Origin of the sequence: uncultured Aquimarina sp. (genome assembly GCF_947492965.1) — a bacterium.
GTDB lineage: Bacteria > Bacteroidota > Bacteroidia > Flavobacteriales > Flavobacteriaceae > Aquimarina.
In genome coordinates, this window is the sequence record NZ_CANLOZ010000002.1 from 576,714 (window position 1) to 634,384 (window position 57,671).

The window sequence follows — 57,671 nt, forward strand, 5'->3', positions numbered from 1 at the left end:
GTTATCAAAAAAGAAATCGCCTATCATGGAGATGTCATTAATACATCTGCTAGAATTCAAGCAGAATGTAATAATCATAAAGTAAAACTTCTTATCTCCGAGGATTTGCTAAAAGACCTAAGCTTTACGACACCTCTTACTGCTACTTTTTTAGGAAGTGTCTTGTTAAAGGGCAAACAACAAGAGGTAAACATCCACACAGTACAAAAAGTTTTTTAGATTTTTTATCACTTAAAATCAAACACTTACACTCTAAAAAGAACGTTTTTATATTTTTTGTAGGAAAAAAAGTAGGGTTTATTTATATCCATATGTTTTAGGTACAGAAACAAAGTCATTGGGGGAATGCCAAAATAATTGATGACTTTTTAAATATACCAGTTATGAATCGTACACTAAAACAACATTTGCAATATATATCGCAATCTGTAATTTATTGGTCTATTGCAATGGTATTATATGCTATATTCCGATTTTATGGAATAGAGGAAGAAGAAGGGCTTACGATCATCAAAAAACACGAAGGGGCTTTAGGAGTATTGTATTACTCGATTAAATTCATCAACATTGGGTTACTTATCGGAATCTTATATACTGCGGTAGACTTTATATTCGATACCATTTCTAACAAAGTTTCACTTACGAATGATCTAATTTTTAGAACATTTTTTCACTTCTTAGTAACACTGATTGTTTTTACCAATATCAAAGATATTTATGCCGGTATAGCTACAATGGAGATCGAAAAAATAAATGATTGGTGGTTATTAGATAAATCCTTTTGGACGTTATTATTGTATATCACTATAGCATCTCTTGTATTCTCTTTTCTGAAAATAGCTAATGAAAAATTTGGAAAAGGAGTCTTCATCAAAATGTTGCTAGGAAAATACAGAAACCCGCAAGAGGAAAAGCGCATCTTCATGTTCCTTGATCTTAAGGATTCTACTACGATCGCAGAAAAACTAGGCCATTTTAAATATAGTCAACTCATACAAGACTGCTTTTATGATTTGAATAAGGTCGTTCCTAGACATAATGCAGAAATCTATCAGTATGTTGGAGATGAAGTAGTACTTAGTTGGCCTTATAAAAAAGGGTTAGCGGATAACAACTGTGTTAATTTGTTCTTTGCATTCCAGCAACGTAAACAAAATAAATCAGCGTATTATCTAAAGAAATACGGAGTGGTTCCAGAATTTAAAGCAGGACTACACGGCGGAAAATTAATGGTAACCGAAGTAGGTCTTATCAAAAAGGAAATCGCTTATCATGGAGATGTAATCAATACATCTGCTAGAATTCAGGGGCAATGTAATACCTATAAAGTTCCATTATTAATTTCGGAAAAGGTAATTCAGGATCTTAAAATCAGTGCTAACCTTACTTGTCAGTTTTTAGGTAGTGTGTTGCTAAAGGGCAAGCAACAAGAGGTGAATATCCATACTATTGCACGGGTTTAGTTTGCTTAGGTTCTGGGGAGGATCTAAGTAAAACCGAAGCTTACTAATCATTGTAGGCTTCGGTTATTTTTTTTGGATAATGTGACACCACACTTCGACTTCGCTCAGTGTTCGAGAGCCTCACCCTTCGATAACAGTTGTGGGCTGTACTTCGACAGCATTTCGACACGGGTCCGCCTATGGAAGAAGCTCATTGCGACAGCTCAGTATACGTCCGGAAATCGTAAGGTCTAATAAATATCACAATGTTGATTCTAAAAATCAATAAGGAAACTATAATTCAGGGTTCGAGAGCCTCACCCTTCGATAACAGTTGTGGGCTGAGGTTCTCGAAGCCCGACAATACTTCGACTCCCGATAGCTATTGGGACAGTGTAACAGCTCTGTATCGTCTTAAAGCTGTAAGGCTTATTGAACATCTACAGATTATAATCAATCTATAAGTAAGAAAGCCTCACTCTTTCGATTTATGTAAAGAGTGAGGCTCTTAAAAATTAATTTGTGTTGCCTGATATTTTAGTGGTGTTATTGAACACTTACCATACTATCCAATGCTTCGTCAATGACCGTTTCTCCAGTAAGAATTTCAAAAACCTCTCTTTTTGCAATTTGATCTTCTAAACTCTTCACTAAAACCTTAGCCACATCTCCTCTTGGTATAGAACCAGATCTATCTTCTAGTTGTTCAGCAATTCTAATTTTTCCAGTAGGAATATCATTATTTAAAGTTCCCGGTCTAACAATGGTAAACTCTAAACCACTATTGGCAAGATACTCATCAGCATCTCTCTTCGCTTGTAAGTAATCTTGTAATTTTTCTGCTTCTTGAGGTGCATCGGCTCCAACGGAACTAAGCATTACTAATTTACGAACCCTATGTTTTTTTGAAGCATCTATTATTTTCATTGCCCCTTTACGATCCACCGCTTCCAAAGCTTTTCCTTTAGAACCTGCTGCAAAAATTACCTTATCAACTCCATCCGCAACATGGGTTACATCTTCAGTGAGATCGGCTAGAATTGTTTCTATTCCTTGTTTCTGAAAAGCAGCTTGTTGCTCTTCTTTTCTCACCATCGCGATTGGATGATAATTTTCATGATTATTTAATTCTTTAATGACTGTATTTCCTGTGGTGCCAGTTGCACCAATAACTAATATTTTTTCCATACTATAATATAACTTTCAAACACCTTCAAAGCAATTAAATCAATCGGTTTAACTAGGGTTTAACGGTTAAGTATAAAAAGTTCTTAAAGGGAAAAATTATCCATAACTATTGTTTAGGTTTAGTAGAAAGCCAATCCATTTTTTAGGAATAAATATTAAGCAATTCTTTATAAGAAGTTAATATCGTTTTTTTAGAAGATAAAATTTGCTTTCTTTCTAATAGGTACGAAAAGAAAAACAAAAACATGAGTGATGTTTACAGAAAATGTCCCAACTGCGGAACTTTAAACTTAAACAAGGATTATTGCAAAACATGCGGAACTTTAATTAATACGCAAGTAAGGAGACAGCAAGAACGAGCGGAACGATTGGAACAAAAACAACGAGCGGACCAAAATAAAAAGCCGCATAAGATTACATTGTTTTTTGAAAATGCTAAAGAGCACTCTAACCCCTTTATAAAGTATACTTTTAGAGTATTATACTCTATTTGGGTGGTCGTCCTCGCCATTGGCAGTTTTATTGCTTTCATCATTGGATATGTAGCGGCCTAAAAGATAAGTATGCATAACAGACTAGCTCTCATAACTCATAAGTACTACTTCCGAATCTTTTCGGTAATCACTTTTTCCATCTATGTCTTACAACAATTAGAAATAAGATTACCACTGTTTTTTCAAAACTATCTAAATGATCTATTATGCATGCCTCTAGTATTATCTGTATGTCAGCTTGCTGTACGAAAACTAAAAAGTGATACCCGTATTTTATTACCAATACCTTTATTAATACTCGTAACCATAGGATACTCAATCTATTTTGAGTGGTACTTGCCTCAATATGATGATCGTTACACTGCTGATTGGTTAGATGTACTAATGTATTTTATAGGAATGTTTTTCTTTTATGCTATAGAAAAATATAAAAAGATTTATTGAATATGCTTTATCCGAGCTTGCAGGAATAATAAAGAAACTAGAATTCAGGGTTCGAGAGCCTCACCCTTCGATAACGGTTGTGGGCTGTACTTCGACAGCACTTCGACAAGCTCAGTGTGACAGCTCAGTATACATCGGGAAATCATAAAGTTTAATGAATATTACAATGTTGACTCTAAAAATCAATAAGGAAACTATAATTCAGGGTTCGAGAGCCTCACCCTTCGATAACAGTTGTGAGCTGTACTTCGACAGCACTTCGACAAGCTTAGTGTGACAGCTCAGTATACGTCTCGAAGCCCGACTAGCTCAGTGTGACAGCTCAGTATACGTCATGAAACCCTCTTCTAAAACGGATAAAAACTATAATTTATCTCTATATGCAATTGATAATCCAGGTAATGTATCTAACTCTCCTTTTATTAAAGCTTCTTTCTTCTTCCTACTCCAGCCTTGTATTTGTTTTTCCCTGTAGAATGCAGTATCGATTCTATCATATGCTTCATAATATATTAACTTTACAGGAAGGTGCTTTTTTGTATGATTCGCCCCTTCTCCTTTTTGGTGCTCTTCCAATCGTTTCTCTAAACATTTAGTGCTACCAGTATAATAACTTCCATCACTACATTCTAAAATATACATATAACCTTTCACCTTATTTACTAATTAGATTCTATTAATATATGTACTGAAATAGAAATGTGTTACCCTACTTCTTCTAGTTGTACGTAATTAGTCAACCTTTCGACAACACCTCGACAAGTGTTCGCCTATGGAGGAAGTTCAGGGTTCGAGAGCCTCACCCTTCGATAACAGTCGAGAGCTGTACTTCTAAAGATTCAGGGTTCGTTATATCTCCGAGGGCTGAGGCACTCGAAGCCCGGCAGCACCTCGACATATGTCTACCTATACAAGAATCTCAGGGTTCGAGAGCCTCACCCTTCGATAGCAATTGAGTGCTTTACTTCTAGAGTTTCAGGGTTCGTTCTATCTCCGAGGGCTTAGGTTCTCGAAGCCCAACAGGCTCAGTATACGTCTCGAAACCCGACAACTAAATAAAATAGGAAGTAATAATAGATGCCACGAATAAAACTAGTGCGATAAATACTCTCCGTAAACGTACCTCATCAGGTTGCATAGTAATTTTTTGTGGATTATTTTTTAGTACTTGTACAGGTACACTGCTTCCTATTTTTACATTTTCTACGGATCTGGTGGTAATTACCTCAGAGTAGCTTTTGCCATCGATATGATAGGATAATCCTACTTTAACAGCCTTTTTATCTCCTTGTAGCATCTTATCTGCTTGACTAAGGATCACTACTGCATCTACTCTTATAGACTGATATTTAAAAACAAAAAACGTATACCCAACATACAAGGTGTAGAATAATAGTAATAATGATATGATAGGTAAATAGGTACTCATAAGTTTTTAGTCCGATTCTTTAATTTCCAATGGATAATGCTTACAATATTTTACTGCTCTAATGGGTTCTGTACCCACTATGATACCATTAGCAATAAAATTAGTACCATTATCCAATTCCACAATAGTATAGGTTAATTGTTCTTTTACATCTTTAACTATAGCAGTAATTCTTTTGGATTGATTTTCTCCCAAGAGTATTGTACCAACTTCTAGCAACTCCACAGTATCATAGTTATAATCTCTCATGGTTTTAGTAGGATGGTAAGATACCCAAGATCCATCAAGAGTTAATAACGGATGATCCGTAGTACATGTAATACGAGACTCATCATCAAAAGTTATAGTTATAAGCTGATCGTGTACTGGATTTGCTAATTCTTTTATAATAGATGATTCGTATGTACTCGTGCTAGTATTATAGGAGAGTATCTCATCTCCTATTCTTAATTCTTCTATATTTTTTTTAGTGGTATCAGCCATGCTAATCTTGGTACCAGCAGCGAAGCAATGCACATCAATTCCATCAAAATATATTTCAGAAATGACCGTGTCTTCATATTTTTCTCCTGGATAGACTTCTAAAATTTCAAACTTCAAGGTCCAATCTGGTAATTTAGACAACTCATCATAGTTATGTCTATCTCCATTGCCTATCGGCGCAACCGTAAAATGATGCGCTGCTCTTTTGTCTTCCATCATTAATATGGCGTAAGGCTCATCATCTAAATACAATTTTAATTTCTTTACTCTACTATTGGCTCTCCAAGCTTTTTCACTTTTTACATACCCATTTACAATACTAATGGTGGTGATTCTTGGATTTTCTTGCGGAAAACTATAAGTAATATATTCACCAATACCATATCCCGAAACTCCTTCGACCCAAGCACTTTTGTAATCAAAATCATGAGCATTTTTTGGAGAATAGGTAGTATTACCTTGTGAACTTAAATATGAAGAAGCAGCAACTTGTGCTACACTAGCTCCACAATACCAACTACAACCGTCTGTTCCAACTTGCCAATAATCGCTATGTACTTCGCTAACTTTATCTAAAGCTTCTTTATCCTGGATACTAAGATCATCATAATCAACACCATTTTGCATCTTCTCGCTAATAGCTTCATATGCTTTCCAATTATCATTGAATTCCTTTTCTCCTTCTTTACTAAACTCTAGAGGTTCTATAGAAGCAGTCAATACCTTCAATTGCTGCGCAGGAAGTACTGCAGCATATAGCAATACTATATAGACTGACCATTTAAGTTTCATCGTGATTGTTTTGGTAGGGCTGTTGTTTGTATAACCAATTTCCCACAAATATACTGTTTATTCTCATAGTATTAAACAAATGTTAAAGAGCAAGATTATAAAATATTATTAAAAAACAAGTGTCATCTTTTAACATTTGACAGTTTATACTCCAATAAAATTAACATCATGCAAAGAGCTGTTATCATCTGGTAACTCCCTCCTAGTACTCTAAGCATTACAAAAATAAATCCAACAAATCGAATGATTACCCAAATAAGCTTTAAGTAATCTAATCGTTTTTTTATGGGTTTCTGAACAAAATGCATCAAATAAGAAAAGATGATTCCTAAACATCCTATGACTGTAAATAGGTTTTGAAATGACCAATGCATTATTTTAAATATCATGCCTACCAGTATCAATGCCACTAATCCTAATGAAATTCTAGAATATCGGGTCTTTATAAAAGTACCATTACGTAATAACAGAAATAACCCAGGAATTTCGATCAACCATAATCCTACCGTAAAAAGAAAGTCTCCATTTTCTATGGATGTGTAACTAGATAACATCAAACCTATCAAAGTCATTAGAAAGCCTAAAATAGAAAGAACAATAAGTGTTTGATTACTAAACATACATTTTTGTTTATATGTAATACTATTTTCGATTTTTAATCATCCGCATATATTTTATCTTACGATACTTTTATTCAAAGATATATGCACTACTATTTAGTATCCAAACCATGGGTTTTGTTATCGTTGTAATGTCTATTATTTTAAAAATTTAACACCCATGACTTGTTAAAAAATTAAGATGACCAAACCTTCATAGGGTACTTACGAAGTACCCTCCCCCTACTTAAAAGGTACCCAAGGGGTATTTTAGAACTAAATGACACGAAGGTTTGAGGGAAGCACCACGATGCTCTGAGGTTGGTGCTTCTTTGCTATTTAGTAGGTACATCCTAGTTCTGAGGCACCCAATCCTAGGTTGAAAAGTACCCCCAACAATGCTATATTAATCCACTACCCACTTATATAAGTACCCCACGTTAACATCTCATTTAAAACACTCCACTTACATAAGTACCCCCTACCCACTTGTATAAGTGGGTTTTCGGTGTTTTTGGATGATTTTTCTTAAAGAATGGTTAATAAACCTTCTTTAAAAAAATACTACATGAATCATCATATTTTGGAATAGCATTACTTCCATGATCCATTATGAGCATTGTTCAACTTACTGGGCTTCCAGACGGATACTGAGCCTGTCGAAGTGCTGCCGAAGTACAGCCCTCGAATTAATTTGAATCCTGAAGTTCTCGAAGGGTAAACCTGTCACATTGAGCCTCCTCCATAGGCGGACACGTGTCGAAGTGCTGTCGGGTTTCGAGAGCCTCAACCCTCGGAATGATTCGAACACTGAGCAAAGTCGAAGTGTGAGCTTCCTCCATAGGCGGACACGTAACGAAATGCTCTAGGGCTTCGAGATGGATACTGAGCTGTCACACTGAGCCTGTCGAAGTGCTGCCGAAGTACAGCCCTCGTAAATAACAAATTCCGTCCTAAGAAAATACTACGTCAAAAATGAAGTAAGCGTAGCGTAACATAAAATTCGCAAAATATTAGAACATAAAATGTATTGATAATAAAATTGATCAGCAGATTGCTTGAACACATACGTACAGCTTCATTTTATGTAGCGGAGTGAACAATATTTTTAGGAGTATTTTCTTCAGACTAGCGTTTTTTGGTTCTTTTTTGGGCAATGCAAAAAAGAATGCATCTACAAAACTAATTTAAAGAGAACTTGTTTTTTGGGCTTCGAGAGCCTCAGCCCTCATTACGATTTGAACTTTTAGGCGTCACACTGTCCCGATAGCTATCGGGAGTCGAAGTGCTGTCAAAATACAGCCCTCAAACATAATTCGAACACTGAGCGAAGTCGAAGGGTGAGCAAAGTCGAAGTGTGAGTAATACAAAAACAATACTCCCTCCATACTTTATAGAAAAATTATCATTTGATTAATGTGTTACGCAACGCATTTTACATACCTTGTTTTTAGAAAGTATAAAAGATCTGATATGAGCACAAAACAAATGTCTACAGTATTAAGAGCTGCAGCGATATACAATCTACTATGGGGAGCTTGGGTGGTATTGTTTCCCAATCATTTTTTTGAATTAGTAGGTATGGAACTCCCGACACATCCTATGATTTGGCAAGGTATGGGTATGGTAATTGGTGTATATGGTTTGGGCTATTGGTGGGCAGCACAAGATCCAACTACGCATTGGCCTATAGTAATGGTTGGATTTTTAGGTAAAATCTTTGGACCGCTAGGATTTCTGTTTAACTACATTACTGGAGAAGTACCTTTGGAATTTTTCTACACGCTGATTACAAATGATTTTATCTGGTGGATTCCTTTCTTTTTGATTCTTAGAAAAACGCATCAACTGAAAAAAATTAAATGGGTATAAAACAAATTTTATTATATCTACTCTCTGGTTTCTTTTTTATCGCGGGTATCAATCACTTTGTGCATCCTGACTTTTATTTACCTCTCATCCCAGAGTATTTAGGATATCCTGAAATTATCAATTACAGTAGCGGTGTGGCAGAAGTCTTATTAGGTATTGGATTATTATTTGCCTATACCCGTAAAGTTTCTGCTTATCTAATCATTGCATTACTAATTGCCTTTATTTCTTCTCATGTATATTTTATTACAATTGGTAGTTGTGTACCTGATGGTTTATGCGTCCATGAATGGGTTGCTTGGGTACGATTATTAATTATTCATCCTTTGTTTATGGTTTGGGCTTGGTGTGTGAGGAGATTATGATTAATTTCAAGATTTCTACTAAATGAAACAAAACTATTAATGATAAATATGCGCTTATGATAAATCACCTGTCTGTCATTCTTTCAGTACATATTTTCGAATAATATTTTGTTTTGCTCGATACAATTCTTTTCCACTTACCGGATGAGTTCCACCTCTAGTAAAAAACTCAATAGTGTTATTTGTCTTTGAATACCAAAATAACGGTTCACCATCTTTAAAAAAGGTCATTGTCGAGTCTAGTTCTATCTTTCTAAAATTATCAACCCAATCTTGATTATACTTGAGGGTAACTCCATTTTCACCACATTCAGTTTTCTCATAATGATCTACAGACCAAGCCATGCACTTTCCATTATCTTGTATCCAATTTATACCAAAGTATAATGCAATCACAGATGATATTGTAATAGAGATCGTTACGATTATTTTTCTACTCCAATTACTACCTTTATCTTCTTTTTCTATTTTACCATTAGGATTCATATTGATCTCATCCGTTGTAGCATCTTCGGTATATGGTTCTGATTCTGTTATTGATAAATTATTTTTTTGTTTTAGAGACATAATATCCAAATTCTGATCATCGATACTAAGCTCTATTTTCTGGAACTTAGCAAATGGTCTTATTGGAAAATCGACTAGTAAAGCAATAAGATTTAATCTTGGTGTATTCGAAGAGTTGGATTTTTCCTTTAAAAAATCAGAAACAGCTTTTAGTTTTCCTAGTTTATATTGCTCAATTTCGTTTGCTCCATTTTCATTCTCACTAAAACCGAAAAAAGTCCTTATTATTTCTTTATCTGCCTTATTTAGCTCTTCTTTATATAGTTGCAAACAAGCATCTCTAATCTGTGAAGGTTTTGGGTTTGACAAATAGCCTTTCAACTTACCTCCATTATTTTCTTTATATCGGACTAAAATATGTGCACTGTATTCTTCAATTGTATTATATCCCATACTTTAAAAATTAGAATTTATAAGAATTCAAAAGAACTTAGCGGAATGATCGGAATAATCGGAATCCTCTATTATCAGTGGGGTAAAACAGCTATATCTTGCAAAAGAATTTGGATCAAGTCATGATGAGCTATCAAGACAAATGTATACAAACTAATTCAAAACTGGAAATGATAAGATAGGATCTGGGAGTTGATCCGAGAAGTACAACAAGCTTTTCTGTCTAACTATTTCCAAACATACTTCTCAAAAATAGGAAGAGGCCTCTTCTGAATTTAAATGAGTTGCTGATTGGCAATTATCCTCTGAGCTAAAACCTCAGACAGCAACCGCTATGTCAAATTTTAAAATTCAGAAACCATGCGTAAAGCACTTTTAATATTAGGAATTACATTGTTTAACATGTCATTATTCTCTTGTACAACCTCAGATTTAGCAGAAGAAATCGCTATTGAAGAACTTGCTACCGAAGGGGAAGATGGTCAACTAGAAGAAGAGAATGATGATTAATCATAATTTATAGTTTAGTTTACTAAAGCCACACATCATTTGTGTGGCTTTTTTTAGTACTTTAGAACTATGAATTTTAAAATATTTAGTTTTTTATTTATTTTTATTTTCCTCTTAATTTTCGGGTGTTCTCGAACTAAAACATCTTTTGAAAACACCAAAAATTCTCAATATAATGACACTATAATTTCCCTATACAAACTAGGAAAAGAGAAGAAATTACCATTCACACAACGTTTGGATTATTTAAATAAAGCATTATCAATTTCCAATGAACACAAAAAAGATAGTATCTTTCTAATTGACATTTACTCTCTCAAGAACGCAATATTCTCACAAACAGAATTTACGGATAGTACTTTATTTTATGCAAAAAGAATGCTTAAACTTTCTTTGATAAAAAAAGATACATCAAAAATTGGCAAAGCTTATTTTAAACTAGGAAGCTATCATAAAGATCAATCAGAATTTGATAGTCTTTACTTCTATTTTGATCTATCAAAAAAAATGTTCCTTTCCCAGAATGATAGCTCTCAAGTAGGAAAAAGAATAACATCCATGTCAAGAGTTTTACTTGATGATAATGACTATTATGAAGCAGAGACAAGTGCACTCGAAGCTCTAAGTTATTTAACTCAGAACGATAGTTTATATAGACCACGGGTGTATAACACATTAGGTATTAGCTTAAGAGAGCAAGGTGAATTTGAAAAATCATTAATTTTTCATGACAGCGCAATAAATAATACCAAAAGTAGTAAAGACCGAGTTGAGTTTATAAATACGAAATGTGTTACACTAAAAGAAGTAAAAAAGTATGATCAGGCTATAAAACTGTACACTGTTTTACTTCAAGATCCTATCGTCAAAAAAAAGGAAAAATTGTATAATAGGATATTCGACAATTTAACTTATACCAAATGGCTGGCTAATAATGAATTAGAAATTGAAGCTGATTTACTAAACTCAATAAATATTAGAAAATCCATTAAAGATATTCCTGGCTTAATAGCAAGTAACGAGCATTTAATGAATTATTATTCGAAAACAAACATTCAAAAAGCCAAAAAGCACGCACTTGAACTATATAGGTTAACTATTCAACAAAATAATGTGAATGACAGACTTAAAGCGTTATTGTTCTTAAAAAATCACTCCAATTTAGAACTTTCAAAAAAATACGCTGATTTATACATAAAAATATCGGATAGTGTGAATAATGCAAAAGAAGCTTCAAGAAAAAAATATGCAATAATGCGTTATGACTCAAGAAAAGATAGAGAAACGGCATTAAAACTTGAAGTAGAAAACGCTGAAAAAGAATTACTTCTTCAGAAAAAAGAAAATCAAAACATCCTATATGCAGGAAGTGGACTAATAATTCTTATGGCGTTTGTTTTTACATTCTTCTACTTAAGAACAAAACACCGAAAAGAAAAAATCATGGAACGCCACACCACCGAAAAAAGACTTTCCAAAAAACTACACGATGAAGTCGGTAACGATGTATTCTATTTAATGTCTCAATTACAACAAGAAACTCATCGCTCTGCAAATTCTGCTAATAATGAGATCATTCATGGATTAGATGCTGTATATAATAAAGTGCGAGATTTTTCTAGAGATCATAAAATTGAAACTGGTCCTGAATATGGTGACGAACTATTATCACTTTTGAATTCTTATGGTAATCGGAATATCAAAGTTTTTACCAATACCCAGGAAGATGATTTTTGGACAACAGTCACTAACTATAAAAAAGTAGAACTTTATTGGATACTGAAAGAACTGTTGACCAATATGAAAAAGCATAGTCAAGCGAATATAGTATCCGTTAGTATCACCAAGGAGAAAAAGAATATTATCGTAAAATATACTGATAATGGTATTGGTATGGATTTTAATGCTACTCAAAAGCACAAAAATGGGCTTCACAATGTGGAAAACCGCATTAAAGATATGAAAGGAACCATTACATTTGAAACCAAACCGCAAGAAGGTTTTAAAGCTATTATTGAATTCGCCCCATAATACCAAAACTATGTTTAAGAGAATTATTATTGCAGAGGATATTGACAGTGAAAATTTGGGTATAGTTTCGTCCATCAATGCACTTACTCAAACAGAAGCTGAAACCAACCAATCTTGTGATAAGACCTTATCAAGAATCAAAGAAGCGATCATCAAAGAACAACCTTATGACTTATTGATTAGTGATCTCTCCTTTAATCTAGATACTCGAATATCTCATAACATTACAACTGGAAAAGAATTGATCCATCAGGTAAAAAATATCCAACCAGATATTAAGGTCATTGTCTTTAGCGGTGAAGATAAACCTGCTATTATCAAGTCTCTTTTCGACAGTTATAACATTAATGGATATGTTTGCAAAGGCCTTTATGGATTATCCGAATTAAAAAAAGCCATTTCACAAGTGTATCTTGGAAATACCTGCACTTGTCCGGTATCTAAACATGCATTGCACCAAAGTAATGTTACACAATTAGATCCTTATGAGGTTCAATTGCTAAAACTGTTGGCAAATGGTTATAAGCAAGACGAAATCAGTCTTCACTTTATAGAAAAAGGTATCGAACCTAATAGTAAGCGATCTATTGAAGACAAAATCCGAAAACTACGCCAGGACTTTGATGCCAAAACCACTATCCAATTAATCCATTTGGTGGATGGAATGGGACTAATTTCCTAAATTTTCTATCCTTTGTGGGAAACCACATAGAGTTCTACTCTTAAGAATTTAGGTTTGTAAAAACCAAAATTAAAATGAGTACAGAGATAAATATAATTTGCCCAGATTGTGGAAAGGAAATTAATGTAGATGAAATTCTATATCACAAATTAGAAGAAGACATCAAAAAGAAATACCAATCTAAAATTTCCGCAGCTAGAAAAGAATTGGAGCAACAAGAAGAAAAATTAAAAGTAAAAGGTATTGCGCTTGAGCAAAAGGAAAAGAAAATTTCTGAAACCATAGAAAGTCAGTTAAAAGAAAAGCTATTAGTCCAAAAGAAAGAAATAACAAATAAAATCAAATTTGATCTAGAGCGTGAAAATGAAGAAAAATATAAATCACTACAATCAGAATTAACTGAAAAATCCGAAAAACTTATAGAATTAAATCAAGCTAAATCTCAAGTTGAAAAACTCAAACGTGAAAAAAATGAATTACGTCAAGAAATAGAGCTTGAAAATCAAAAGAAATTGACAGAAATTCTACAAGAACAACAAATCAAAATCGCTAAGCGAGAAGCAGATAAAAATGAGCTAAAAGTTTCGGAAAAAGAAATGATAATTAAGCAACTGAAAGAACAACTTTCAGAAGCCCAAAGAAAAGCTGAACAAGGTTCCATACAATTACAAGGAGAAATACAAGAATTAAGTATAGAAGCATGGTTAAAGAAAAACTTTCTGTTAGACGAAATTGAAGAAATCAAAAAGGGGCAACGTGGTGCTGATTGCCTCCAAATAATAAAAACAAGAACTAATGCTAATTGTGGTTCTATCTATTATGAAAGCAAAAGAACCAAAGAATTTCAATCGAGTTGGATTGAAAAATTTAGAAATGATATGCGTGAGCAAAATGCCAATATTGGAGTACTTGTAACCAATGCTATGCCCAAAAACATGGAAAGAATGGGATTACTAGAAGGAGTTTGGGTTTGTACATATCAAGAGTTTAAGGGACTCTGTTTGGTTCTTCGAGAGAATATAATTACCCTATCAAATGCGATTGCAAGTCAAGAGAATAAAGGCGATAAAATGGTTATGCTCTATAATTTCTTAACCAGCAATGAATTCAAATTACAAATAGAAGCTATTGTTGAAGGTTTTACTCAAATGCAAACTGATTTAGAAAGAGAAAAACGTTCAATTCAAGGGCATTGGAAAAAAAGAGAAAAGCAAATAGATAAAGTACTTTTGAATACTAATTACATGTACAGTTCAATTAAAGGGATTGCAGGAAATGCTATACAAACGATTCCCCAACTTGAACTTCCTAAAACCGAAAATGATAATTCAGAAGAATAAAATATTACAATTGGAATCAAACATAAAGCTTGTTATGGGGTAACGAGCTCTTATTGTAGATCTGTTAAGCTTTAAACTTGGCAGGTTTTTTTGTTATAAAACGAATGTCATTGTGGAAAACCACAAGGAATTGATTTTGAATACTGGTAAGTTTGAAGAATATTAATTAATAAAATCTATTATGGAATTTAAAGTAGTTCATTTTGAAAGAAGTAAGGACGTAGCAGCAGAATTACAAAATATCATTAATGCCCAACATTCGTATGGTTGGGAATATGTAAATCATCAATATAGCGATAAACTAATCCCTGGGAATCAAGGATGTTTCGGTCTAGGAGCTAGACCTGATATGGTTTCTCACGTAGGTCTTGTAATATTTAAAAAACCATGATGAAATTCTTACTTCTATTTGCTATAAAGTTATACTGGTTTTTAATTCCTAAAACTAAAAGACGGCGTTGCATTTTTAGAAAATCGTGCTCAAACTATGTATATGAAAAAACTTGTGAAAAAGGTCTCATTTCAGGATTAAAAGTATTACGATATAGATATCTGAATTGCAGAAGCGGTTTCATCATTTTTGATCATCCTTTAAATAATGAAAAACTAATGTTATTACCTAATCAAAAAATTATAGAAGAAAAAGAAATAGCTGAAAGGTTAATTTCATAAAACTAACAAGTTGATTTAAAAAAACAATATAGGAAACCTTTAAAATAGTAGTTAGGAATATGGGCTTTAAATACAGAAAACGAATAAAACTAGGAAAAGGTTTAGGAATCAATATTAGTAAATCTGGAGTAACTCCTAGTTACAGAAACAAAAGAGGATCCCTAAGTTCTAAAGGGTATTCCATTAGAACTGGAATTCCAGGATTATCCTATCGCAAAACTTTTAAAAAATCAAAAGGAGGTGGATGTCTTGTATCCTTAATACTATTAGCAACCTCTGGTGCTTTCATTATTTGTTTAATAACTAACTAATACACATAAATATGCAACATATAAAGACTTTATTTTACACGCTCCTAATGCTAATGCTCACTTTATTATTCAACTCTTGTTCTGAATCCGAAACAGAACTAGATACATCATCTGATTGTAGGGATACCAACTGCGCAAATTATACTTCTCAAGCAGCCGCTCAAGCTGCATTTGATGCTGATCCAGAATGTAGAAATGATTTGGATAGAGATGGCGATAGAATAGCTTGTGAAGAACCAGGCAATAGCATAAGAACTTGTGCCTCGACAACTAATTGCGGTTGTTCGAACAAACCTAAATCTCAATGCGAAAGTGACCCATGCTGTAAATGGATAGTTGGAACTGGTTGTAAGTGTAGTTAATCAAAACAAACAATATGGGATATCGACGAGGATACTATAAAAAAGATGGAACATATGTAAGAGGTCATTATACAAACTCTGGTAAAAGATATTCAAAACCAAATAACAAGAAAGATAATGGATGTGCCTCTTTAATATTTCTTTTAATAATAATACTAATCATTGCAATAGCAACTTAATTATGGAGAATTATACGGTTTCAGCAGAATTGAAAAGTCACTTTCTTAGACTTTACAAAATGGCTATATCCGATGACAGTTTTGGCGTCCCAGAACTTCAAATGTTATACCATTTTGCTGAAGAAAGAGGCATCCAAAAAGAAGAACTCGAAAAACTTTTACTAAATCCTATAAGTCATGAGTCCATTATTCCTGATAGCCTTGATGAACGTATAGAATATTTATATGATTTATCACGGATGATTTGGGCAGATGAAAAAATTACAGAAGATGAAATAACTACTCTAAAAAAATATTGCAGAAAATTTCAATTTCTTGAAGAAAATATTGAAGAACTCTCAGAGTACCTTTTGGATTGTGTACAAAAAGGAATTAGTAAAGAAGAAATCATTGAACAAATAAAATCTTAGCCTATGGATTCTGTAAAAAAACTATTTACACTTAAAAAAGTTGAGTCTAAACCTAAAGCTTCCAATGATAGTGAAGAAAATCAAGGAGAACAAATAAGGATAACCTATTATCAAAGCGGTTATGGTGCTTCAAAAAAAGCATCCGGAAACCCTATTATATTAAGAACTGGTCTCCACAATTTATACAATAGTTTTGAAGATCAATGCAGAAAACAACTAACAGAACAACAACGTTTAAAACAACCTTATAAAGAAGAACAAGAAAGACAAAGAACTGAATTAAAAAAAAGAGAAACAGCTATAGTTATATACGAGGAGCAAGAAAAAAACATCAATAGGGATATTGAAACTAAGAAACATGAAATGGTTGATGTAAAACAGAATCCAGATCATTTTGGTATTGACGCAGACAAAAGACCAAAAGCTCAATTTTATATTGGTCTGTTCATTTTATTACCTATTTCTATATACTTACTGGTCTTTTACATTTCAGCATCGTATTCTGCATTCTTTAAAGAATTTTCTGATGACAGTTTAACCGCGGCCATATTTGATCCCAATGCACTCACCAATGCAATAAAAGCTAGTTGGTTAGAAGGACTGTTAGTGATCACTATTCCCTTTGTTTTTATGGGGTTAGGATATGTTATTCATATGGTTCAAAAGAGAAAAGGACTAGGCAGTTATCTGAAAATTGGGATTTTATTTCTGGTAACATTTCTTTTTGATGGCTTATTAGCATATATCATTGAAAAGAAGATCTATGATTTCAACAGAACTCCAAGTTCTGAACCTTATGGTCTACCGGTTGCCCTTGAAGAAGCAGAATTTTGGATGATCATATTTGCAGGATTTGTCGTTTATATGATTTGGGGATTAGTATTCGATTTTGTCATGAAAGAATATGAGAATGTTGATAAAATAAAGGCATTTATAAGAGCTAAAAAAGAAGAGTTACAAAATCTTTTAGATAAGAAAACCGAATTACTAAGTAACATAGATAAAATAAAACATGAGATAACTTCAATTACAGGGAAAATATCAGAATTACAATCCCAAATTGATGGGTTTGTTTTTCCAGTCAAAGAGTACCTTCATTACCATTATCAATATAAAGAAGGGTGGTATCAGTCAATAAATGCTGAACTAGCACTACCCCATGATAAAAAACAGGAGTTATTGGATGAATGCGAAAAAGTATCTGCCGCTCATTTAAATGAGCATCAATTGAATCAAATGGATCATCAGCATCTATTATTTACCAAAAAACAACTATAATGAAACAATTATACACAAATTTCATAGCAATATTGATCCTTTTTTCATGTGGTAAGGAAGAACAAAAAAAAGAAATAACATCATGCTTTGACAGTAAACCAATACCTAAAGCATTTACTTCCAACAAAAATCAGAAGGAAAATCTAAACATAAGTATACTTTTAGATCTTTCGGATAGAATTGACCCTAAAAAATTTCCAAAAGAATCAATGGAATATTATGAAAGGGATGTTGAATATATACAATCTATAGCCGAAGCTTTCAACTTTCACCTAAGGATAAAAAGAATTAATCAAATGAATGACAAGATTCAACTATTCTTTGATCCTGAACCTAAATCAAAAAAGATAAGTAGTGTATCAAATAGATTGAAATTTCAAGTAGACAAGACTACTATAACCAATGAATTGCTTTGTAAAATAGATTCCGTATATCATAACTTACCTATTGGGATATACAATCAGGCAATAGCAGATAATGACTTTGTTGGATCAAATACATGGGGATTTTTTAAAAGTAAGGTAATGGATTACTGTATTGAAAATGAATTTCGGAATATTCTTATCATACTTACTGATGGCTATATTTATCATAAGGATCTTATCAAGAAGAAGGATAACTTCACCTCCTATCTAATACCACAATACATAAGATCCCAAAAATTAAATACACAAAACTGGAGTTCTAGAATTAAAGAAAAAGGTTATGGATTCATTCCTGCTACAGATGATCTATCTAATTTAGAAATCCTTGTTTTAGGACTTCACCCAGATAAACAAAATCCTTATGAAGAAGATGTAATTAGAACTTTTTGGAGCAATTGGTTGACTACAATGAAAGTAAAACGGTTTGCAATTAAAAATGCTGATTTACCTTCAGATATGGACAAAATAATTAAGGACTTTATTTTATTAAAAAGATGAAAAAACACACACTACTTTTAATCCTTTTAATAGTTTTCTCTTACCCATCTAATTCTCAAAGCATAGAAACCAAATTGTATTTGAAAGAAGAATTGGTAAAGCAACGTGAGGAACTATTAAAGCAGGTAAGAGAAATTCAACAAAGAATAGATGCTATTGATCAGGAGCTTGGAAATACTTCAAATTCTACTTCAAATAAGCAATACTTAACAAAATCCGTTAATTACAATTCAAAAAGCTCGTATTATAATTCTATTAATAGTAGTACCACTAAAAAGAAACGATATAGATTCAAACCTAATAGAAAGTATATCCGAGGTTCTAGAGGAGGATGTTATTATATCAATTCTAATGGCAATAAAACCTATGTAGATCGTAGTCTATGCAATTGATGTATAAATTTATTACTTTAATACATTGAAAAAGAAAAGCCTATGGGAAATTATTTACTAATTGTTATATCATTTATTACGCTAACCGCATTTACTGTTGTTAACAAATTACCTAAAGAGTTTGAAGCAAAAGTTATTGGTATTAAAGATGGAGATACTATCGAAGTTTTATACAATAATGAACCTATAGTCATAAGGTTGGAACATATTGACTGCCCAGAAAAAAAACAAGACTATTGGAAAAAGGCAAAACAATTCACTTCTGATTTTTGTTTTGGTAAAAAAGTAACAGTAATATCCAAAGGTCGTTATGATAGATATCGTAGACTCATAGCAGAAATCAAATACAAGGATAAAGTACTTAACAAAGAATTGGTAGCTAATGGATATGCAATTCACTTCAAAAAATATTCTACTGATATTCACTATGACACTTTAGAAATCATCGCTAAGCAAAAGAATATTGGTATTTGGTCAAAGCGTTCCAAAGATGATAACTTAGATCAGGAAAAGAAAAAAACTAAATGCGAAGTAGAAGTTTATATCTGTAATAGTACAAACAGTCTAACATATCACTATAATAAAAACTGTAGAGGTCTAAGTCGTTGCAAAGATTCTATACGCAAAATTTGCAAATACAAGGCAGAAAAACAATATGGAAGAGTATTATGTAATTATGAAAAGAATTAAGACATAAGCCTTATTACTACAAATGATTTGGAAAGGTTTTAAATCTAACTATGAGATCCACTTAAAAGTTTTAGCTCAACCGCTAATAGTTTTTCCAATATTTTACTATACCTAAAAAGTTCTTTTGGTAATTCAATTACGTGTAACTTTAACTAATAATTTACCTAATACAATAAATGTAATCCTCCTGTACTTCCTTTGTCATAAAATCCTAAATGTTGAAAAGTCCTTGAAGCAATAGTAGTCAATCCATCACTTTTTCTCACCTTACCTTCTACCGTGCCTACATATAATATTTTGCTAATATTCATAACTTCATTCGTTCTTGCTTTTCCTTTTCCAGAAAGGTTCCTATGTTTTTCTTTATCATCTTCATACACTTTATTTATCTCACTAAACATGTTTAAATCCGAAACCATTTGTTTAGCGATAGAATTTTCTTCTACTTCCTACCAATAAAGGCAATCTTTTGTTATCTCATATAATCTTGAAAAAAGCTATCCTAATATTCCTTTTTTCATTTCTTTTTTAATAGTATCAATTGCTAAAGAAAATGTATGTATCTCTAAAGGTTTGAAATCATCAGATTAGTTTTTGAATATTTGAAAAGTTATTATTTCCCTTAACACACACATCGATTATGAATTGAAAATATACCTATTATTGGGTATATGATGAAACCTTCTGTTGTTTATATTTGTTATATACAATTGTTTTTAAATCCTGTAAATACCAAAAAATATTATTATTTTAACCTATATTCTTATCTGAATATATTCCCCACTTTTAGCTTTGTTATATATCAATTTTATCATCAAAATATATTTTTACAATTACATTTAAAGCGTCTAGTATAATTACTTTAATAAACCATTTATGAAACAAAATTCATTTTTAGCATTTCTATTTTTCTCTTTATTTTTGTATGGGCAAAATATTCCTAAGATTACGACAGATAACTTGGTGTCCAATCAAACATTTAGAAAAATTTCTTTTGAAGATCTTAACTTTTTAGTAGTCGGGGATAACACTCCACAACAAGGTCTTGTTTTCGAATTAAAAGACAATAATTCAACCATTAAAGCCAGCGGTCTATTAAAAAATGACTCAAGTTTTATTGCCACAATAGATGGTGAATTCTCAGTAGATAATGGAGTATATTTTTTTGATGAAGGAAATGGCAGCAAAAACTCAAAGTTTACTGTAAACTTTTATAAACTCTTTAAACCTTCTAGAAAATTTAATGGTCTTAGAACATCTACTGGTAATAATAAAGCCAAAGCGGAACGGGTATACATTCAAAACTACCTAGCCAAACGTAAGTTACTCAGAGAAACTTTTTCTAAATATGAAAAATTAAAAGCAAAATTGCAAAGTCTTAATATAGACATTACAGATGCAATAGATACTCAAAAGAAGAAAACCACTTTAGAACAACAATATCTTGTAAAATTTGATATTGATCCTGCCTATGTCTTAACAGAAATGGATATTAAAAATAATGATGTTATTCCAAAATTAGAGATAGATCTGGGAAAGCAACTGAAACAAAAGTTAAAAAAAGACTTCAGTGCTGATCAAAAGATTGATGTTGAAAAATTGATTAATCAATTCGAATCAACTCAAAAATTCTTAAAAGATAGTTTAGAATTAAAGCTTCAAGGTTTAGAAAAAAAAATAACAAAAGATCTTTGGACTTCAAAGTCTATCTGGTTCCTCTCTGCTTCTCCTTTCTATCAAAGAGAGAATTTTACTATCTACCAACCTGATAGCACTATACAGGATTTCAGCAGGCAGTTTGGCGAAATATTTGGGGATGTATATGGGACTACTATTGGATTAAATCATTATATAAAATCTAATATAAGTTGGTGGAAGAATTGGTATGCAAAAGCTGCAATATCGGTTTCTAGAAACTCCAACCGTAGCTCATTCCGTAATAGAAATATAAGATTTACAGAAGCAACTGGAGATTCGATAAATGGTAACCCTATAACACTAGTAAGTACAAGAGATGCTTATGTTGGTGATAAAAAATATCAGTATGGGACGTCGTCAGATTTTAGTTTTGAAGCTTACTGGCTTCCGAAATATGGGAATTGGCCAATTGGTTTATTTGGATCGGTAGGCTATTCTTATACAAACTTTCCTAGTGGTGAAGATATAGAAGACATCGAAATTGGCAGGTTAAGGCTTGGACTTTTAATAAATTTAAAATCCAAAGATAAAACTAAAAATGTTTTAACCTTTCAAACCTTTTTAGACAGGAGTGACTTAAATAAAGATCCAAGAGGAGAAGATAAAGATCTTCGATTTGGTTTTAAAATAGGGCTGCCAATTAATATAAAGTCAGGTCTTTAAATTCCATAAAAACACCCCTAACCATTATTGCTAATGATTAGGGGTGTTTGGTAAATAGCGTGGGCTGTGCTTCGATCTTTCGACTCACACTTCGGCTACCACTTCGACAGCACTTCGACAAGCTCAGTATCCATCTCGAAATCCGATAAACTCACACTTCGGCTACGCTCAGTGTTCGGATTCCGAGGGCTGAGCGGAGTCGAAGCCCGGTTCTTCAGAGTTCGAGAACCTCACTCTTCTGTGGAGACTGAGGCTCTCGAAGTCTCACTACGCTGCATCCGAATTCTCATCGGTTTCGTCTGGGGTATCGTCATCGGTGCTACTACCGCCAGCAATTACGAAACGTTCTTTGAGTCTGTTATGCAACGCCTCTGCTCCCGCTACGCCACTATTAGCAGCTACGCCAAACATTTTATACGCTAATAAGGATGTGGTATAGGCTTCGGATCCTGCCAGAATATGTGTGTCATTAACCTTTTCGGTTAACTGTGCTAATTCTAATGCCAGTACCTTAAGCTCATTATACAAATCATAATCCTTCTCCACTTCATCCACACTAATAAAATTAGGAAGGATATTCCCGTTTTGGCGCATACTGTCCAAAGTATCTTCTACAAAGATCTTGTTACTACGATTGATCTTTGGAAGGGTTCTACGTTCTTCCTTTGTCAATCCTGTTAAAAATGGTAACAGCGTATTGATTTCCTCAATTCTGTTTTTTACTTCTGTGATCACTGCTGGATCTACGGTTACCGATAATCGGTTGTTTAATACATTACTCATACTTCATTTGTTTTAGTAATCTGGAAGTTTAAATATTTAGCAATTACAAAATTCACTTATCATCCTACTCTTTCATTTTCTTTGATCGCCCAAAGAAAACGAAACAAAAGAAAGGGCGCTTTTTCAAGGTATTTTTTATTCTCCTAAGGCGAATAAAAACCAGATTTGTTTTACTAAAATCTTTCCAAGGCTTCAAGATTTTTTAACGTATAACAAATCTTATACTGGTGAAAAAGATTTCAAAGCGCTGCTTTGGAACGTTCTTCTCTTGAATAATACAATCACTAACAATAAGAATCATAACTCCTTATAAATTTATCCAGATTGAGTTTAACATTCATTTGAGATGATGTATCGTCAATTACAATACCGATAATTTAAGAATTTATTGACTTTGTTGATAATTTTGTGTTAAAAACAAAACTTAACTTATTAATTACTAACTTCTTCTGTAAATCATTATATATTTCTCAATCAACAAAACTTCTACTGACAGGCTGACGTTTTGATAAATCACTATAAAACAAAGGGTTAAAAACGTATTCTTTTTAGAAACCTACATTTTAAATATTTCATTAAACGCTTTCTCAGTAGATCCTTACTGACAGCTCTGATTTGGTTTTTGAGGAATATACTGGCGTTGTGACAGGGATATGTGAAGAGATTTATGCATTCTTTTTTGCATTGCCAACCCTTCGACACGTGTCCGCCTATGGAGGAGGCTCAGGGTTCCAAGCATTCCGAGGGTTAAGGCTCTCGAAGACCATAAACTCACACTTCGGCTACGCTCAGTGTTCGGATTCCGAGGGCTGAGCGGAGTCGAAGCCCGACAGCACTTAGACACGTGTCCTCTTTGAAGAAGTATTTTCTTAAGACGAGAGTAAGAACATTATTCTTGCTTTAATTTTGGATACCAGGCATCAAGAACGGAAAAAGAGCCTTTGATATGGTATTGATAGGCATCAATATTATAAAAATCGGATAACATCCTTGGAATATCGTCTGGATACTCCACCTTATCATATCGTTGATCTGGCGTTTGTATCCAGATATCTGTATAGAAATTTTCAGGATCAAAAAATTCTAAATACACATACACCTCTTTCGTATGTTGATCTTTGAGTAATGATGCACCATCGATCAAGGCCTGTAAATATTCAGTTTTTAACGCTATAGCATCTGTTTCTTTAAATTGAAGTGTTTTGACTAATAATAAAAGTTTACTATCATTTTTCTTTACTACATAGTTGTCTAAAGAATCAGTATTCGTCTTTAGATATGTTTTCATATAATCTCTAAATTTCCCCATAGGAGAAGAACTATCATGATCCTTTACATAAGTTAATTCCTGAGTTTGTCTATAAATCAATCGCGAAACAGCTTCTTTTTCTAGCTTCTTATCTCCAGATACGAGATAATACAATGCTTTTGGATAATCCTCGAAAAGAAGATCATAATACGTACGATCTAGCTTGCTCAAATAATAAAAATAAGTGGTAAAAGTGTCCTCGCGTATGGTTTGATATTTTATAATACTATCGGTTTCTTTTGTATGATTCACTATATCATTAAAAGAAGCGTGTAAGGAAGTTATATATTCGGATAACTTCATTCTATTGTTATAGGTATTGGTAAGCTGTCGTAAAGAATCTCCATATGGAAATATTTTGTCTAATTGTGGATCCAGTACCTGATAGTGTTTTATAAACGGATCTTCTTGAATACGATCCCAAAACTGAATCACTCTAGAATGTTTTCTCGAAAAATCAGATACCGTATAATTATCATATGCTACTGTATCTCTGTTTTCTATCAATGTGATCTGTGCATAGATACTACTCCAATTACAAGCTTCGTATTTTAGTTTGGCATATTGGTAATCCCAATCTCGAATAAGTTCTTCTTTAAGCTCTTGTTGTATCTTCTTAGTCCGATTCTTTTGATCGATACTTGTTTTTATAAAATAATAACTTGTACCTAAAATGGTTAAACAACTGATTACAACGAGTACTTGAAAAGCCTTTTTTTAAATTTGAGACACTGAATAGATTTGTGATTGAAATGAGTATTCCTATTTAATAGAGTTTATTTTATAATGCCCTTTGTTATTTCCCATGACTTGTGCATCAAACTTCATTCGTTTGTCATATGAAACAATAGAGATCTTTTGAGAAGATTTGTCGGCGATAAACTTCCCTTCGATTAACTGAGCAGAAAAATTGGTGTGCTCAGCTTCTAGCGTATCAAAAGTAAGATCTCCTACACTAGCGCTTGTTACATACTTACACGTACTATCTTTTGGATTAGTTTCTACTATTTTGATCCATCCATGTGCTAAAAAAGGTGGTTGATTTTCATCTATAACCTGATGAATAAATCCATAATACTTATCTCCTATCTCTGGTAATGAAACGAACTCATCGATAGCATTTTTAGACTGTGGAGTAGTAAAAAAGGCTAGATAAAAAATAAAAATACAAGCTGCCAATACTCCAATACCTGCTATAGAAAATAAGGTCTTCCCTATCACAGAAAAATTCTTACCTGCATCCCAAACAGGATATTCTTTGATATAGGCCAATGCAGCATTTTTCATCTGGGGTGTCCAATGCTTTTTGGGTATTTCTTTTCTGTCTGTTGTCGTGTAGAATTCGATAATCGGACTTTTCTGGATATGTTGGATAAGTCCTGTTTGTATTACCTTTTTATATAAGTTTACCTCCATCAGTACTTGTGATTTATGATATGGAGATACAAATTGACTTTTTAATGTTTGATAATGTTCTAGGTGTTCTTGAATCGTAAAAATGGGCATAGCTTTGTGTGTTGTCAGTTGCTGAAATCAAAGTAACAATTTTCCTACATGAAAAACACCCCTGAAAACCACTGTTATGGTTGGAAGATTCCCCTTATTTTTTTAAATTGAATTGCCGAATATTTTTTCTTTCAATATTTCTATTTAAACAATAAAGTAAAGTATCAATAGTCCTGATCAACATTTAAAAGGTTGTTAGATATAATGAATTCTACAAAATCATCCATTGTAATTCTCATTAATACATTAATTCCTAGAAGTAAAAACAGTATGCTTTAAGGATATAACAAGCTCAACTTCCTATTGATACTGCGTATTCGTTATCCAATTAAGTACCATCGTATCTGATAATAAGGTTCCGATCACTCGATAACTGGAATTTTTTAGTGGATTTTCTGTATCTAAAGCTTCAGACATTACACCGATTTCTGGTTGGTAATAATTTGCATGTATAAACTTGATTTTCTGATCTTTTACCACAATATATCCCGTATGATCATCTAGGCCTACTAGATATAGCCCATCACCCTTTTGTAATACATAAGATTCAACTTTAGCAATAGAAGCGTTTGTAAAACGTTTTATATTATTGCCCGCTAATTTTTTGATAAATACTTCTGATGCAGATTGTGCCCATTTGTATCTTGGAATATTAAATCCCATATCTTCTAAAGTGGTGGTAATAAAATAACCACAAGCAATTTTTCCTTTTCTTGGTGTTTTGGTATGACCATTATAATCCCATGGTGTTCCATACCAAAAAGGAATTACTTTATCAATTAATGTATTGAAAATATAAGTTCGTGTTTCTGCGATAATCACTTCTTTCTCTTCTTCGGAAACTACGCTGTTATAGGCACTTTGTTTTTCTTTTTGAACTCTTTCGATTTGCTGCTTTAATGCTATATAGTCATGCTGAATCGCAAAGCCTTGGATATTGCATAATAGAATGATTAAAAGAATGTATTGCTTCATAAGAAAGAAACTTTGATGATTTTAGAATATGTAACAAAGATTATTCCTTTTTACATAATAACTAATTATATGTTGAAGTTCGTATGTATAGAAGTCGAAATGATACGATGATTTTTTAAAAAGTTATATCATTGTAATTTCCTTTAATCTATTTAGTTCTTTTCTTTTTTTCATTGCCAAAAAAAGAAACAAAAAAGTCTAGGCTTACAAAACGAACTTAAGAAAATACTACGGCATCACCAGCCACGGATGAAAAAAACTCACTACGTTCAAACAGTTTTTGATCCCAACCCCAAACGGCTGCCTTGTTTTTTAAAATTCTTTTTGATAGGCCAGTACAAAGCAATTATTATACTGAACAGAAATCACTAAGGATTCTTAAAATGAATACATTTTTAGACTAAATGGAAGTATTTATAATCCTTAGAAGGGAGATTTAGAAGGATGCAATTAAAAACATCAATCCTCTAACACCAAACGCAAGTACTTTTGGTCTGAGCATTCTTCGAAGACAGTAAACTGATTCATAGCATTGCCATAATTTTGTATCACGATTTCATCTTTGCTATAACTACCTTGTACTTCTCTTTTGGGATTATCGGCTAATAATCCTTTGAAGGTGATATATCCATCTTGGATTTTATAGGTTCCAGTGTGTTCTCGTTTGCTGGTTTTTAGATGGTACTGGTCGCCCGTTAATTTGATTTCTAATCCACAAGAAGCAGTTTCTTCTAAAACATAGGTTCTACTATACAACTGATAACTATCATAATAACGTAGTAATTGTTTGGATGTTTGTGTCGTTTCTTTTTCATCACAATCATCTTCTCCTTTCTCAAAAGATTCTATATTTTTAGTTTCTACTCGTACTTTAATATCATAAAATCCATTATACGGATTGGTATCCATTATCAGAATCTTATCTACTTTAGTAAATTCTCCGGTACATTGAACGTCCCACTCACCCCAAAAGGAATGTATTTCGAATTCATCTAAAATCTGCACCAATGTATTCTCTTCCTGAATGAATAAAGACAGGGTTTTAGAATTCATAGGATTCGGTCTGGAAGCTCCAATATAATACAGTGTAACTCCAAAAGCTCTTTTCCCTTCAGCAACCATATAGTTAGCAGTATCAATTCCTATTTCCCGAAGCTCAATAGCATCTGAGTACCAACTTTCTTTTTCGTAAAACTGTTGTTTGATCTTTGCTGTTTCGGAATCTACTACCAATACATAACTATTTAACGTAAAAACTTCCCAATCATACTCCTGACTCGCTACAGTAGGAATGACCACAATGGTACTACTGGTATCATAAGGCATTACCTTTTGCACCACAAACTCCTCATATACTTGTTTGGGTTGCACTCCCAATTGGTCTAGAATTTTAGCAATAAATGGTGTTGGTTGGAAAATATCTTCAGAATGATCAGAAGTTTCATTGGTTTCTGCAGGTTCTTCTCTACTTTCTACAGCGTCTTCTACCCTTTCTGGAATACGCTCTACAGCATCCTCTACTTTAGTGCCATCTCCTAAAACAGTAATACCTTCTTGTTTCGTTTCGGTAGGTTTAGAATTGGAATTGCAGGAAATCGTTAGAGCAAGAATTATGATCAAATATTTATGAAACATGTAGGTTTTGATTTTAGATGAATACAACATTCTCATATGCAAAAAGAATATTTTTAATTAATGTCTATTATCGCATCTTATCTGAATGTAATTCCTTCTAGGATTTATAAATTCTATAGCATCACAACCGAAAGAATTATAAAAAAAACCAAAAATAACTGATTCCTTATTTTTAAACATTTTACCTGTCCATTGATCTATACCATAATCCAAAGGTTCACCTTCTAATATCAAAGGAGTAAAAGTTCTACCTTCACTTTCTTTATACATAAAATTAGCTAATACTTTTTTAAATTGCTGATCTATTACAACTAATCGCATACGCCTATTCTCATTTTCTTGTTCTAAATCCAATAAATAATAATCTAAAGTGCTTTTGGTAAACTTAAATACATTCTTAGTAGTTTGCTTATTAATTTGAGAATTTTTCACTAATTTATTTATCAGATTAAGGGATTGTTCAACCTCTGTCTTATTCCAAATTATTGGTTCCATACTCCCTTTATGAAAAGGATTTTTGTCTCCTACAAAGACAAAAGTAACATCCCTATTATATCCATTTTCTGCAGATCTTTTAGCAATCTCAAATCCTACTATATAATCATATTGAGTTAATCCACTTCCTGATTGATATGGACTAAGCACCCCTACCAATGGTTGATCTTTAACAGGATATACAATAATCCTATCTTTAGATAAGTTATAAACGAATATTTTATGGTTTTCAGATATATTCATTTTTGTAAAAAATATATCTCTATGTTTAGCATCTAATTGATGATAATTATCATTTTCATATTTGGCATTTCCCAAGTATTTATCATCTATAATTGATGAATTATCATTCTCACTCCAAGGAAAACTATCTGTTAAAGGTATAAATTCGATTATAGTATTTGGTTTTAGCTCATATTCATATAAGGGGTAAATGGGTGAGAAATTTAAATTTTGTTTTTTTAATGAATAATTATCAAAATCATCTTTGGATAATAAATAACCATCAAAAACATATAACTTTTTTGTAGATGCTTGATTTTTTGAAGAAACTAATGCTATCTCTACCCATTCTCCACTTACTTCCAAACCTCCATCTATAACAGAAAAACTTATTCCAGTTTTGTTTATAACAGTAACTTCTTGACCAAATTTTAGCTTACTAATACGATTTCCGATCGAGGAAGGTTGATCTCTTACGATAAGACCGTTTACTGCGGCTACATAATATATATCCTGACCATAATTGACATATCCAGAAAATAAAAATATAATGCATACGATTAATTTCCTCATTTTATTTTTTTTAAAACTAATTTAGGTATTTTAGATGCTTTACCGTTAGCTTTCATTTGTTTTACATACGTCTGATAAGCCTTTTTAGCTTCTTCTTTTTCTCCTATCCCCCAATAAGCGTCTCCAAGATTAATATATGCAACGGTTCTGTTTGGAGCTTCTTTCACTATTCTTTCTAAAAGAAATATTGCTTCTTTATAAGCTTTTCCTTGTTCTAAGTAATACGCTATGTCATTATATTGTACTAATGCTTTATTAATTGCTACATTATACAATGCAATTTCTAATACAGTACTATCACCAAACAATTTCAATTTATCAAACTCTCTCGTTTTATATAAATCTTCAATAGCAATAGAATAAAGATCTATATTTTGCTCATATGCTTGGTCTTGAAAGTTCCTGAAATTTATAATTCGTGTGGTATCACTTTCGAAATCAACTGATTCGTTATATGAATAGGAAATATTATCCTGAAAAACCTTTCCAAAAAGGCTTTCTTCCTGTCTATCGCTATAAAAATGATATGCTTTCGTTATAAAAACATATTCCTCCTTGAAAACAATCCTATGCTGAAATGATTTAGATTTATAATGAATAAGATCAAATTCGTAATTGATACTTATTTCATTATGATCACTTCCACAATTACAAATGATATTTAAATCTGTAACCATTTCATTATTTGAAACATCTTCAATTAAATTGGAAGCTAAAATCTGAAATTGTTGATCATTTTTTTGTATAAGAATTGATTCATTCTTAAAATCTAGATCTATAGTGTAGGTAGTATCCTTACAGTTTTTGGTAATCTTATACTGTTTAGAATCAGCAACAGAATTCTCTGAAGAGCTATTTTGTAAATTATCGGAAACTCTCTCAGATTTATTTTCTTTACAAGAAAACAAAATGATAGTAAATACTAATAATATTCGGTATAAAAGCATTAACATCTAATCTTTAAGATCTATCAAAGTAGGTTTTAAAATATAATCCTTTTCTTTTTCGAATTTATAAACACCTTTTACAGTTTTAAAACCTTCTAAACCTTTATTAAGATTAGGGTTATCATGATTATAAATCACTAGAGAAAAGGGTAATTCTTTATTTTCATTAAAACAGGTTTCATCAAAAGTAAAGTTTTTATAAAATTCTCCTTTTCTAGTATAGATACTATCCTTTATTTTAAATTTTGTCTTTACCGCTTGCAAAACATTTTCTATTGGAACATTTTCTACTTTATCAAAAGTATATCCCTGCTGATTTAGATGGTAAAAGTTTTTTTTGCTGAGAAATCCGCTTCCTTCCCAAATTTCAAAAAAATTAATAAAAACTTCTTCATTCGTATTTATTACAAAAGGAAATGTAATCTTTCCTCCATCTTCATGTAAAAAGTTTAGTAAAGTATCTTTTTTATTGGAATACACAACCAATCTTTCCACTCCTTCTTCAATAATAGAATGATGAGCATAAATTTTTACGTTACTATTTTGCCAGATTATTTTTTCGATAGTTCGCTGTTGATAATTAGAGTAATTGATCCCCAACTATAAACCGACAATTAATAGTTGAAATTTAGTTATAATTATTTTCATACATCAATTTTGATGAACTTTATAATACTCAAAAATCTCGCTTTAAAAACTCTTTTATTTCGGAGAAACTAAAAAACAATTCTGGCTTTCCTAACACATTGGTTATTCTAGTATCAAAAGGAAAATCATAATCTAATTCAATACCATGCTTTCCATTTTTATTTATTAACAAAAAAGAGTAATCCTTCAAAGATTCATTAGATAGTTTATAATCTGATTCTGAACTCAAATCTTTGAGTTCATTTCTTTCTTCATATTCATTTTCATCAATTATCTCCAAAATATCTAAGCTTAGCTAAAAAGCTTAAAATTAAAGAGTATTTTGCTTACAATTAAAAGGATTTATTCGAACAAGAAGGGAACTTTTAATTCTCTTAATGATTGTAATTTTTTAGGAGTAAAATTGATTGTATTTGATTTAATAATCGGATTTTCTTTTTCATCATCGTCCTCACTAAATGATTCCTTTGTTATCAAAGTAATTCCTTTAATATAATCAGTATTTTCTTCTTCTGATTCCATTGTAGCTCGATGAAAATTTAAATTTGAATATCTTATTAGTTTAAATAGTCCTTCATTATATTTAAAAGTATATGATTCATTATTTACATACCAACTCCCTGCATTATAAAATTCTTGAAATTTAAACGTTAGTTCGCCATTACTAACTTCAAGATTTTGGAAAGGTTCTTCCATTGTCGGGTTATTATTTACAACAACAAAAGTGTCATGTTGTAGTTGTTTTTCAAAGCATCCGTTTTTATCTTTAAAATAAATTCCAAGTATTTTAGGGTTGACATCTAACGAATCAGATCCTATTTCGCTATTAGCTATAATATTATTAACATCTTCTTTTTTAATTACAAAAACTAAGTCATCTATTCCATCATCATTTAAATCACCATTCTTATCCATTGCTATAATGGTCCAGTTTTCTGGAATTAAAGATTCTATCTTTTTATTCTTTTGTTTAAGTATAATAGATTGCTTTTGACCAAATGCACCTCCAATTATACCCAAAGATATGACTACTAAAAATATCTTTTTCATTCCTTTATTCCTTCTGATTTTAAGCCTATTGGTTTTTCTTTACGTTGCCTTATTATTATGACCTGTAAGAGATAATATGGTTTTTAATACTAATAAAAATATTTTATCAATTGTTTTTATAGTGATTAGGGAGTTCTAGGTTAAGTGCTTATAAAATTAATAAAAATTAGACCCGATAATTACAGTAGTTTATTCTTAACGCTATACATAACATTATGATTACAACTTCAATTCAACTTAAATTGTTTTGTGAAAGAAGGATTGAGATATAATATTATTTCATTTACAGGAAAAGAAAGGTCAAAATGAGGTTCGAATGCCTTAACGACTTGGGGCATTTCTAATGAGAAATGAAAGGATAAAAGAGGTTTTAAAGTTTCCTTATCTTTTTTTAGAAAAAAAGAATCTAGATTTTCTTCGGTAAATTCTTTTCTATATTCTTTTATTGTTTCAACTCTATCAAGATCTATCTTTTCTTTGGTATCAGAATCCTTTATCTCTTTATCAATCGCATTCTGCACCTTAGTATTTATCAGAGCTAAAAATTCTATTTTTTTAGATTCTTCTATGATGTCAAAAACGTTATATAATTCTCCATTTCTTAGATTAAAATTATAAAATGAAATATTTTCCTGTGATGCTCGGTCAAGGTAGTAGGAATCTTTTAAAGATAGAAAGTAATTACTATTATAAAGTACTTCATATTCATTAAAAATAAAATTAGAGAAATCATAGGCCTCATTACAAGATTTCTTTAAAGAATCTATAGATTTCTGATAAATTGATATATATGAATTAGTGTTTTGATCATATTCTTGTTCCAACAAGTATGCATTAATTTTCTTTTCAATAAATATATCTTTATGAGTTATTTTAATCGTATTAAAACTATATTCTCCTTCCAAAGCTGAACAGATAATAGTATCCTTTTTAAGCTCATATTTAACAGAGGTCAAATCTTTTTGGGACTGACAACTAAAAGAGAAAAATAAAATTAGAAATATGTGATTTAGTTTACTCATTAATGTCATGACTTTTTAAATTAATTGACTTTTCTTTATATTTATTCCATAGTTCTAATCCGTTTGGAAATATCACTTTTCTCGCAACTTAACTCTTTAGGTATACTAACATTAGTAATGACTCCATTCTCAAGTTTTTTTACTTGAATCTTCTTCCAACGATTTTCTACTTTATCTGAGAAATAAAGAACTCTATCACTTAGCTTAAAAATTAAAGTATCATTTTTTATGGTGTGTATAATAGTATCTATTTGTTTATAGCTACTTATGGTATCAATTCTGATATCCTTAGATGTTTTATCATCAATAGAAGAAATATTTTTACTCTTTTTTTCTTTACAAGAGAAAAAACATATTAATAGAAGAAAAAAAAATCTATAATAATTCATAATATAAATTATCCGAAAAATTTGATTTCAATTTTAAATACTACATTTACATTTTATAACTATAAAAAGGTGAATTTGACTTCCTAGATATTTCGGTATATTTTTCTTTTTTAAAAATTCTTATCGCGTCCAGTATCAAATCATTTCCTTTAGAAATATTACATTTCTTAAATGTTGTTGCCTTTAAAAAGTCTAAAACAATGATATATTTATTATTATGGTCTGAATAGAAAAGATTAGTATGTTCAAGTCTTTCTTCATACCATACATTAGTTTCTTTTAGATCAAATTTATCATTAAAGTATTGTTGATTTGAAAAAATAAGACATTCACGAAAATTTAAACTTATTAGATTCTTTTGTTGAGAGATGTTAAACTTATATTTATTAAATAATAGTAATGAGTCTTTAGCCTTCTCATCTATGGAAATGATATCATTAAATATTGATTTAGCAATCTGAATACTTGAAGAATTATTTTCTTTATTTTCTAAAATATTCTCTTTTTTTGTGTTAGCTGTAACCTCTACAACTACATTTTTATCTTCAGTTTTAGCATTTTTACAACTAAAAATTATAGCAATAATAATCCAGAAATAAATGCATTTTAGTAATTGAGATGAACCTTTAATAATCATTTTAAAACTTCAACATCTGCTCGTTTAATATATCCGCCTGAAATGATCTTTCCATCGTAATACACTTTAACCCAGTTCTCATTAACATCTTCCATATAGGCAATATCTCCCTTTACTAAGAAGGCCTTTCTTTTAGATGTTTCTGACATTTCATTATGAAAAAAAGTTTTACCTACTGTTATCTTTACTTTTTTTGATTTTTCATTTATACCATATCCACTTATATAGTCTAAATTTTCTTTTTTCAATGTTGTTTTTAACATGTTGAAAATTTCTATTGGCAATGATGAAATTAATCTAAAGCTAACGTACTTGTCCTTTTCATCGTAAACAAAGCCATCATCCAAAACTTCTGTTACATCAAAATATCTTTGACATTCAATACTTCTTTCAATATTGGTTTTATCATATGTTTTTTGTCCTTTTTTAGATCTAACTAACATGGAACCCGATTTTTGTAAAGTATTTAAAAACTCATCCTTGTTTTTAGAAAAATCATCATTAAAAGTATCTAAAAAGCCTATATAATACTGATCTATTTGCACATTACTTTTACTCCCATTCACCAAAATTATATCAAGGACTTCATTACCACTAATGATCTTATAATATTTATGCTTATTATAATCTTTAAAATCAGATTCATGTTCTAGATATTCGGAATAGCTTTCCCAAATACCTTGAAAATCGTCTAATGAATGTTTCGATTTATTTTGATGTACAGGCTCAATAATTACTTCCTCAGCAATGCTTTCGGAAATCACCTCTTCTTTTTTTACACTATCGCTCTGTTTGCAGGCGAAAAAAAGAAATAACACAGAGAAGATTAAGATCTTCGTTTTATTTATGTTTTTCATCATTTTTTTATTTATCAAGAACTTCATAGGCTTTCTTAGTATACCTCTTTCTATGAGTTAATCCATTATCGCCACCGTTTACATCATAAGTAACGGATGTGATCGCGGCATTATTATTTCCTTGATCTGCTTTACTATTTGTCCCATCCTGAACGTGAGTCCATATTATCATAGATGCCTTAATAGCGACCTCTACATCCGTTTTTAAAAGAGAAATATCATCACCCATAAAATCTTTGGTATCCTCCGGATATAATTCTTTCCATTTTTCATCTAAAGCCTTATACTTATCCTTTCCTGTTAAATGTATAAAACCAACACCAAAATAATCAGAACCATCTTCGGTAGATTTCTTACCATTTTCCATTCTACATCCATATACATAATCAAAAAGAGTCTTACTTTCAATATAAGACGACTTTATGCTATAATCTTCTTTAAAGGCATCATAGTCCCAAGACGCTACGTATTTTCCTTTTAAAAGAACTCTTGTTACTTCAATAGGGTCATCAACATCTCTCTTATGACCATAGTTTTTCTGATAATTTGTTGTGGGATTAGAATATTCGCATTCTAGTGTTGCATCATAACCTTCAATTAAATCATGATATTTAAATGTGTATTTACCAGATTTGGTTGGATGAGAAACTAAAACTTTTCTCAAAAAAGTATCATAAATATTTTTTGCTTTATATCCATAATTTTCTTGCAAAGCTCTTAGTTCACCTGTTTCAGTACCAATCTGTCCAAGAAAATGAGACATCCTGTCCAAATTATGTATTTCGAATTCATCACTATTATTATTAATTGCTTTTGCGACTTCTTCTCTCCTTGTTTTTTTTGATTTTGGAAATATTTCCAATAATTGCTCTGGAGTAATAGGAAATTTAGGACCTCCTTTTAATTCAAACCATTGTCCATCCGTATCTAACCATCTGTTCGTAATTTTTTCTCCTCTTATTTCTCCTTCTTCTGTATCTCCGAGATATTGAATATTTAATTCAGTTTGTCCTTCTAAAGTATGTGCATCAGCTAAAATGTATAATAATGTCTTTTTACCTGTTGCTTCACTTAATGATTTTATCCAACCATCTTTTTTTTCTTCATTACTGCTATCAATTGCTATTTTAAAAATAGCCTGATCGGCAAAATCATCTTTATTTAAATAATCAGTCTCGCACATACCTCCTATAGTAGTCTTTACCATAGTATTGTAATTACCCTGATCATCTTTAAGCATTATATTCTCATCTTGCTCTTCGATCCCCTTTTCCTTTCCTTGACGGACATTAATCGACATAGTCCTACCTTGAAGCAACTCAGTTTCTACTATTACATAGATTTCTTTTCCAATATTACCTTGATCAACTTTTTTAAAAGTTATCTTCTTTTTCTTTTCTTTTGCTGCAACAAGTATAGGTAGAGTAATTTCTTGTCCTATATTAAGACTGTTTTGATTTGCAGTAGTAATTGTTGCATCACTTTCTATAATAGCTGCAACTGTTGTACCTTTCTTATTAGCTATTTTACTTAATGTATCACCAGATTGCACAGTGTATATTTCATTATCTTGAGCACCTGTTTCACTTTCCACTTCAATCTCTTCTATAGTAGCTTCCGCAAAATAGGCTTTTGTCACTTTTGGTCTTATTATTTTAAGAGAGGGGACTGATTTAAATATATTAGGAAAATCCTTGAATGTTAGCGTTGGCATATTCTATTTCTTTTGAGTGATAATCTCTAATTTAATTTTTTGAGTATCTGAGGTGATTGTTAGATCTTCAATAATATCATTTGTTAGCACTTCTCCATTGTACTTAAAGTCATTTTGATTATCATCAAGATCTATATCAACATCTTTACCTACACCATTTTTAGTTTTCAATACAAGATAAACAGCAGTTCCTGACTGTAATTCATCATCTGGTATCCTATTTCCATCCATATCGGTATAATACATATCCTCTATTTCAGGTTCAACATTCTCCTCCCTCTCCGTAATCGGAGCAGCTTCAGCAAAAGGATTGCTGGGATTCCAGTTTTTTTCGAAAACCTGTCCACGTACTCTCTGAATACCTGGCGATAGCAATAGTTCCATTTTTAAGGGATCATTGCCTTCCGCATTAAATTTTTCATCTAATTGTACGCAGTGGCAATTACCAAACTCAAAATCAAATAGCTTACTAAACCCATCCCTCTTGTAAAAGCGAACATAACCGTTGTACATGGTATGGGTAGAAAACATCCAATCATAAAATAATTCATCATTTTTGGTAGACTCTACAAGTAAATGGATTTTACCATTTTGAATAGTCGTTTGTGGACGTCCGTTAGCATCTACCAATTGTTGATACAAAAATGCGCTGTTCAGTACATTTCGTTCTTCGTCATTAATAAAAAGTTTCGCCTGAAAGGCCATAGCGTGACAATTTGGAATTTGGAGCAGTAAAATATCAAAAATATGTGGAAGGAGCTACATGCAAACAAATTATTTCGATATAGGTATAAATTCCCGGATAAACTTCCTACAAAAATGATATTTTTAAGTATATGTAGGATCTAGCATGTCGAAAGATTATTTTTTGAAAAGGTCATTTATTTTATTGATTTCACTTTGAAAGCACTTCTACACGTGTCCGCCAACGAAGGAAGCTCAATTTTACAAATTAGTGTACATCCATAAACCGTATAAAACATGAGTTCATAAAATTATTTCTAACATTAGACACATTCTTTTTTGCATTGTCCACCCTTCGACAGGCTCAGGATGACTAACAAAAAAACGGTAGTCTGAAGAAAACAATACTAAAAATTTTGCTCAATCCGCTACATAAAATGAAGCTGTATATAGTATCATATGCAATCATTTGATCTATAATATTTCTACTATACTTTGTCTTAGAACATTTTGCGAATTTTATGTTACGCTTCGTTCTCTTCATTTTTCACATATTATTTTCTAAGGACGAAATTTAAAAGTATGATATTAGCCGCAATCCAAAACCAGTTTACTACTGGAGAAACTAAGTATGAAAGCTCATAATTATCGATTCTTGTAGAATATCTTGAGCTGAAAGAGGAATGCTTGATTAACTAGCCTTTGATCGGATGACACTTGTAAGTACTTTGGCCCAATGAATAGCATCTCCTAAAGTATCGAATCCCCTGATCTTGTTGCGCATAAACAACTTTTCTAATAACACATTCATTAACCCTTTGGGAGTATAACTTACAATACCATAAGCACGAAGTTTATAGTCACTTCTGTAAAACTTAATCCAATCACTTGGCTTTACGGCATAAGAATGTACTCTATTGGTAATATATACAATTTCTCCGCCATCGTGATCATATAAATTGGTAAGGTGTTCTACCAGAATTTTGGCATGATCATCCCAGGTAAAAACAACATCTTCATTGATTTCGCCAACAACATAACCATCGAATAAATAAAAATTTCCAAAGGAATAATTTAACTCCTGGATGGCTTCGCGAAAAAATACAGTGTCTTTAAGGTATTGCATAGTGTAAAAATAATACATCTATGATCTGAGTGAAAAAAAATACCTATGAAAGGTACACATATTTCGGTTAATAAACAAAAAGTGTAGACGAATGGTATTCTACAAGGTTTGAATGGATAATAATTAAAAGGCTTAGGTTTTCGAGGCCTAACAAGTTCATCATATATATGAAGGTCTTATAAATTCACCCTTCGAGAGCCTCAGGGTTCAAATCAATCCGAAGGTTGTACTTCGACACCTGTCCGCCTATGGAGGAAGTTCAGCATCCGTCTTGAAGCCCAATAACATTTATTTCTAATACCTAAGTTTTTTATTAAATCCATTCTTTTTTGTATTGCCCACCCTTCGAGAGCCTCAGGGTTCTAATTAACAGTATAAAACAAAAAAACCGCTCCGTAAAAAGAGCGGTTTTTGACAAATCTTGGGGTATATCTCTGGGATTAATTCTTAAGTAATTTCATTGTTTTCGTTTTACCATCTTCAGTGATGATCTTTACAAAATACAATCCTTTATATCCTTTTAGCTCAACATCAAAACGGTCAGTTTCTTTTTGATGATCCGCATAGATAACATCACCAGCCATATTTCTGATCACTATCCCCACATTGGTATAAGTATCATTTAACTGAATTGCTACTTCTCCTTGTGTTGGATTAGGGTATGCACTAAAATCAATCGTCTTGATTTCTTCTACCGGTCTAGCATCTTCTTTATCATCTTGCTTGCCACCAAAATTGCCTATCGTAAATTGTTCTCCTCCCATAGGCTGGAATTCTTCATCTGTTTGTAAAATATTGTAATTAAGATACGTTCCTTCTTTTAGCTCTACTTCTGGTTTTACGAGTAGTTTAAGACTAAAGGTTTCATAAGGTTCAGCCCTAACGTTGTAAATCATCGCCTTAGGCTCATACACTCTATAAATATTCCTATCCACACGCTCAATTCCTTCCATCTTAGCTTCCCCTAACAATTCATTTAGTTTTTCATCTGGCATTAAATAAAAAGCTCCTATTTTTTCAAAAGGGATTCCTGTTTTGTTTTCCGTAACAGCTAACTGAAGATTGATAGCTCTCACTCTTTTATCTATATTTCTGATAAATACTGCAGGTGCTACATTGTTGAACGCATTTATATCATAGACACTAACATTTTTCCATGCAATATTGTTATTATTTTTAGTGTTTTGCCAAACAGAGGCTACCTCAACTCCAATTGGATCGGTAGCAGATTCTATTCTTGCTAGTAAACAAAAGTGGTGTACATCATTTACAAAGTCTGCTGGATTTGGTGGGTACCAAGGAATTTTTACAATAATCTCATCATCTGGAGACGTAGGAATGGCTACATCACCAATAAAATCGCCATGCAGAATATTACTTCCTCCTACCATTTGATAGTAATTGTTCCAATGTACTGGCCAAGATAATCCTGTAGAAGCTTTACTAAAATAGAGCTTAAGCACTCCATCATCGATATTAGAGCAGTTTTTTCTATTGATCCTTACATACACCCAATTAGGACTTAAGAGTTTGTATTCCGGATTTTCATGGGTTAATATACCATCATCATCGTTTCGCACCCAAATATCTGGGCTTAGATACATCGTTCCGGAAGATGGTTCGGTTCCGTCATCTGCCACGGTATCTCGGATATACATATCAGAGGTATCCACCGCCAATACTGCCTGATGCGCATTTAATCTACCATATCCTAGCTCTTGAGAATGCCCTGGCTCTGTTGCATTCCAGTTATAGTCATAACCACCAACCTTATCAGCAGTACATTTTAGAATATCTTCAATCTCCTGATTACTTAATGTTGGATCTACAGATAGCATTAAAGCGGCTACTCCTGAAACCGCAGGAGCAGCAAAGGAAGTTCCATCGCTATTGGCATATACATTTCCATTCTGAGTACTTCTAATTCCCACTCCAGGAGCAGCAAGATCTAGATTAGGTCCAAACTGAGAGAAACCTGCTTTAGCATCTGTATTGGTAGTTGCTGCAACAGAAAACACATTAACATTTGAAGCTGGATAAGATATTGCGCCTCCACCAGAATTACCTGCTGCACATACAATAAATACGCCTGCATTGTATGCATTTTGTAATGCTGTATTAATCGCAGGAGAGCTACCAACAGTCAAACTCAACTGTATGATATCTGCTCCATTATCCATTGCATATATGATCGCATCATCTAAAATAGCAGCATTTGGTGCAAAATCTCCAACACCTTCTAACATCAATCTTGCTCCGACACCGTTATTACCTCCAGCGATACCAGCAATACCAGTATTGTTATTGGTTTTAGCACCCACAACCCCTGCTACATGAGTTCCATGCCAAAAAGGTCCTCTGGAATCATTATCCCCATTATGAAAATCCCAACCTTTCCAATCATCAACGAAACCGTTTCCATCATCATCAATTCCATTTCCTGTGGTAGGATCATTAGGATTAGCCCATGCATCTTCTCCAGGATTAAGGTATACGTTTTGGTATCCGTCGGTTCCTAATCCTAAATCTTCATGAGTCCAATCGGTTCCACTATCTAATATCCCTACAATGACATTACTATTTCCTGTGGTAATATCCCACGCATCTTCGGCATCAATATCGGCATCACTCACCTGCTCCAATCCCCATTGCACACCGAAAAGCGGATCATTTGGCGTTAAGATATACGATCCCATAGTATTTGTAAAGATTTGCTGAGCATCTACCTCTCGGGCCATTTTATCATACGTGTCCAGAATTTTACCTCTGGTAATGATTTTAAAGTCATAAAAACCAAGTCTGTTACTTCTCATCAGTTTCATCCCATAGGTTTCTTCTAATCGTTGAATTGCCTTTTGAGAAGGTGCTTTTTGAAACTGAATCGTGATCTCATCACTTAGTGCAAACTTCTGCCCCGTTTGTTCGTCTACCAATTTCCAACCCTCTTTTTCCTCGGAGAACTGTTGTTGATTGATTGTTCTTGTTTTTTGTGCCCAAGCCATTGTCGTAAACAATAGCAACATACACCATACAATAGTTGTTTTTGATTTCATCTGTAATATATTTTTAAAGTTGATATCGTAAACTTACAAGACACTATACGTGAAGACAATAGGTGTTTTACCCTTTACAAACAGGGATTTGTCCCTTATTGATTATGGTTAAGCAGCAAGTAATTCGTTTTTTAATGAACGATTTAAAAGAATAATACACAAACTCCTCCTAAACAATTTTCTACAAAAGAAACAAACAGTCAACTCCCTGAAAACAGGGTGTTTTTTTCACGGAAAAGAGTGTTTGGCGACTTCTATTACGAAGATATATTTGTACCATAATTAAAACCAATCGATTAATTAACACTTATATAAAAATCATGAAAAAAACCATTTTAAATTTCGCATTAATTATCGCTGTTTTGTTTGCAGCTTCTTGTAAAAATGAAACTAAATCTGAAGCTACTGATACTGCAGATAAGACTGAAGAAGTAGCGACTGAAGAAAAATCTGAAGAAAAAAGCAGTGAAGCAAAATCAACATCATCTGATGGTGTTCCTAGTTTTAGTGACCAAAAGGTTCAGGAATATGTAGATTCTTATGAAGCTTATATCGAAGAATACAAAAAAGCAGTAGAAAGTAAAGATATGACGGCTTTCGCTTCTTTAGGGCAAAAAGGTCAGGAGTTAGGAACAAAAGCTCAGGAAGTTATGGGTAACCTTTCTGGAGATGATGTAAAAAAGCTAAATGATTATATGACAGCTAAGTCGGCTGAGTTACAGGAGCTTTCTAAAAAGCTAATGCAGTAATCATTTAGGACCTATTAAGTTTAGTTATCATAATTGATAGGGGTTATTGAGCAAATCCTGTTCTGTTTAGAACGGGATTTGTTGGTCTTAGCATACACAATGTTCCACATCCTAATACTAAAAAATCAATATGTTACTTCTACATAAATTCCGAAAAGTTTTTAAGCAACAAATTGCATCTATTGGTTTGACTTTGACTTCAGAGAGTGAAGATGAACTGATTGCAAAAAACCATGAAAAACATTTACATCTAAAAACTTACTTGCTCAACTTTGGAGGTTCAGGACAATTAGCAATTGCTGAACTACAAATTATCAAAGGCAATATTGAAAAAGCATTAAAAGAGAACCCTTTTGAAAGTCGTGAAAATTTGCTTACCTCAAAAACTATAGGAAATTACACCTTATACACAGAAAAGGAAGTCCCTAAACAAGAAATAAACTTGGTCTATATGCAAAGTTTAGATACCAAGATTTATAAGGATGATGAATATATTATTATAAAGCAAAAAGGAAATCATGACCTTATTCGTAAAAATCCAGTTTTTATAGATTTCTTAAGAGGTAAAATAACGATCGATGAATTGTTTATCCTAATTGCTTCGATGCAAATTCCAAATGGATTATATCTTCAAAAACCACATGGATTTGGAGATCCTAAGAAAATAAAAAAATGGAAAAAGATAGGAACAGTCATTACGATACTAACAGCAATTACACTTATCTTGGTTCGTATCCTAAAATATATGCAAATACATTAGATATATCTTATTAAGGAAGTTTTTGATATTTTTGAGCGCAACCTTCTATACAGGAATAATATAGAAACAATCTTCCTTCCTTTATTTCAAAACTAATACCGATGAAATTTTCGCAATCTGCAGTAATAGTGCTTTCATCCAAAGAATAACTAACGGTATTTTCTCCGTCAGAATCGATAGCTAATGTACATATATCACCATTGGTAACGTTTAGCACTCCTTCTTCAAGAAACTCTAATTCCTGATCACTTGAAATCGGCTGAAATGTACCACTTCCATCACCAGGATCGACTAATTGCTCTATCAATCCCCATTTTCCTAACAAATCGGGATTATCGATGTTTGCATCATCATCATTGCTACAAGCTGGCAACATTAAAAATGGGATTACTAGAAGAAAGAAACGCTTTTTCATGAGTTTATCTTTTATGTATTCGTTTTGTAGATACAAAAACAAACAAATGGTTGCTTCATAAATACTAGAATAATAGGTTTAGATTCTTTATTTACAGAGTATCATTTTCTATCACCAACCCTGTATACAAACTTTAATCCACTCCAATCATTATCTATCGCTGCTACTTTTATATCTACCAGTCCTTGTTGTAAAACGTAGATTCTTATCATATCTCTTTTCAAATCCGTAACTATAGTAGAAGTTCCCTTTGGCCAACTTACCCAAAGCATGCCTGTCTTTTTCAATCCAACTTTATATTTTGGTATGATCCCTTCTAATTCTTTCTGAGTTTTGCAAAACACATGAATAAAGTCAAGCTCTTCCTGTACAACCTTTTTCTGGATATGAAGATTATTAGGTATATCAGAAAACAATTTCCAATAATGATCTGGTGCGTTATACAATAATACACTTGTTCCTGCCTTAATTCCCAATTTTTTAGCCAAAGGTGTTCCTGAATACCCTACAGACATAACCACTAATTTATTACACGAAGTATGCTAAAGTTATAAAAAAACGAATAGAGCAAGATTACGAATTATCAAATTCTCAATAAATAGCTTTTAGATTAGTAAAAAGTTAACAATTTATCATCTAAAAGCATTGTTTACCAACGCAAAGTTTTTTACTTTCGGCGTCAATTTGATTGCTAATTCTATTAATTTATAATTTATGAAAAATACTGCGCTAACTGAAACTCACATGGCATTAGGAGCCAAAATGGTGCCATTTGCTGGTTATAATATGCCCGTATCTTATGAAGGAGTAAATGTAGAACACGAAACGGTTCGAAATGGTGTAGGTGTTTTTGATGTTTCTCATATGGGTGAGTTTCTTATTACTGGTCCAAATGCTTTGGAACTCATACAAAAAGTAACTTCTAACGATGCTTCTAAATTAGTAGATGGAAAAGCACAATATAGTTGTTTGCCAAACGACAAAGGAGGAATCGTAGATGATTTAATCGTATATCGTTTAGAAGAAGAAAAATATTTATTAGTAGTAAATGCATCCAATATCCAAAAAGATTGGGATTGGATACAAAGTCATAACACGATGAATGCAAAAATGCGTGATTTATCAGAAGACTATTCTTTACTTGCCATACAAGGACCAAAAGCAGCACAAGCTATGCAATCGCTTACTTCTGTAGATTTAGAAGCATTAAAGTTTTATACATTTCAGGTAGCTGATTTTGCTGGTATCGAACATGTGATTATCTCTGCAACAGGTTATACTGGAAGTGGTGGATTTGAAATCTACTGTAAAAATTCTGAAGTACAACAAATATGGGATAAAGTATTCGAAGCAGGAGCGGATTTTGATATCAAACCAATTGGTCTGGCAGCAAGAGATACGCTACGCTTAGAAATGGGATATTGCCTATACGGAAATGATATTAATGATGAAACCTCTCCTATCGAAGCTGGTTTAGGATGGATTACTAAGTTCTCTAAAGACTTTATTAATTCTGAAGAACTAGCCAAAGAGAAAGAACGTGGAGCAGAAAGAAAACTAGTAGGTTTTGAACTAGATGAAAGAGGAATTCCAAGACACGATTATGATATTGTAGATGGTAATGGAAACGCAATAGGTATTGTAACCTCTGGTACCATGTCTCCTTCCTTAGGGAAAGGAATTGGTTTAGGATATGTTCCAACAGTATTTGCTTCGCCAGGAAGTAAAATTAATATTCAGGTTCGTAAAAAAGCGATTCCTGCAACTGTAGTAAAATTACCTTTTTATAAAGGATAAGTTCTTTATAACAATAATAAACCGTAAGTTAAGTTTCAGGATTACAGATACTAATACATAGTGATCTCTGAAACTTAACTTTTTTAGCACCCCAATATTGAAAAAAATTTTAATCATAGGAGCCAGTGGTTTTATAGGAAATTCCTTGTATAAGGAGCTAAATTCCTATTTTGACACCTATGGAACGTATCATACGGATAATGCTTTCTATGAAAAGAATCAAAAATTTTTTCAGTATGATATGGAACTAGAGGATATCTCTATCCTATTAGATAACTTAAAACCCAATATTATTGTTTCTGCGCTAAGAGGTAATTTCAATTCTCAGATAGATGCACATTACCGTATTATTAGTTGGTTACAAAGAAATACGGCTAGACTAATCTTTATCTCTAGCGCTAATGTATTTGATACTTTTAGTAATTATCCGTCTTATGAACATGATAAAACTTTAAGCGAAAGTATATTTGGTAAGTTTAAAATTAAAATAGAAAATGCACTATTGCGATTACCTACTGATAAATATGTAATTGCGAGGGTACCTATGGTATTCGGTGCTAATACACCGCGTGTACAAGAAATTAAAACTTTACATGATCTTAAAGCGTCTATAGAAGTTTTCCCAAATGTAATTATTAATGCCACATCGATTTCTAAATTAACCCAACAATTACACTACATTATTAACAGAGATAAAAAAGGAATCTTTCATTTGGGAAGTACTGATCTTATTTATCATTTAGATCTTATTACTGAAATATGTGATACTTTACAATTAGAAGATCCTATGTTTAAACAAGTTTTTGATTCTAATAATGATAGGTACCTAGCGGTATTGCCAAAGGATAACATACTTCCAAAAAACCTACAAATCACTACTAAAGAAGTTATTGAATCTGTAATCATTAAATAATATACCTTCTTAACAAAATTATAATTCTAAGGTAAATTCGTAATTGGTATGTATCTTTGTATTATGAACTTAGAAGGGAAAAAGATTATATTATTTGATGGTGTTTGCAATTTATGTAATGGTGCTGTCAATTTTATAATAAAACGTGATAAAAACGATGTGTTTCGATATGCTTCGCTGCAAAGTGATATAGGAAAACAACTAGCAGCAGAACGAGGTGTAGACACTTCTAAATTAGATACTATCTTATTAATAGAGCAAAACACATATTATCATAAATCAACAGCTGCTCTACAAATTGCAAAGCAGCTGTCTGGTGGTTATCCGTTACTTTCTGTTTTTTTAATCTTTCCTAAGCTTTTAAGAGATTGGGTTTATGACATTATTTCAAAAAACAGATACAAATGGTTTGGTAAAAGAGATAATTGTGTAATCCCAACTCCGGAGCTTAAAGCCCTTTTCATTGACTAAATTGGTTATAGGTTATCCAACTTATACGATTGTTTTTGTGTTAGTGTGTTCAATTTTACTTGTCTCTTTTTCCAGTTTATTCATATTGTCTATATGTACAAATCCTAAACAGCATATGGCAAAACATATGAGGATTACCGGTAATAACAATTGTTTCATCCTATCTATTTTATTTTGGGTAAAATAATTTGGGAGCAAAAAAAAGACCATCTTTTAATTACGGTTTAAAAGTAATTATCAATCATGACCTAAGTAGTAGGTATTTTAGAATTCGTTGGGTTTCAATTAGAATTCGTTTGATATTGAAAATTTATAGCAGTGCAAAGACCAAATATTCCCATTATTTAACTAAAAAACTGCCTTGCCAAGATTAGGCAAGACAGTCTTTGGGTGGTTATCCGTTACTTTTGTTGTTTTCCCCTCTATTCCACTAATTCTGGAATAATGGCTCCCTCTTGTTTATTGGTTTGTAACGTATCTTGAGCTGATGTTCATTTTTTATCCAGCTGCTCAATAGCTGTTACCTCAGTATTATCATTGGTATCTAACTGATGTTTTTGTCTTAACTGATTATATTTTTTATCTAACTTATTTACATTATCTATATGTACAATACTTAAACAGATCACTGCAAAAGATATTAAAGCTAAGGGTAGAAAAAGCCGTTTCATATTGAGTTAATTTAAGGTTTATTTTATGTGCGGTTCAAAAGTATGTTTATATCTGAAGCAAATTAAGGGGACTTTAGCTAGAAATCATATAGGGGTTTTCCCCCTTTTTCATTATGGGTATATAATATCAAACTCCATACCAACTATGTAAGCCATTATATAATTAGAAGCTAAAATTCATTTTCTAAACATATTAAGCAAAAAAAATAGGCTTTGTAACAAGCCTATTTGAACTATATATTAGTTAAACTAATTATTACATAAAATTATTTTAATGTAATTATCTACTATCTTTCGAATCGAAAAGTAAATCCATCTACTAAAGATTCTTCGACGGTAAAAAAGCTATTTTCTAAGGTAAGTCTTCCTAGATTTACATTGTTCACAATTAAATCATCGGCATCTGCAGGAGCTGATATACTATAAGTATACGTTCCAGAGGGTAAAATGGTATTAAAAGATGCATCGGATATTGTATTTGTAATAGTTACCATACCTGAAGCTTCGTCAAAATCCCATTCGATTGTACCTTTATCTATATCTTCATCAACTCCGGCAAAACCACCAGTAACCTTTACTAAACTCCATTCTCCTTCTATTGTAGATTGTACAACTGCGTTACCATCATCATCATTACTACAACTCATCATAAGAATTGACAGTAAAATAAAATAAAATCGTCTCATAAACTTGTGTGATTTTCTAATTTACTATTTAGATGCTTTCATTATAAAAAGGTTGCGTAGATCACACAAAACAACATTAGAGTGATGTAGCAATGATTTCTATTTCATCTAACAATGCTTCAAAATCTTCCTCTGTAGTCAATGGATTCATTATAGAAGTTCTAAGATAACGTTGTTCATTAATCATCGTTTGTACAATATAAAATTTACCAGATTGCAATAGTGCTTCTCGTATTTTGGAATTGTTTGCATTTAAATCGGAATCTGAAAACTTTAGATATCTAAAATTCAAAATATTGGCTTCAGGTTCCATTAACAGTTCAAATCCATCGCGATTACGTATGGTCTGAGCAAATACTTTTCCCTGGTCATATAATCGATTGATATTTTTCTCGAAGACATCCTCTCCATACATCTTAATAATAGAATAGGCTTTTAAAGACATCATCAATTTGGTGCATTCAAAAGTTCTTTTCCCAGAATTATACCATTCTCTAGATTGTTGAGAGTCCCATAAATACTGAGCCCGTTGTTCGAAAGTTTTATACGATTCTTCTCCTTGTTTAAACAATAATGCTGTATTTAAAGAAGGAGTCAATAACATTTTATGGAAATCTATGACCACAGAATCTGCTTGATCTATTCCTTTAGCCAAATGTTTATATTTTTCAGAAAAAACTACACCAGCACCATGAGCTCCATCTACATGAAACCATAAATTGTGCTTTGTAGCAATCTCTGCTAACGCTGCTAAATCATCATATGAACCTGTTGCTGTAGAAGAAGCGCACCCAACAATAGCAATGACCACTAAGCCATCTTGCTCAGCTTTTTCTAAGTATTCTTCTATTACGTTTACATCTATCTGAAAAGAGGAATTCGTTGGTACTTTTATAATCCCTTTCGCACCAAAACCTAATATTCTTGCTGCTCTATCAATACAATAATGTGCTTCTTCAGAAACTAAAACAGCTAGATTTTCTTGGTGCCCTTCTTCCCAAACCAATCCAGGAGCTTTTGCTTTTCTGGCAGCCAATAAGGCTGTTAAATTAGCTAATGTTCCTCCAGAAGTAAGGAAACCAGCAGCTTCTGTTCCATATCCAATTTTATCAGAAACAAAATCAGTTACGATCCTTTCTAAAGCATTCGAGGCCATTCCCATTTCATAAACTCCAGTACCATTACTAAGAAGATCTGTTACTAATCCCGATAAACTACTTATTACGGATGGGACAGCAACCTGATGCCCCATATAACGAGGGTGATGCACGTGTATGGATCTATCTAAGATTTCTTTGTAAAAATCCATCATATTAGAACCGGAAGACAAATCATTTTTCCAATAAGACAGTTCCTCTTCTGGATTTCGATATTTGATGACTGGTGCGTCCTTATCAGATTGTACTTGCTCCAGATGATCTGCGAGCATATCTACCAACTGATGTCCTATTTCTCTAAAATCTTTAGGGCTATAAAGATTTGATAACTCTTCCTTTTTCATGTAAACGATATAATGTATCTAAAGTAATTCAACAAAAATATAGTAATTCATAGAATAAATAAACCCGAAACATAATGCTTCGGGTTTATTTTATTTTAAGTACTTTTTATACTATTATACTAGCTCGTACTCACTTCTGGATAAAGGTTGGTGAACAATATATTTTGGTTTTTTATCAAGCAGTGCGAATAAAGCATTCTCTGCTGCTTTGTATCGCTGTTCTGATTCACTCTGAATAGAATGGTAGGAAGCATGTGGATTAATGATTAATCTACCACTAACCCATTCTTCATTGTTTTTCCATGCTCGGATTAAACTATGATCCTCTACTGGTGGTTCCTGCGGCAATACATCTAAACAAACCATATTTAAGTGTTCTGATTTTAGTCCTTTTTCTATCACAGAAAGATCCTTAAGAAGGTTTCCTCGTGCAGTGTTAACTAATGAACTTCCTTTCTTCATTCTATTAATAAAACTATCATCGATCATTCCGATCGTATTCTGATTGGAAGGACAATGAAGTGATACAATATCACTACTCATTAATAAATCATCTAACGTATCCAATCTATTAGTATCAAAAATTTTAGCATACCCAGGAGTGATGTAAGGATCATAAAAACAAGTGTCATATCCAAGATATTTCGCTTTTTTTAAAGTTAATGATCCAATCCTTCCCAAACCTATAAAGCCTACTGTCGTTTCTTTATTTCTCTTTATATCTTTTTTTACATTCTCTTGCCATCCAGAAACATACCCTTTGCTTTTATAATCATATCGTGTAATTTCTCTACTACAGTTAAGAATAAAAGTTAATGCAGTATCACTTACTTCCTCGGTACAATAATCAGGATTGTTACATACGATGACACCTCTTTTACTACATGCCTGAAGATCTATTTTATCATATCCCACTCCATAACGAATTACCGTATGAACCTTAGGGAAGTTGGCTAAATAAGCTTCGGTAATCTCTTGATGCCATACTAATAGTACTTCTACATTATTTGTTGGATCAGTCGTTAGATATTCACCGATCACTTCTGATTCTATTGTAGGATTTGTTATTCTATCTGTTATATATATATTACCAGTCATTTTAATGTGAAAATTTTGAAGATGGATTTACTTTCTTTGAAATTTGAAGAGTTGAATAAATATATATTAACAAGACACCAATGATTGCGATTCCTAGTCTAATACCAAAAATAGCCAGAAGATCTGCATGAAATAGTCCAAACAATAATGTTTCTTCTATTAATCCATGAGCTAACATTAAAAAAGTAAGCAGATACATCTTGTGTTTAGGATCCACAGACTTCATGTCTTTTAGTAAAATACCTGCTCCATAAGTAACTCCTAATAAACCGCCTACTAGCAAACTAGATAAATAAGTATGTTTATCCAGATACTTTTCTACGGGCTTCCAATTCCTTAATAGCTCAAATAGAAAAATTAATACCGTAACTAAAAGAATAATCTTTGCCGTTAGATAAATACTATTTTTAATTGAAGTGATAATCATAGTCCAAAAAGTCTCACTCTTTTGACTAACTACAACTTCATTTGTTATTTGAACTAAATCTGGAGAGATAATACTTGCTGCTAATATTCCACCTAACAAACCTGCTATTAGTCTGATTATCGAGTGAGGAATCACGGGAAAACCTACCTTCTTTAATACAGCTACCTCCAAAGGAATAGAATGACAAATTGCTAAAAAAGTACCAACAATTGTCCATTCAAATCCGTTAAGACCTAAACTCGCAGCGACTGCAATACCTGCATATAAATTAAAGAAGAAGCCCGCAGCTAAAGCCAACGCTACACCAGCTGGTAATCCTAATATCTCGGTAATAGGTTCAAATAAAAATGATACCTTATCAATTACACCTAGATAATTCAGAATATCAATACCAACTGCAAAAGGAACGACTAGCTTTACAATCATCCAAGAAGATTGAAGCGCTTTATTTAGAATATCTTTCATTTTTTATCTTATTAATATATTTTGATGCTATATAGATTGCACAACTTTATAGGTTGTAATCTATGATTAACATATCTCTATATCCACCTTCCATATTCGAAAAAGAATAAATTGGAGATACATCATGTTTTACGTGTTCATCAGAAACAACAATTGTATCCAAAAAATTAAATAATTGTTTATGAATTAATGGATCTTCGTTCAAATCATAAAGACCAGAAATCCCTCCAGAAATTTCTTTTCTAGAAATCAAATGTTGTGAAACAAATTTATGACCATCCTGATGGATACCTTCTGGAGTTGGTAAACCGATTGCTCCGTAGGAAGCTTTTATTCTCATTTGATGCACATTAATTTTAATCTCACTGGTAGTAATATTTGAAAGTGTTAGTACGTTCTCTATAACATATTTTATGATAGATTCTAACAACTTAGATTCGAGAAATTCCTTTTTAGAAGGTTCAAAAACTCGTTCTACATCACCAACAAATTTGTTGATAGATTTACTTTGTACAAAGGCAACATTCTCCGTTAAAGGTTCTAAAGATTTAGTCACTAAATTATATGATAAATACCCTATTCTTCTCATGCGGTATTTACCACCATCAGGCATATAAGGATCTAATTCTAAATAGTTCCAAAAATCTTTAAATTCTTCGATTTGATCATGAGTAAATTCATTTTTCTCATCAATATCATTGGATGATAAGAGGACAAAATTATCATTAGATAATTGTGATTGGAAATCTGTAGTAAGTTGGTTAATAGTCAGAGTGGCTTCTGTTCGTTTTTTTGTAATATTCATGATTTTAAGTTTTAATTGATACTCAAAATTATTCTATTTCAAAAAGTATAGAAGCTTAAATTGTTTATCAAAAAGTTAACTTTATCGGGGAATATTCTCCTAATATACAATAAAAAAACAATTATTTAACCTTATTTGATCACTAATAAATCCAGGATAAAACCATTGAAACAAATGCGATTTCTATAAAATCTTAATAAGCAATAATTTAATAAAACCTAATTACATTTTATCTAAAAATTCCCCATAAATATTATTAAATATGTAATTTAAAAAGAGTTCCCTTATTACGTTAAGATTATCAAAAAAGGGTATATAACCCATTAAAACACTTTCATAACATAGAACACTAGTTATTAAATGAAAAAACAAAGACGGCTTTTGTAGCCGTCTTTGTCTCATATTTCATTAGTTTTTGATTCGGTACTAGTTTACATTAGGATCAAAAGCGTCATCTGGATTTTTATTAGGATCGTAATGAAGAAGTCCTTCACCCTTTGCTATAATAGAAGATACCGTAGCATCACCTGTAACATTTACAACAGTTCTACACATATCCAATATACGATCAACAGGAAAAATAATAGCTATCCATGCTGGATTTAAACCAACCGATCCCAATACGATAATTAGCATTACCAATCCTGCACTAGGTACCGCTGCTGATCCGATTGATGCTAGGGTCGCAGTTACTACAATGGTAAGTTGCTGCCCAAAAGTTAAATCAATCATATGTAATTGTGCTAAAAACACTACAGCTACAGCTTGATACAAACATGTACCATCCATGTTTACAGTAGCACCGATAGGCAATACAAAACTTGTAATCTTCTTATCTACTCCTAAATTATCTTCTACGCATTCTAGGGTAACTGGTAAAGTAGCTGCACTACTTGATGTAGAAAAAGCGGTAGTTTGTGCCAATCCCATAGCTTTGAAAAAACCCTTGTATGGAATTACCTTTACCAAGATTTTAAGTATTAATGGATACACCACAAATATCATAAACATTAATCCTAAGAACACCGTTAACGTATACCAAGAAAGTCCTTGAAAAATATCTGATACTTTATCAAGGTCATCACCGGCCATTTTACTAATCACTCCAGCTAATAAAGCGAATACAAAAAATGGAGCTGCTTGCATTACCAAGTCTACCATCTTAAGAAATACATCCATGATACCATCTACTATTTTTTTAACTGGTTCGGATTTTTCTTCGGGAATTAATAACAGACTGACTCCAAAAAATATCGCAAAAAAGATGATTTGAAGCATTAATCCATTATTGGACAAAGCTTTAAATAAATTTGATGGAACCAAATCGACTAAAGGTTGCAGAGGACCAGAATTTTTAGTCTTTTCGGCATCTTTCATTTTAGAAGCTACTTTTTCATCTGTTGACTGATTCTGTAGCTGTAATTTAATTCGATCAACTCTTTCTTTATTTGCAGGATCACTCATATAGCTTACTCCATCTTTGATCTCCTGATCATTCTCTAACGCCCAGATCTCGTAAGAAATACGATTATCTATTCGGGTATTTTCATCAATTAGACTTCCTGGTTTTATAATATTTACGATAGAAAGTCCCATTCCCACAGCTAACACTGTAGTTAATAAGTATGCTAGCAATGTCTTACCACCCATTCTACCAAGACTCGAAGAACTTCCTATTCCCGCTACTCCATTAATAATTGAAAAAAGAACTAACGGTACTGCAATTAATTTTAATAAATTAATGAAGATAGTTCCGAAAGGAGCAATAAAATTATTAGTAAATTCACTCCAGCCTAAATAACTAGAGAGTACGGCCCATAAAATTCCTAAAAGGAGTCCAATAATAATCTTAAGATATAAGGGTAATTTTTTCATGCGAATTCTCAATTTTTCCGAGTATAAAAGGTCGAAGATATAAATTAAAAACAAAAAAACGGTAACCTTGTTAAGATTACCGTAACATTAACTATATTTTTAAGTGCTTATTTTTTAATCGTACGATTCATTAGCCAGTAATCAACAATTACCAAAGCTGCCATTGCCTCAACGATAGGAACGGCGCGTGGCACTACACAAGGATCATGTCTACCTTTTCCTTGCATATTAACTATGTTCCCTTCTTTATCAATAGTCTCTTGGTCTTGCATAATAGTAGCTACCGGTTTAAACGCCACGTTAAAGTAGATATCCATTCCATTAGAAATTCCACCTTGAATCCCACCAGAAAGATTAGTTTTTGTAGTACCATCCGTATTGAAAAGATCATTATGCATACTTCCCTTTAGTACTGCTCCAGCAAAACCACTACCATATTCAAAACCTTTTACTGCATTAATAGAAAGCATCGCTTTTCCTAATTCTGCATGGAGTTTATCAAAAGCTGGTTCTCCCAATCCAACAGGAACTCCAGAAATAACACAACTTACTAATCCTCCTACGGTATCTCCTTCTTTTCGTATTTGTTTGATATACTGTTCCATCTCCTGCGCTTTATCGGTATCAGGGCATCGAACAATATTACTTTCTACTAATGAAAAATCTAGTTCTGTATGCGGTTTCTCTAATTTAATTGATCCCACACCACTCACATAAGCATTAAAACTAATACCAGAAAGAATTTGCTTTGCTATAGCTCCTGCTACTACTCTACTCGCAGTTTCTCTAGCCGATGATCGTCCTCCTCCTCTATAATCTCTTATACCATATTTCTGATCATAAGTATAATCTGCATGTGATGGCCTGTAAGAATCTTTAATGTGCGAATAGTCTTTTGATTTTTGATTTGCATTTTTAATCACAAATCCGATAGGTGTTCCTGTCGTAACACCTTCAAAAATACCAGAATAGAATTCTACGGTATCAGGCTCCTTTCGTTGAGTAACAATTGCAGATTGTCCTGGTTTTCTACGATCTAATTCTGCTTGTATCGCATCAAGATCGAGTTGTACTCCAGAAGGACATCCATCGATGACTCCTCCTATTGCTGGTCCGTGAGATTCTCCAAAAGTGGTTACCTTAAATAGGTTCCCAAATGTATTTCCTGCCATTCAAAAACAATTTTCAACAAATGTACTTGTTAATCTTCAAAAATGCGATAGTAATTTGATAGAAAACCCATCAATATTTTTCGAAAATTATTACTATTTCATATTTAAAACTTATTTTTTGAACAATACTTATTTCTACCTTATTTATACCTTTAACCAATTCATTGTACTAATGGCTTTCATAAAACTTTGCATCTGTGCTAATGTTCCAATACTAACCCTTGCCCAAGTAGGATAATGTTTTCCTCCACTAGGAAAAATTGCAATTCCAAAGGTTTTTAATTCTTCTTTTAGTCGTTTTACATCCTTTACTTCTATCAACATAAAGTTTGTATCGCTTTTTACATACTGAAGTCCTAAATCATCTAAACTATCTTCCATATATTTTTTTACTTCAGAATTCTTCTTTTGATAATCATTCACATATGAAGGATCTTCTAAAGCTGTAATCGCGGCTACTACTCCAGGGTTGCTGATTAATCCATCAAAATTATAAAACTCATGATTCAATTTGGCTATCGTTTCTGATAAGCCCATAGCATACCCTACTCTTAAACCTGCCAAGCCATAGGCTTTAGAAAATGTTCTAATAATCAGAACATTATATTTTTCTTGTAATAATTTAATCGTATCAGGTTTCTTTTTGGGGTCCATAAGTTCTACATAGGCTTCATCTATAGCCACCGTACAATTAGATGATGCTACTTCTTTACAAAAAGATAGTAAATCATTCGCTGATAAAGCTTTACCAGTAGGATTGTTAGGATTACAGATATATACCAATCTGGTAGCCTTCGTAATCGCACTTTTGGTTGTTTTTAAATCAATATCCATAGTATCTGTTAACAATATTCTTTTGGCTTTATGATCAAAAATCCTATCAGCAAAAGCTGCTGTAACATTAAAAGTGGTTGCAGGTACTATAATACTATCTTGCTGTTGCCCAAAAGCTCGAGTAAGCATGCATAAAATTTCGAAAGAACCATGGCCCAAAATCACTTGGTCTTCCTGAATATGATTCTGTTTAGCTATTTTTTTTCTTAACTCGTCTGTAGCATATGAATTAAAAGATGCATATCTATTGACTCTCGATGTATGCTCTTTTATTACATTTGTTACGTTTTGTGAAGGTCCGTAAGGATTCTCATTAGAGAATAAGCGTATGGGTTCTTTTTCTTCTAGGGTTCTAAAATCATTTTGTTCCAATAAAGAAGCTCCGTAGGTAATCGGAGCTATAGAACTAGCCACAGCTAATGTGCTCCCTAATTGTAAAAATTTTCTTCTATTATGTCTATACGTTTCCATAAATAAGGTTTTTTACAAATTTGATGGATATACTGCGATTTTCATTCCTAAATCATGATATTGGCACACTAAAACATGATAATAGAATAATTTAAACGCATCATTTTTAATTAAAATTTGACTAATTTTCCACCGGAAAAGTAATTCGAATTAATGAAAGTTTGCATAGCCGAAAAACCAAGTGTTGCGAGAGAGATTGCTACTGTTTTAGGAGCTACCACAAAACGCGATGGATATTATGAAGGTAATGGATATGCTGTTACGTATACTTTTGGTCATTTGTGCACGCTATACGAACCTAATGACTACAAACCACATTGGAAAAGTTGGGATCTTAATAATCTACCAATGCTCCCTGAAAAATTCAAAACCAAAGTTGTGGATAATGAGGGTATCCAAAAACAGTTTGGTATTGTAAAATCATTATTCGAAAAAGCAACTGTAGTAATTAATTGTGGTGATGCTGGTCAGGAAGGAGAATTGATACAACGATGGGTAATCGATCAAGTCGGTTATACTGGTGAAGTTCAACGTTTATGGATTTCTTCTCTTACTACAGAAGCTATCAAAGAAGGTTTTACGAATTTAAAACCATCTACACAATATGATAATTTGTATTATGCAGGTTTTTCTAGAGCTATTGGAGATTGGTTATTAGGAATGAACGCCACTAGACTGTATACCGTAAAACATGGAGGGTACAAACAAGTATTATCTATTGGAAGGG

At 32.3% G+C, this 57,671-nt stretch carries 63 protein-coding genes (2 of these 63 cut by a window edge); 27 read left to right on the forward strand and 36 right to left on the reverse strand.

What is annotated here, in order from left to right:
• Together Q1B37_RS06955 and Q1B37_RS06960 are read left to right on the forward strand one after the other, a co-directional pair.
• A protein-coding gene (locus Q1B37_RS06955) for an adenylate/guanylate cyclase domain-containing protein (protein WP_299897093.1) crosses the window boundary here: on the forward strand, positions 1–219 show its final stretch. It extends 867 nt beyond the left edge of the window; the window shows 219 of its 1,086 coding nt (coding positions 868–1,086); its start codon lies beyond the left edge, outside the window; it ends in the stop codon at positions 217–219.
• A 164-nt stretch (positions 220–383) separates the two neighbouring features.
• Positions 384–1,463 carry an adenylate/guanylate cyclase domain-containing protein gene (locus tag Q1B37_RS06960; RefSeq protein WP_299897096.1) on the forward strand — a complete coding sequence of 360 codons (1,080 nt, stop codon included), beginning with the start codon at positions 384–386 and terminating at the stop codon, positions 1,461–1,463.
• A 525-nt stretch (positions 1,464–1,988) separates the two neighbouring features.
• Here Q1B37_RS06960 and Q1B37_RS06965 read toward each other — a convergent pair.
• Positions 1,989–2,630, reverse strand: a complete 642-nt coding sequence (locus tag Q1B37_RS06965; protein WP_299897098.1) for an SDR family oxidoreductase — start codon at positions 2,628–2,630, stop codon at positions 1,989–1,991.
• Between the two features lie 245 nt (positions 2,631–2,875).
• Between Q1B37_RS06965 and Q1B37_RS06970 the strand changes: the two genes are divergently transcribed.
• Together Q1B37_RS06970 and Q1B37_RS06975 are read left to right on the forward strand one after the other, a co-directional pair.
• Positions 2,876–3,184: a hypothetical protein gene (locus Q1B37_RS06970; protein WP_299897109.1), complete on the forward strand. Its 309-nt coding sequence runs from the start codon at positions 2,876–2,878 to the stop codon at positions 3,182–3,184.
• Between the two features lie 9 nt (positions 3,185–3,193).
• On the forward strand, positions 3,194–3,568 hold the full coding sequence (locus Q1B37_RS06975) for a hypothetical protein (protein ID WP_299897112.1): 375 nt from the start codon (positions 3,194–3,196) through the stop codon (positions 3,566–3,568).
• Positions 3,569–3,931: 363 nt separating this feature from the next.
• On the opposite strand, the gene Q1B37_RS06980 is transcribed toward Q1B37_RS06975, so the two are convergent.
• The 4 genes from Q1B37_RS06980 to Q1B37_RS06995 form a co-directional block, all read right to left on the reverse strand.
• Complete coding sequence (locus Q1B37_RS06980) at positions 3,932–4,210, reverse strand: GIY-YIG nuclease family protein (protein ID WP_299897115.1); 279 nt, start codon at positions 4,208–4,210, stop codon at positions 3,932–3,934.
• Positions 4,211–4,619: 409 nt separating this feature from the next.
• Positions 4,620–4,997, reverse strand: a complete 378-nt coding sequence (locus Q1B37_RS06985) for a DUF3592 domain-containing protein (RefSeq protein ID WP_299897119.1) — start codon at positions 4,995–4,997, stop codon at positions 4,620–4,622.
• 6 nt (positions 4,998–5,003) lie between these two features.
• Positions 5,004–6,272, reverse strand: a complete 1,269-nt coding sequence (locus Q1B37_RS06990; RefSeq protein WP_299897122.1) for a hypothetical protein — start codon at positions 6,270–6,272, stop codon at positions 5,004–5,006.
• A gap of 122 nt (positions 6,273–6,394) precedes the next feature.
• Positions 6,395–6,892 (reverse strand): hypothetical protein, encoded by a 498-nt coding sequence (locus Q1B37_RS06995; protein ID WP_299897125.1) that lies wholly within the window; start codon positions 6,890–6,892, stop codon positions 6,395–6,397.
• Positions 6,893–8,344: 1,452 nt separating this feature from the next.
• On the opposite strand from Q1B37_RS06995, the gene Q1B37_RS07000 reads away from it, so the two are divergent.
• Complete coding sequence (locus Q1B37_RS07000) at positions 8,345–8,743, forward strand: alkyl hydroperoxide reductase (RefSeq protein ID WP_299897129.1); 399 nt, start codon at positions 8,345–8,347, stop codon at positions 8,741–8,743.
• Complete coding sequence (locus Q1B37_RS07005) at positions 8,734–9,108, forward strand: MauE/DoxX family redox-associated membrane protein (RefSeq protein WP_299897131.1); 375 nt, start codon at positions 8,734–8,736, stop codon at positions 9,106–9,108. The genes Q1B37_RS07000 and Q1B37_RS07005 overlap by 10 nt, the downstream gene beginning before the upstream one ends.
• 75 nt (positions 9,109–9,183) lie before the next feature.
• Here the strand turns inward: Q1B37_RS07005 and Q1B37_RS07010 are convergent, their stop codons facing one another.
• Entirely contained in the window at positions 9,184–10,068 is an 885-nt protein-coding gene (locus Q1B37_RS07010; protein WP_299897134.1) for a hypothetical protein, read from the reverse strand.
• Between the two features lie 360 nt (positions 10,069–10,428).
• Here Q1B37_RS07010 and Q1B37_RS07015 point away from each other — a divergent pair, with 360 nt between their 5' ends.
• The 14 genes from Q1B37_RS07015 (at position 10,429) to Q1B37_RS07080 (ending at position 19,848) form a co-directional block, all read left to right on the forward strand.
• A complete protein-coding gene (locus tag Q1B37_RS07015; RefSeq protein WP_299897137.1) occupies positions 10,429–10,578 on the forward strand; it encodes a hypothetical protein in 150 nt (49 codons plus the stop codon).
• A 69-nt stretch (positions 10,579–10,647) separates the two neighbouring features.
• On the forward strand, positions 10,648–12,609 hold the full coding sequence (locus tag Q1B37_RS07020; protein ID WP_299897140.1) for an ATP-binding protein: 1,962 nt from the start codon (positions 10,648–10,650) through the stop codon (positions 12,607–12,609).
• Positions 12,610–12,619: 10 nt separating this feature from the next.
• The gene (locus Q1B37_RS07025; RefSeq protein WP_299897142.1) at positions 12,620–13,291 is read left to right on the forward strand and encodes a DNA-binding response regulator; all 672 of its coding nucleotides are present in this window, start codon (positions 12,620–12,622) and stop codon (positions 13,289–13,291) included.
• A 74-nt stretch (positions 13,292–13,365) separates the two neighbouring features.
• Complete coding sequence (locus tag Q1B37_RS07030) at positions 13,366–14,631, forward strand: DUF2130 domain-containing protein (RefSeq protein ID WP_299897147.1); 1,266 nt, start codon at positions 13,366–13,368, stop codon at positions 14,629–14,631.
• Positions 14,632–14,812: 181 nt separating this feature from the next.
• Complete coding sequence (locus Q1B37_RS07035) at positions 14,813–15,022, forward strand: hypothetical protein (RefSeq protein ID WP_299897150.1); 210 nt, start codon at positions 14,813–14,815, stop codon at positions 15,020–15,022.
• Positions 15,022–15,303 carry a membrane protein insertion efficiency factor YidD gene (gene yidD, locus Q1B37_RS07040; protein ID WP_299897153.1) on the forward strand — a complete coding sequence of 94 codons (282 nt, stop codon included), beginning with the start codon at positions 15,022–15,024 and terminating at the stop codon, positions 15,301–15,303. The genes Q1B37_RS07035 and yidD overlap by 1 nt, the downstream gene beginning before the upstream one ends.
• A gap of 59 nt (positions 15,304–15,362) precedes the next feature.
• Positions 15,363–15,614, forward strand: coding sequence for a DUF4236 domain-containing protein (locus Q1B37_RS07045; protein WP_299897156.1), 252 nt, complete (start codon positions 15,363–15,365; stop codon positions 15,612–15,614).
• Positions 15,615–15,625: 11 nt separating this feature from the next.
• Entirely contained in the window at positions 15,626–15,976 is a 351-nt protein-coding gene (locus tag Q1B37_RS07050; protein WP_299897159.1) for a hypothetical protein, read from the forward strand.
• Positions 15,977–15,990: 14 nt separating this feature from the next.
• A complete protein-coding gene (locus Q1B37_RS07055) occupies positions 15,991–16,155 on the forward strand; it encodes a hypothetical protein (RefSeq protein ID WP_299897162.1) in 165 nt (54 codons plus the stop codon).
• 2 nt (positions 16,156–16,157) lie between these two features.
• Positions 16,158–16,565, forward strand: a complete 408-nt coding sequence (locus tag Q1B37_RS07060) for a hypothetical protein (RefSeq protein WP_299897165.1) — start codon at positions 16,158–16,160, stop codon at positions 16,563–16,565.
• 3 nt (positions 16,566–16,568) lie between these two features.
• A complete protein-coding gene (locus Q1B37_RS07065) occupies positions 16,569–17,843 on the forward strand; it encodes an ABC transporter permease (RefSeq protein WP_299897170.1) in 1,275 nt (424 codons plus the stop codon).
• Positions 17,843–18,766 (forward strand): hypothetical protein, encoded by a 924-nt coding sequence (locus Q1B37_RS07070; protein WP_299897172.1) that lies wholly within the window; start codon positions 17,843–17,845, stop codon positions 18,764–18,766. Before Q1B37_RS07065 ends, Q1B37_RS07070 begins: the two co-directional genes overlap by 1 nt.
• The gene (locus Q1B37_RS07075; protein ID WP_299897174.1) at positions 18,763–19,158 is read left to right on the forward strand and encodes a hypothetical protein; all 396 of its coding nucleotides are present in this window, start codon (positions 18,763–18,765) and stop codon (positions 19,156–19,158) included. Before Q1B37_RS07070 ends, Q1B37_RS07075 begins: the two co-directional genes overlap by 4 nt.
• A gap of 42 nt (positions 19,159–19,200) precedes the next feature.
• Positions 19,201–19,848 (forward strand): thermonuclease family protein, encoded by a 648-nt coding sequence (locus tag Q1B37_RS07080; RefSeq protein ID WP_299897177.1) that lies wholly within the window; start codon positions 19,201–19,203, stop codon positions 19,846–19,848.
• A 164-nt stretch (positions 19,849–20,012) separates the two neighbouring features.
• Here the strand turns inward: Q1B37_RS07080 and Q1B37_RS07085 are convergent, their stop codons facing one another.
• Entirely contained in the window at positions 20,013–20,267 is a 255-nt protein-coding gene (locus Q1B37_RS07085; protein WP_299897180.1) for a hypothetical protein, read from the reverse strand.
• A 457-nt stretch (positions 20,268–20,724) separates the two neighbouring features.
• Here Q1B37_RS07085 and Q1B37_RS07090 point away from each other — a divergent pair, with 457 nt between their 5' ends.
• The gene (locus Q1B37_RS07090; protein ID WP_299897183.1) at positions 20,725–22,209 is read left to right on the forward strand and encodes a hypothetical protein; all 1,485 of its coding nucleotides are present in this window, start codon (positions 20,725–20,727) and stop codon (positions 22,207–22,209) included.
• 267 nt (positions 22,210–22,476) lie between these two features.
• Here Q1B37_RS07090 and Q1B37_RS07095 read toward each other — a convergent pair whose 3' ends face one another.
• The 18 genes from Q1B37_RS07095 to Q1B37_RS07180 all read right to left on the reverse strand — a co-directional run bounded on the left by Q1B37_RS07095 (position 22,477) and on the right by Q1B37_RS07180 (position 41,834).
• Complete coding sequence (locus Q1B37_RS07095) at positions 22,477–22,992, reverse strand: hypothetical protein (protein ID WP_299897186.1); 516 nt, start codon at positions 22,990–22,992, stop codon at positions 22,477–22,479.
• Between the two features lie 889 nt (positions 22,993–23,881).
• A complete protein-coding gene (locus Q1B37_RS07100) occupies positions 23,882–24,808 on the reverse strand; it encodes a hypothetical protein (protein WP_299897189.1) in 927 nt (308 codons plus the stop codon).
• 255 nt (positions 24,809–25,063) lie between these two features.
• Positions 25,064–25,807: a hypothetical protein gene (locus Q1B37_RS07105; protein WP_299897191.1), complete on the reverse strand. Its 744-nt coding sequence runs from the start codon at positions 25,805–25,807 to the stop codon at positions 25,064–25,066.
• A gap of 300 nt (positions 25,808–26,107) precedes the next feature.
• The gene (locus Q1B37_RS07110; protein WP_299897194.1) at positions 26,108–26,782 is read right to left on the reverse strand and encodes a hypothetical protein; all 675 of its coding nucleotides are present in this window, start codon (positions 26,780–26,782) and stop codon (positions 26,108–26,110) included.
• A 459-nt stretch (positions 26,783–27,241) separates the two neighbouring features.
• A complete protein-coding gene (locus Q1B37_RS07115; protein WP_299897196.1) occupies positions 27,242–28,417 on the reverse strand; it encodes a hypothetical protein in 1,176 nt (391 codons plus the stop codon).
• Between the two features lie 57 nt (positions 28,418–28,474).
• Complete coding sequence (locus Q1B37_RS07120; RefSeq protein WP_299897199.1) at positions 28,475–29,707, reverse strand: SH3 domain-containing protein; 1,233 nt, start codon at positions 29,705–29,707, stop codon at positions 28,475–28,477.
• On the reverse strand, positions 29,704–30,654 hold the full coding sequence (locus Q1B37_RS07125; RefSeq protein WP_299897201.1) for a tetratricopeptide repeat protein: 951 nt from the start codon (positions 30,652–30,654) through the stop codon (positions 29,704–29,706). The genes Q1B37_RS07120 and Q1B37_RS07125 overlap by 4 nt, the downstream gene beginning before the upstream one ends.
• Before the next feature lie 6 nt (positions 30,655–30,660).
• Complete coding sequence (locus Q1B37_RS07130) at positions 30,661–31,254, reverse strand: hypothetical protein (protein ID WP_299897205.1); 594 nt, start codon at positions 31,252–31,254, stop codon at positions 30,661–30,663.
• 76 nt (positions 31,255–31,330) lie between these two features.
• Positions 31,331–31,582 (reverse strand): hypothetical protein, encoded by a 252-nt coding sequence (locus Q1B37_RS07135; protein ID WP_299897208.1) that lies wholly within the window; start codon positions 31,580–31,582, stop codon positions 31,331–31,333.
• A 62-nt stretch (positions 31,583–31,644) separates the two neighbouring features.
• The gene (locus tag Q1B37_RS07140) at positions 31,645–32,352 is read right to left on the reverse strand and encodes a hypothetical protein (protein WP_299897209.1); all 708 of its coding nucleotides are present in this window, start codon (positions 32,350–32,352) and stop codon (positions 31,645–31,647) included.
• A gap of 227 nt (positions 32,353–32,579) precedes the next feature.
• Complete coding sequence (locus tag Q1B37_RS07145; RefSeq protein ID WP_299897212.1) at positions 32,580–33,374, reverse strand: hypothetical protein; 795 nt, start codon at positions 33,372–33,374, stop codon at positions 32,580–32,582.
• Between the two features lie 41 nt (positions 33,375–33,415).
• Positions 33,416–33,763 carry a hypothetical protein gene (locus tag Q1B37_RS07150; RefSeq protein WP_299897215.1) on the reverse strand — a complete coding sequence of 116 codons (348 nt, stop codon included), beginning with the start codon at positions 33,761–33,763 and terminating at the stop codon, positions 33,416–33,418.
• A 46-nt stretch (positions 33,764–33,809) separates the two neighbouring features.
• Positions 33,810–34,400 (reverse strand): hypothetical protein, encoded by a 591-nt coding sequence (locus tag Q1B37_RS07155; protein ID WP_299897218.1) that lies wholly within the window; start codon positions 34,398–34,400, stop codon positions 33,810–33,812.
• Positions 34,397–35,260: a hypothetical protein gene (locus Q1B37_RS07160; protein WP_299897221.1), complete on the reverse strand. Its 864-nt coding sequence runs from the start codon at positions 35,258–35,260 to the stop codon at positions 34,397–34,399. Before Q1B37_RS07160 ends, Q1B37_RS07155 begins: the two co-directional genes overlap by 4 nt.
• Before the next feature lie 4 nt (positions 35,261–35,264).
• A complete protein-coding gene (locus Q1B37_RS07165) occupies positions 35,265–36,971 on the reverse strand; it encodes a LysM peptidoglycan-binding domain-containing protein (protein ID WP_299897223.1) in 1,707 nt (568 codons plus the stop codon).
• Positions 36,972–36,974: 3 nt separating this feature from the next.
• Positions 36,975–37,676, reverse strand: coding sequence for a type VI secretion system tube protein TssD (gene tssD / locus Q1B37_RS07170; protein ID WP_299897226.1), 702 nt, complete (start codon positions 37,674–37,676; stop codon positions 36,975–36,977).
• 670 nt (positions 37,677–38,346) lie between these two features.
• A complete protein-coding gene (locus Q1B37_RS07175; protein ID WP_299897229.1) occupies positions 38,347–38,799 on the reverse strand; it encodes a hypothetical protein in 453 nt (150 codons plus the stop codon).
• Between the two features lie 422 nt (positions 38,800–39,221).
• Complete coding sequence (locus tag Q1B37_RS07180; RefSeq protein WP_299897232.1) at positions 39,222–41,834, reverse strand: S8 family peptidase; 2,613 nt, start codon at positions 41,832–41,834, stop codon at positions 39,222–39,224.
• A 320-nt stretch (positions 41,835–42,154) separates the two neighbouring features.
• Here Q1B37_RS07180 and Q1B37_RS07185 point away from each other — a divergent pair, with 320 nt between their 5' ends.
• Both Q1B37_RS07185 and Q1B37_RS07190 read left to right on the forward strand, forming a co-directional pair.
• A complete protein-coding gene (locus tag Q1B37_RS07185) occupies positions 42,155–42,583 on the forward strand; it encodes a hypothetical protein (RefSeq protein ID WP_299897235.1) in 429 nt (142 codons plus the stop codon).
• Positions 42,584–42,713: 130 nt separating this feature from the next.
• Entirely contained in the window at positions 42,714–43,343 is a 630-nt protein-coding gene (locus tag Q1B37_RS07190) for a hypothetical protein (protein WP_299897238.1), read from the forward strand.
• 10 nt (positions 43,344–43,353) lie between these two features.
• Here Q1B37_RS07190 and Q1B37_RS07195 read toward each other — a convergent pair whose 3' ends face one another.
• Both Q1B37_RS07195 and Q1B37_RS07200 read right to left on the reverse strand, forming a co-directional pair.
• On the reverse strand, positions 43,354–43,758 hold the full coding sequence (locus Q1B37_RS07195) for a hypothetical protein (protein ID WP_299897241.1): 405 nt from the start codon (positions 43,756–43,758) through the stop codon (positions 43,354–43,356).
• Positions 43,759–43,859: 101 nt separating this feature from the next.
• Entirely contained in the window at positions 43,860–44,273 is a 414-nt protein-coding gene (locus Q1B37_RS07200) for a DUF3052 domain-containing protein (RefSeq protein ID WP_299897243.1), read from the reverse strand.
• A 199-nt stretch (positions 44,274–44,472) separates the two neighbouring features.
• On the opposite strand from Q1B37_RS07200, the gene gcvT reads away from it, so the two are divergent.
• The 3 genes from gcvT to Q1B37_RS07215 all read left to right on the forward strand — a co-directional run bounded on the left by gcvT (position 44,473) and on the right by Q1B37_RS07215 (position 46,939).
• Positions 44,473–45,555, forward strand: coding sequence for a glycine cleavage system aminomethyltransferase GcvT (gene gcvT, locus Q1B37_RS07205; RefSeq protein ID WP_299897246.1), 1,083 nt, complete (start codon positions 44,473–44,475; stop codon positions 45,553–45,555).
• 97 nt (positions 45,556–45,652) lie between these two features.
• Positions 45,653–46,468 (forward strand): sugar nucleotide-binding protein, encoded by an 816-nt coding sequence (locus Q1B37_RS07210; protein WP_299601054.1) that lies wholly within the window; start codon positions 45,653–45,655, stop codon positions 46,466–46,468.
• Between the two features lie 63 nt (positions 46,469–46,531).
• A complete protein-coding gene (locus Q1B37_RS07215) occupies positions 46,532–46,939 on the forward strand; it encodes a thiol-disulfide oxidoreductase DCC family protein (RefSeq protein WP_299897249.1) in 408 nt (135 codons plus the stop codon).
• Positions 46,940–47,430: 491 nt separating this feature from the next.
• On the opposite strand, the gene Q1B37_RS07220 is transcribed toward Q1B37_RS07215, so the two are convergent.
• The 9 genes from Q1B37_RS07220 to Q1B37_RS07260 all read right to left on the reverse strand — a co-directional run bounded on the left by Q1B37_RS07220 (position 47,431) and on the right by Q1B37_RS07260 (position 56,944).
• Entirely contained in the window at positions 47,431–47,610 is a 180-nt protein-coding gene (locus Q1B37_RS07220) for a hypothetical protein (protein ID WP_299601037.1), read from the reverse strand.
• Between the two features lie 287 nt (positions 47,611–47,897).
• A complete protein-coding gene (locus Q1B37_RS07225; RefSeq protein ID WP_299601034.1) occupies positions 47,898–48,296 on the reverse strand; it encodes a hypothetical protein in 399 nt (132 codons plus the stop codon).
• 76 nt (positions 48,297–48,372) lie between these two features.
• Positions 48,373–49,797 carry an aminotransferase class I/II-fold pyridoxal phosphate-dependent enzyme gene (locus Q1B37_RS07230; protein WP_299897252.1) on the reverse strand — a complete coding sequence of 475 codons (1,425 nt, stop codon included), beginning with the start codon at positions 49,795–49,797 and terminating at the stop codon, positions 48,373–48,375.
• A 114-nt stretch (positions 49,798–49,911) separates the two neighbouring features.
• Entirely contained in the window at positions 49,912–50,895 is a 984-nt protein-coding gene (locus tag Q1B37_RS07235) for a C-terminal binding protein (protein ID WP_299897255.1), read from the reverse strand.
• A 1-nt stretch (position 50,896) separates the two neighbouring features.
• Positions 50,897–51,787, reverse strand: coding sequence for a nucleoside recognition domain-containing protein (locus Q1B37_RS07240; protein WP_299897257.1), 891 nt, complete (start codon positions 51,785–51,787; stop codon positions 50,897–50,899).
• A 46-nt stretch (positions 51,788–51,833) separates the two neighbouring features.
• Complete coding sequence (locus Q1B37_RS07245; protein ID WP_299897258.1) at positions 51,834–52,592, reverse strand: 2OG-Fe dioxygenase family protein; 759 nt, start codon at positions 52,590–52,592, stop codon at positions 51,834–51,836.
• A gap of 426 nt (positions 52,593–53,018) precedes the next feature.
• Positions 53,019–54,467, reverse strand: coding sequence for a dicarboxylate/amino acid:cation symporter (locus Q1B37_RS07250; RefSeq protein WP_299897260.1), 1,449 nt, complete (start codon positions 54,465–54,467; stop codon positions 53,019–53,021).
• A gap of 107 nt (positions 54,468–54,574) precedes the next feature.
• Positions 54,575–55,639, reverse strand: coding sequence for a chorismate synthase (aroC, locus tag Q1B37_RS07255; RefSeq protein ID WP_299897262.1), 1,065 nt, complete (start codon positions 55,637–55,639; stop codon positions 54,575–54,577).
• 144 nt (positions 55,640–55,783) lie between these two features.
• Complete coding sequence (locus tag Q1B37_RS07260) at positions 55,784–56,944, reverse strand: histidinol-phosphate transaminase (RefSeq protein WP_299897264.1); 1,161 nt, start codon at positions 56,942–56,944, stop codon at positions 55,784–55,786.
• 153 nt (positions 56,945–57,097) lie between these two features.
• Between Q1B37_RS07260 and Q1B37_RS07265 the strand changes: the two genes are divergently transcribed.
• Positions 57,098–57,671 carry the beginning of a type IA DNA topoisomerase gene (locus tag Q1B37_RS07265; RefSeq protein WP_299897266.1) on the forward strand. The gene runs 1,727 nt beyond the window's last position, so 574 of the gene's 2,301 nt are visible here — the first part of the coding sequence; the start codon lies at positions 57,098–57,100; its stop codon lies off the right edge, out of view.

What these genes read in the sequence shown, in the direction of transcription:
- Q1B37_RS07140 (WP_299897209.1), bottom strand. Translation starts at nt 32,352, where the DNA reads ATGAAAAAGATATTTTTAGTAGTCATATCTTTGGGTATAATTGGAGGT.
- tssD (WP_299897226.1), bottom strand. Translation starts at nt 37,676, where the DNA reads ATGGCCTTTCAGGCGAAACTTTTTATTAATGACGAAGAACGAAATGTA.
- Q1B37_RS07160 (WP_299897221.1), bottom strand. Translation starts at nt 35,260, where the DNA reads ATGATGAAAAACATAAATAAAACGAAGATCTTAATCTTCTCTGTGTTA.
- Q1B37_RS06960 (WP_299897096.1), top strand. Translation starts at nt 384, where the DNA reads ATGAATCGTACACTAAAACAACATTTGCAATATATATCGCAATCTGTA.
- Q1B37_RS07250 (WP_299897260.1), bottom strand. Translation starts at nt 54,467, where the DNA reads ATGAAAAAATTACCCTTATATCTTAAGATTATTATTGGACTCCTTTTA.
- Q1B37_RS07110 (WP_299897194.1), bottom strand. Translation starts at nt 26,782, where the DNA reads ATGAAGCAATACATTCTTTTAATCATTCTATTATGCAATATCCAAGGC.
- Q1B37_RS07090 (WP_299897183.1), top strand. Translation starts at nt 20,725, where the DNA reads ATGAAACAAAATTCATTTTTAGCATTTCTATTTTTCTCTTTATTTTTG.
- Q1B37_RS06985 (WP_299897119.1), bottom strand. Translation starts at nt 4,997, where the DNA reads ATGAGTACCTATTTACCTATCATATCATTATTACTATTATTCTACACC.
- Q1B37_RS07230 (WP_299897252.1), bottom strand. Translation starts at nt 49,797, where the DNA reads ATGAAAAAGGAAGAGTTATCAAATCTTTATAGCCCTAAAGATTTTAGA.
- Q1B37_RS07050 (WP_299897159.1), top strand. Translation starts at nt 15,626, where the DNA reads ATGCAACATATAAAGACTTTATTTTACACGCTCCTAATGCTAATGCTC.
- Q1B37_RS07185 (WP_299897235.1), top strand. Translation starts at nt 42,155, where the DNA reads ATGAAAAAAACCATTTTAAATTTCGCATTAATTATCGCTGTTTTGTTT.
- Q1B37_RS07190 (WP_299897238.1), top strand. Translation starts at nt 42,714, where the DNA reads ATGTTACTTCTACATAAATTCCGAAAAGTTTTTAAGCAACAAATTGCA.
- Q1B37_RS07025 (WP_299897142.1), top strand. Translation starts at nt 12,620, where the DNA reads ATGTTTAAGAGAATTATTATTGCAGAGGATATTGACAGTGAAAATTTG.
- Q1B37_RS07195 (WP_299897241.1), bottom strand. Translation starts at nt 43,758, where the DNA reads ATGAAAAAGCGTTTCTTTCTTCTAGTAATCCCATTTTTAATGTTGCCA.
- Q1B37_RS07150 (WP_299897215.1), bottom strand. Translation starts at nt 33,763, where the DNA reads ATGAATTATTATAGATTTTTTTTTCTTCTATTAATATGTTTTTTCTCT.
- Q1B37_RS06975 (WP_299897112.1), top strand. Translation starts at nt 3,194, where the DNA reads ATGCATAACAGACTAGCTCTCATAACTCATAAGTACTACTTCCGAATC.
- Q1B37_RS07165 (WP_299897223.1), bottom strand. Translation starts at nt 36,971, where the DNA reads ATGCCAACGCTAACATTCAAGGATTTTCCTAATATATTTAAATCAGTC.
- Q1B37_RS07060 (WP_299897165.1), top strand. Translation starts at nt 16,158, where the DNA reads ATGGAGAATTATACGGTTTCAGCAGAATTGAAAAGTCACTTTCTTAGA.
- Q1B37_RS07155 (WP_299897218.1), bottom strand. Translation starts at nt 34,400, where the DNA reads ATGATTATTAAAGGTTCATCTCAATTACTAAAATGCATTTATTTCTGG.
- Q1B37_RS07030 (WP_299897147.1), top strand. Translation starts at nt 13,366, where the DNA reads ATGAGTACAGAGATAAATATAATTTGCCCAGATTGTGGAAAGGAAATT.
- Q1B37_RS07085 (WP_299897180.1), bottom strand. Translation starts at nt 20,267, where the DNA reads ATGGTTTCGGATTTAAACATGTTTAGTGAGATAAATAAAGTGTATGAA.
- Q1B37_RS07235 (WP_299897255.1), bottom strand. Translation starts at nt 50,895, where the DNA reads ATGACTGGTAATATATATATAACAGATAGAATAACAAATCCTACAATA.
- Q1B37_RS06965 (WP_299897098.1), bottom strand. Translation starts at nt 2,630, where the DNA reads ATGGAAAAAATATTAGTTATTGGTGCAACTGGCACCACAGGAAATACA.
- Q1B37_RS07245 (WP_299897258.1), bottom strand. Translation starts at nt 52,592, where the DNA reads ATGAATATTACAAAAAAACGAACAGAAGCCACTCTGACTATTAACCAA.
- Q1B37_RS07215 (WP_299897249.1), top strand. Translation starts at nt 46,532, where the DNA reads ATGAACTTAGAAGGGAAAAAGATTATATTATTTGATGGTGTTTGCAAT.
- Q1B37_RS07240 (WP_299897257.1), bottom strand. Translation starts at nt 51,787, where the DNA reads ATGAAAGATATTCTAAATAAAGCGCTTCAATCTTCTTGGATGATTGTA.
- Q1B37_RS07065 (WP_299897170.1), top strand. Translation starts at nt 16,569, where the DNA reads ATGGATTCTGTAAAAAAACTATTTACACTTAAAAAAGTTGAGTCTAAA.
- Q1B37_RS06995 (WP_299897125.1), bottom strand. Translation starts at nt 6,892, where the DNA reads ATGTTTAGTAATCAAACACTTATTGTTCTTTCTATTTTAGGCTTTCTA.
- Q1B37_RS07055 (WP_299897162.1), top strand. Translation starts at nt 15,991, where the DNA reads ATGGGATATCGACGAGGATACTATAAAAAAGATGGAACATATGTAAGA.
- Q1B37_RS07105 (WP_299897191.1), bottom strand. Translation starts at nt 25,807, where the DNA reads ATGCCCATTTTTACGATTCAAGAACACCTAGAACATTATCAAACATTA.
- Q1B37_RS07010 (WP_299897134.1), bottom strand. Translation starts at nt 10,068, where the DNA reads ATGGGATATAATACAATTGAAGAATACAGTGCACATATTTTAGTCCGA.
- Q1B37_RS06980 (WP_299897115.1), bottom strand. Translation starts at nt 4,210, where the DNA reads ATGTATATTTTAGAATGTAGTGATGGAAGTTATTATACTGGTAGCACT.
- Q1B37_RS07125 (WP_299897201.1), bottom strand. Translation starts at nt 30,654, where the DNA reads ATGCTTTTATACCGAATATTATTAGTATTTACTATCATTTTGTTTTCT.
- Q1B37_RS07145 (WP_299897212.1), bottom strand. Translation starts at nt 33,374, where the DNA reads ATGAGTAAACTAAATCACATATTTCTAATTTTATTTTTCTCTTTTAGT.
- Q1B37_RS07015 (WP_299897137.1), top strand. Translation starts at nt 10,429, where the DNA reads ATGCGTAAAGCACTTTTAATATTAGGAATTACATTGTTTAACATGTCA.
- Q1B37_RS07175 (WP_299897229.1), bottom strand. Translation starts at nt 38,799, where the DNA reads ATGTATTATTTTTACACTATGCAATACCTTAAAGACACTGTATTTTTT.
- Q1B37_RS07225 (WP_299601034.1), bottom strand. Translation starts at nt 48,296, where the DNA reads ATGAGACGATTTTATTTTATTTTACTGTCAATTCTTATGATGAGTTGT.
- yidD (WP_299897153.1), top strand. Translation starts at nt 15,022, where the DNA reads ATGAAATTCTTACTTCTATTTGCTATAAAGTTATACTGGTTTTTAATT.
- Q1B37_RS07070 (WP_299897172.1), top strand. Translation starts at nt 17,843, where the DNA reads ATGAAACAATTATACACAAATTTCATAGCAATATTGATCCTTTTTTCA.
- Q1B37_RS07095 (WP_299897186.1), bottom strand. Translation starts at nt 22,992, where the DNA reads ATGAGTAATGTATTAAACAACCGATTATCGGTAACCGTAGATCCAGCA.
- Q1B37_RS07115 (WP_299897196.1), bottom strand. Translation starts at nt 28,417, where the DNA reads ATGTTTCATAAATATTTGATCATAATTCTTGCTCTAACGATTTCCTGC.
- Q1B37_RS07000 (WP_299897129.1), top strand. Translation starts at nt 8,345, where the DNA reads ATGAGCACAAAACAAATGTCTACAGTATTAAGAGCTGCAGCGATATAC.
- Q1B37_RS07020 (WP_299897140.1), top strand. Translation starts at nt 10,648, where the DNA reads ATGAATTTTAAAATATTTAGTTTTTTATTTATTTTTATTTTCCTCTTA.
- Q1B37_RS07075 (WP_299897174.1), top strand. Translation starts at nt 18,763, where the DNA reads ATGAAAAAACACACACTACTTTTAATCCTTTTAATAGTTTTCTCTTAC.
- Q1B37_RS07035 (WP_299897150.1), top strand. Translation starts at nt 14,813, where the DNA reads ATGGAATTTAAAGTAGTTCATTTTGAAAGAAGTAAGGACGTAGCAGCA.
- aroC (WP_299897262.1), bottom strand. Translation starts at nt 55,639, where the DNA reads ATGGCAGGAAATACATTTGGGAACCTATTTAAGGTAACCACTTTTGGA.
- Q1B37_RS06970 (WP_299897109.1), top strand. Translation starts at nt 2,876, where the DNA reads ATGAGTGATGTTTACAGAAAATGTCCCAACTGCGGAACTTTAAACTTA.
- Q1B37_RS07045 (WP_299897156.1), top strand. Translation starts at nt 15,363, where the DNA reads ATGGGCTTTAAATACAGAAAACGAATAAAACTAGGAAAAGGTTTAGGA.
- Q1B37_RS07200 (WP_299897243.1), bottom strand. Translation starts at nt 44,273, where the DNA reads ATGTCTGTAGGGTATTCAGGAACACCTTTGGCTAAAAAATTGGGAATT.
- Q1B37_RS07120 (WP_299897199.1), bottom strand. Translation starts at nt 29,707, where the DNA reads ATGAGGAAATTAATCGTATGCATTATATTTTTATTTTCTGGATATGTC.
- Q1B37_RS07005 (WP_299897131.1), top strand. Translation starts at nt 8,734, where the DNA reads ATGGGTATAAAACAAATTTTATTATATCTACTCTCTGGTTTCTTTTTT.
- Q1B37_RS07080 (WP_299897177.1), top strand. Translation starts at nt 19,201, where the DNA reads ATGGGAAATTATTTACTAATTGTTATATCATTTATTACGCTAACCGCA.
- Q1B37_RS07180 (WP_299897232.1), bottom strand. Translation starts at nt 41,834, where the DNA reads ATGAAATCAAAAACAACTATTGTATGGTGTATGTTGCTATTGTTTACG.
- Q1B37_RS07220 (WP_299601037.1), bottom strand. Translation starts at nt 47,610, where the DNA reads ATGAAACGGCTTTTTCTACCCTTAGCTTTAATATCTTTTGCAGTGATC.
- Q1B37_RS07260 (WP_299897264.1), bottom strand. Translation starts at nt 56,944, where the DNA reads ATGGAAACGTATAGACATAATAGAAGAAAATTTTTACAATTAGGGAGC.
- gcvT (WP_299897246.1), top strand. Translation starts at nt 44,473, where the DNA reads ATGAAAAATACTGCGCTAACTGAAACTCACATGGCATTAGGAGCCAAA.
- Q1B37_RS06990 (WP_299897122.1), bottom strand. Translation starts at nt 6,272, where the DNA reads ATGAAACTTAAATGGTCAGTCTATATAGTATTGCTATATGCTGCAGTA.